This window comes from Gordonia oleivorans, from assembly GCF_040044975.1.
Taxonomy (GTDB): Bacteria; Actinomycetota; Actinomycetes; order Mycobacteriales; family Mycobacteriaceae; genus Gordonia; species Gordonia oleivorans.
The window spans coordinates 57672-115342 of record NZ_JBDZDI010000011.1 but is presented as its reverse complement, the minus strand read 5'-3'; the positions used below and the strand labels follow the sequence as shown (position 1 = coordinate 115342).

The window sequence follows — 57671 nt, the reverse complement described above, 5'->3', positions numbered from 1 at the left end:
CCTCTGACCTTGGCGCACGCACCGTCCGTGAAGAGATCGATGCCATGGAGACGCTAGGACTCAATCCGGCCCGTCGAGTCGTCGCCCCGCGGTTCGTCGCGGTTCTCATCGTCGCTCCGCTGTTGTGCATGCTCATCGTGTTTACCGGTCTCGTGGCCGGCTACATCCTGAGCGTCAACGTCCAGGGCATCACGCCGGGAAGTTACGTCTCCTCGTTTGCATCCTTTGCCTCGTCGGCGGACATCGTGGTGGCACTGATCAAGTCAGTGGTGTTCGGTCTCGTGGTCGTGGCAATCGCATGTCACCGGGGTCTGTCCACGAAAGGCGGCCCGAAGGGTGTGGCCGAATCTGTCAACGCCACCGTGGTCCTGGGGGTGGTGGCGTGCTTCGTCATCAACGTGGTCATCACCCAGCTGACAATTATGTTCGTCCCGCAGACCATCGGATGACGGAGAACACGTGACCGCCATACCATCCACCCGGTTCACTTCTGTCACTCGTCCGATCGTGCGTGCTGTGACGCCCCTCGCCGAAGTCCCTGCACAACTCGGGCACATCACCACGTTCACCATCGACACCGTCGCAGGAATTCGCCACGTCGCGACCACCTATCGACGACAGACGCTTTTGTACATACATGAGTTTGCTTGGGGACGAGGCGCTGTTCTGGTCGGCGGGGGTACCGCGGTCGTGCTTGTCATTCTCGGAATGGCTGTGGGGGCATCCATCGGCATTCAGGGCTACGCCTCGCTGGACCTGGTGGGGATGGGGTCTCTTACCGGGTTCATCTCGTCATACGCCAACACTCGGGAGTTGGCACCTATTATCGCCGCGATCGGCTTCGCAGCCCAGGCCGGCTGTCGCCTCACTGCGGAGATCGGTTCTATGCGCATCGCCGAAGAGATCGACGCACTCGAGTCGATGGCGGTGCGGCCGATTCCGTACGTCGTCAGCACGCGCGTGGTCGCAGCGATCACCACTATCATTCCCCTCTACATCGTGACGCTGATACTCAGTTTCGTCGCGGCCAAACTGGTCGTCATCCTTATGCACGGTCAGTCCGGTGGCACCTACGACTTCTATTTCAATGCGTTCCTCAAACCGCAGGATCTGGTGTTCTCAGTCATCAAGGTCCTAATTTTCGTGGTATCGGTCGTCATCGTCCACAGCTACCAGGGCTACTACGCCACCGGTGGAGCAGAAGGCGTCGGCCGCGCGTCTGGTCGAGCGATCCGCAGCAGTCTCATCATCATCGTCGTGGAGGACATGATCTTGACCCTGCTGATGTGGGGCTTCGATTCGGGCGTCAGGATTTCGGGCTAGGAGTTTAAGTGGCTGTATTTCAAGATCCGTCAGGGCGCGCGCCGTCACGAACGAACTTGACCCTGCGTGGGATCGGGGTTCTCGTCGTCGTGGTGGTTGCCGCCTATCTTCTGGTGGGCAACGCGAACGGAAAATATGACGACAACAAGACAGTGACGATTACCACCGACGCGATTGGTGACGGATTGAAGAGCGGATCGGAGGTGAAGTATCGGGGCTTCACGGTGGGCAAGGTGTCCTCGGTGTCGGTGCGCGACCAAAGCACAAATGTGAAAATTGAGCTCACCGGAGCGAACGACGACATCCGGTTGCGTCAGGGCTTGGCGGTGAATTACACGTCCGCCAGCGCGCTGGGGCCGACGGCACTGGATATTGTCGACCCCGGGCAGGGAGCGCTCATCCGTGATGGCGGCAGTGTCTATGTGAGCAAGCAGCAGTCCGAACAAACGTCGGTCTCGACCCTGATTCGAAAACTTTCCAAGCTGGTCAATGCTCTCGATCAGCCGGCGTTCAATTCTGTGGTGAAGTTTGTCGTCGACGATTCCCAAACGTTTGCCGACGCCGGCAAACTCATGTTCCAGATCGCACAGCTCACTCGGGACGTTCAACAGCGGCCAGTGGGCCAGGATTTGGCGATCGCGGCAGACGTGTCCGAGGGTGTTGCCGACTTCATGAAGCCGTTCATTCCGGGCATCCTCATAAACGTCGACATCGCTGACTTCTTCGCCACCGACGAGGCCATCAAACAGACCAAGGGCAACCTCAACGACACCGGCGAGGTCCTGTTCGGCGCACTCGGAGGACTGTTGAACAAAAACTACCCGGCGTTGAGTTCACTACTGGACGTCGGCCTCGATCTGGCGAGGCCAGTCGCCAGATCGGCCTCGGGGCTCGCGCGGACCGTTTACACCATCCCGCAGATCCTGGACAGCATCGACAAGGCCACGCCGCAGGTCGGCGAGCGAGTACAACTTCAGGTCGCCCTGGTAGTGCAGACGTCACCTGCGCTGCAGAGCGCGCTTGCAGTAGGAGGACCGAGGTAGATGAAGCTCAAGTCGATAACTCCCACCATCATCAAGATCGTCGCGTTCGCCGCAGTCATCGGCGTTCTCACCTACGTGATCATCGCCATCCTCCAACCCAGCTCGGATGGACCGAGTTCTGAACGATCAGCGGTCTTCTCCGATGCCTCCGGGCTCAAACCTCGCGACGGTGTGCGGCTGGCTGGAGTCAAGGTCGGTTATGTGACGGCGATCGACCTGAACGGGCCCACGGCGGTCGTTCATTTCCAACTGAACGACGACATCACGATCACATCGAAAACCACCGCCGCCGTGCGTTATCAGAATCTTCTCGGACAGCGATATGTCGAATTGATCGGTGCGGCACAGGGGAAGACACAGGGGGAACTCACACAGGTGGCGCTCGACAAGACCATTCCCTCATTTGATGTGTCCACCTTGTTCAACGGATTCAAGCCGGTGTTCGACACGCTTAATGCCGACGAGATCAATGAACTGCAGTCCAATTTATTGCGCGTTGCTCAAGGTGATGGAAGGGGCATATCGCCTGTTCTGAAGCAGATCGCCAACATCACCGCCTACGGGAACCAGCGGTCTGAGATCATCACAAATATTGTGACGAGTCTCGGCCAGGTCTCCGACCAGCTCGAAGGCCGCTCGGCGGAGATGGTCGAACTCGTCGACAAGCTGGGATCGATCGTCGACGCCTTCAGCCGCGTGAGTGACCGGCTGCGAGAGTCGCTACGCGAGGTCAACCGGTCCATGTCGAAGACGGTCCTCACCGGCGAGCAACTCGAGTCAACGTACGACCAGAGTTTCGCGGCGATCTATCAGCGTCTGGCGCGAGAACCCGGGGAGTTAGAGGGTCTACTCAACGGTGCGGTGCTGCTCAAGCCCCTTATGGACTCGCTCACCGCTGCGACGAACTCCACGCCGAGCGAGGCGCAATGTTCGAAAGGTCTCCTGCCCCTGCCGGATACAGCGCAGATTGCGCTTATGGGGCAACGATTGGTGGTGTGTAAGTGAGGTTGTTCAATCGAAATCGATCGCATCACCAGCCCGAACGCAGACGCGACCTCATCGTCGCCGGTGTGGTGGTGGTGACCGTGGTGGTCGGTCTGGTCATCGCCGGGGCCGTGTATATCGCACCGCCCGGTCAAAAGGTGTACTCGGCCCATCTGGTCAACACCGGCGGGCTGGAGTCGGGTGATCAGGTGCGTATAGCGGGGATAAGACAAGGGAGGGTGTCGTCGGTGGACCTCACGGGAACGGTTATCACAGTCAAATTTCGACTCGACGACTCGGTGTCAGTCCGTTCGGATGCTACCGCAGCGGTTCGCCTGATCACGCCGATCGGCGGGCGAGTTCTCGATCTGGACCCAGGGTCAGGACCGACCGCGCTGTCGGGGGCCATCCCCCTTGTTCAGACATCGAGTACCTACGACATCTCCAACACGCTCGAGACGACGACGCCGGTGTTCCGTGATGTGAACGGCGTCGATCTCCGTCAAACTGCGGCGCTGCTGCAGAATGCGTTCTCCGACGGCAACACAAACATTCCCGACGCACTGAGGAACACCAGCAGTCTGATGGACCTCCTAGAGCGACAGTACGGTCAGCTCGACAAAACGGTCGCTCTATCGGATGAATACGTCAAAGCTTTCGCCGACCAAAAACAGGTGCTAGTCGACTTTCTCCGTCAACTCAGCTTCCTGGCCAGGACGCTGGGACCTGATATCCAGAACGTCCGCGACGGGTTCGACTATCTCAGGCGTCTGTTCAAACTCCTGACGAGGCCGCTCGTGGCGTACCGCGATGGCATCGAACCGTCCGTGCAACAGTTCAAGACGCTCCTGGACAAGGTGTCGACAGAGATGCCGGGCTACTCCAATGCCCTGACACAGATCGATCAGATCACTCAGCGCCTCGGCGTCCTCCTCCAGGCGCCGGTCGGTGCGCCGGCCACCACAGAACCAGAGGTTCGTGTGTGCATTCCGAGTGGTGACGACAAATGCTGACCACCTGGGTCCGAAGACTGCTGCTCCTGATCGCCGTGGTGGTGGTGGTCATCGCTGGTATCGGGATAGGCCGGACAGCGTCCGACGACACGCGCGCCCTGTGCGCAGAGTTCACCGATGCATCGGGCCTCTTCGAAGGCAACGCAGTCGCCATGCTCGGCAAGAAGGTGGGCAGCGTCGTCGGGGTGCACCAGAATAAAGGTCAGTCCGGTGTAAGGATCGACATGCGGGTCGACAAGAGCGTGCCGCTGTCTGCCGACGTCGGCGCGACTCTGGTGTCGACATCCATCGTGACCGAACGTCAGATCGAGTTCACCAAGCCGTACTCCGGTGGAGCCCGATACGAGACGAATCAGTGCATTCCGTTGAGTAAGACGAGAACCCCGCTGGGAATCAGTCAGACGCTCGACTCGATCAGCGACTTGTCCGAGGACCTGGTCAAGGACAACGGCAGAAACACCGACGCCGTCCTGCAGTCCCTCAAGCTCGTTTCCCGCAATCTGGAAGGGACCCAGGGTGACGTGGCCGGGATCATCAAGGACTCTGCCACGCTCATCAACGACCCGGCCAAGCGGGATGGACAGGTTCGCAGGATCGTCGGGAACCTCGCAACACTGACGGGGGTGGCAGCCGAGAACGACAAAGAGGTGACCGCCCTCTTCGACAACTTCGTGGGTGCCATCAATGTCATCGTCGCGTTCGGCCAGACGTTCGGCGCGGCAGTCGAGTACGCGGGGACGTTCGTACCGATCCTCTCGCGGCTCGCAACGGATTTCGGGCCCCCAATATTCGCGATCGGTGATGCTGCCGTTCCGCTCATCGCCGGCATGGGAGAGCAGCCGGACATGGTGGCAGCGGTCGCAGCCCGCACGGCAGACCTCATCATGAAACACCCCGATGCCAAGTCGATCGTGCAGGCGTTCGCAGTGTCGCTGCCTTTGCGAAGCCTCGTCAGTGGCTGCGCCGCGCCGGTGGCAAACGGCGTCTGCGGGCCCGGCGATGCATCAAGGACGATCGCCGGGATGATGGGGGGAGGGGCCTGATGATCTCAGTCAACCGGGCACGCCTCGGACCCATGGTGATCGCACTGATGGCAGCGATGGTGTTCGTGACGTCGTGTGGGATCAACGCTGACAATCCGCCGACCATAGGAACCTCTGATGGCAACGGCTACGACATCCAGATGGAGTTCACCAGCGCACTCAATCTGCCGGCCCTCGCAAAAGTCCTCTCAGAGGGGCTCAGCGTCGGAACCGTCGAGAATGTCACGTACGAGAACGGGCATGCGGTCGTCAAAGCTCGCATCGATAACAAGACTCAGCTGCCGGCCGAATCGCGAGCCGAGCTGCGTCAGGACACTCTCCTTGGTGAGATCTACGTTTCCATCCTTCCCCCAGCCGAGCCGTCGACGGGTGCCTTGCTGCGGTCGGGTTCGGTGATCCCGCTGGCACGGACCGAGCCGGCAGCGAATGTCGAGGACGTCATGCGTGGGATGGCGAATGTTCTCGGCGGCGGTGAACTCGACAAGATCCACACCGCGATCTCGACATTGAACACCTCGTTCCCCAAGGATCCGCAGGAATTCGACGCCCTGTATCGGACAACGCTGGAGACCGTTTCGGAGGTCTCCTCGAACACTGACAAGCTCGACGTGGTGTTGAGGTCGGCTGATCGGACTCTGAAGGTGATTTTGGCTGATCCGTCGGGAATCGACCGGATGCTGGCTAAGGGCGGAACCAACTTCTATGGCCTCGGCTACTCCCTGATCGACGTCGCGTTACTCATCGCCAACTTGCGTACATTTGCTACGGCCGCGGGCAGGATCGTGGATCCGGAGTACTCACGCATCAAGGAGTCGGTGGCCGCGATCGCCCCGGTGATCGCGTCGATCGCCAACTCCGACATTTACTCGAAGTCCGTCACGGAGCAGGCAACGCGCGTCATCCGCGACAAACTCATTCCATTCGTGGGGTCGCCTGACATCAACCTCTCGGACATCTCCATCGATGGTCGGGACCTGGCGCGGCGTGACGCCGAATCGTTCATTACCGTGTTGAAATCGATCGGAATGATGCCGTGAACCGCAGCAGCAGCACGCTCATATCGATGGTGGCTTTGGCCGTCGTGTTCGTCGCAGGGCTCGGCTACCTCGTCGTCGGCGTGGCACGCGTCAACCCCACCCGCTCCGAGTACTCGTTAACCGCCTTCATCGACAGCTCAGGCGGTCTACTGGACACGTCGCCGGTGATGGTGCGGGGGATACCCGTCGGAAAGGTGGCCTCCATCAACGTCGTGGATTCGGCACTTAAGGTCGAGATGGCGATCGATTCCGATCACAAGATCCCCCAGGACAGCGTGATGTCGATCCTGAATCTGTCGATCGCGGGGGAACAGTACATCAACTTCGTGCCCGGGGGCACGGCCACCGGCGGGTACTTTGACAACGGAGACGTGGTGCCCGCTGAGGCGGTGCACGTGTCGCAATCGGTGCCCCAGGTGTTGCCGAAGATGGCTGCGGTGGCAGATGGGCTCGACCCGGCTTCGATCGAGTCCATCAACAAGACCGTCGCCGAGGCCGTCGCAGGACGGCAGGGAGACCTCGACATGATCGGCGACATGATGCACCGTCTAGTCGATTTCGTCGGCAAAGATGGGTCCGTCCGGGTGACCGCGGACAACGCCGAGTTCCTGCTCGGCCTCATGTCCAATGTCGGGGACGTCCTCAGTACGGCAGCTGTGCGTACCCCTGACGCCGTGAACGGATTGGCGCGAATTCAGCGGGCGTTCATCGAGTTCACAACCACCTCGTACGACAAGTGGCCTCCCGTGTTGAAGCTTGTGGACAAGCTCAGTGGCTATATCCAGATCCTGCAGCCTGATCTGGTGACGATCACCCGGGCGGTGAAACCGGCGACAGAGAAGGTCGCGGACACATACGTCGACTTCGGATCGATCGGCGACCTCCTCGCCCGAACCTTCCCGACGTCGCGACCAGGTCGCGCCGAGGTCCCCATCACCGTGTCGCAATCACCAAGATGACGGCTTGTCCGCAAGCGACTGTCACCAGCAAGTACACAGAAGGCCCCAGATGACAAATGACGAGCAGACCAGACCGCCTACTGAGGCCACTGAGGTCGAGGGCGGCGCGGCAGCAGCGACGACGGATGGCGATCTGCTGGTGGACGAGAACGCCAAAACCGCTTCCGTAGCCGCGACGGGGGTTGACGACAGCGACGTCGACTCCCCCTCGCCGAGTGGGCGTCGCTGGTCAGTATGGCCGCGATCACGTGCTGCCGTGGTCGTTTCGGCCGTGATCGTGGTGCTCGCTGTGCTGGTCGGCGTGTTCGCCTACCTCTACCTCGAGGCCGACGACGCGAAGTCGGTATTGGAAAACGACGCCGCGCAACGGGCTGCGGCGGCGGAGGCCGCCTCGGATTACACGACCAAGTCCCTGACCTACAGCTATCAGAACACCGACGCCTTTTTTGCGGCGGTCAAGGAGAACGCAGGTGAGGCGCTCGTCAAGCGTTACGACGAGGTTCGACCGACGCTGACGCAGATCATGCAGCAGGCCCAGGTGCAGGCGTCGGGACGCGTGCTGGCCACCAGCGTCACTGGTGAAACCGACGGCGAGTACACGGTGATGGTCTTCGCGAGCCAGAAGACGCAGAACGTGCAGAACCCGCAACCGAGTGAACTGCCGACGTTGTTGAAGGTGGTCGTGTCGAAAACGGCTGGGGGCTGGCAGATCCAGGACTATGGCCCAGCAGAATAAGGCGGCTGTGCCGCAGAAGGAGTATTCATGAAGAGCACGATGCAGGACGTACCTTTGACGGTGTCGTCGATCCTTCGCCACGTCGCGACGAATCACGCCGGAAGGCAGGTGATCACCTACGGCGGCGCCGAACCGGCTCGAACCACGACTTACGGGCCCCTTGAGGAACGCTGCGGTCAGCTGGCCAATGCTCTGCGTCGTGCCGGTGTGGGCGACGATGACCGTGTAGCTACTTTGCTGTGGAACAATCAGGAGCACCTAGAGGCGTACGCTGCGGTTCCCGCCATGGGTGCCGTCCTGCATACCCTGAATCTGCGGTTGTCTGCGTCCCAACTGTCGTTCATCGCGAATCACGCTGAGGACCGGGTCATCATTACGGATAGTTCGCTGGTGCCGTTGTTGGCACCGGTGCTGCCGGGCCTGTCGACCGTACGTGTCGTGTTCGTCGCCGGCGGTGGGGAGGTGTCGGCGCTGGAGGGCAACGGCGTCGAAATCATTCGTTATGAGGACGCGCTCGCTGCGGAGTCCCCGGCCTTTCCGTGGGCAGAACCCGATGAGAGATCGGCGGCGGCTATATGCTACACCAGCGGAACCACGGGAGACCCCAAGGGGGTTGTCTACAGCCACCGTTCGATGTTCCTTCACTCGATGGCAGCCTGTACCGGCAATGCGCTCGCCGTGGAGGAGGGTGACCGAGTCCTGCCGGTGGTGCCGATGTTCCACGCCAGTGCCTGGGGTCTTCCCTATGCGGCCCTTATGGCGGGTGCCGACTTGCTTCTGCCCGACCGATTCCTGCAGGCGGCGCCTCTGGCGGACATGATTCAGACACATCGGCCCACGAAAGCGGGTGCCGTTCCGACCATCTGGAACGATCTGTTGCAGTTTGGGTCATCGCATCCCGATGTGGATCTGTCGTCGATCAGTCTGGTCGCCTGCGGGGGTGCGGCGGTGCCGCAGTCGTTGATCGAGGGATTCGCGGACAGGTTCGGCGTCCCGATTATCCAAGCGTGGGGGATGACGGAAACCTCGCCACTCGCCGCGGTGAGTCGACCACCGGCCGGTGTCGCACCGGAATCCGATATGACGTATCGCAAGCGTCAGGGCCGTGCCATCTGTGGCGTCGAGATGCGTCTCACCGACGAGGCCGGTATGCCGGTTCCACGTGACGACAGGTCCGTGGGGGAACTGGAAGTGAGGGGGCCGTGGATCACCGGTGGCTATTATAATATGGACGAAGACAGCGACAAGTTCCGTGACGGCTGGCTGCGGACTGGCGATGTTGGCCACATCAGCCCGGACGGCTATCTGACGCTCACCGATCGAACGAAGGACGTCATCAAGTCCGGTGGCGAGTGGGTCTCATCGGTGGAGCTCGAGAACACCATAATGGGCCATCCTCAGGTGGCCGAGGCTGCCGTGATCGCTATCCCCCACGAGCGATGGCAGGAGACGGCCCTAGCCGTGGTCGTCCGGACGCACGGCAGCGACGTTACCGCCGATCAACTCGGCCAGTGGTTCCTCGAGAATTGCCCCGCCGAGATCCCTCGTTGGTGGATTCCCAAGAACTGGGCGTTCGTGGACCAGGTGCCACGCACCAGCGTGGGCAAGTTCGACAAAAGAGCTTTGCGTGCCCAACATGCCGACGGGGATCTCGTCGTCGTGCCGAACTGAACACATTCTCGCTGACGGCGGCGGTTCGCTGAACCGCCGCCGTCTGGTGTTCACCGCCTCGGCTGATGCTCTCAGAAGTGCTCAGGCCAGGCAGTCCGCAGCGATGACTCACACTGCGACCGAGCATTACAGCACGGGGTGTAGCGAAAGCGTTAGCGCGAATGGGCAATTGATCGTGGGGCCGTTTCACAGCAGGAACCGAGAGTTCCTGTCAACCCTCGCGCGCCTGATGTAGATTCACCCCGCCATCAGCGATTAGACGTCGTCAAAGGTCCTCTGGCATAGGGTCCTACCTCGGTGGAATCCCGGCTCACGGCCGCGCGGTGCAGCCGCCCTGGCCACCAGCTCGCCTCACCGAGCAATGCTGCCAGCGCAGGGACGACAATCGTGCGGACGAGAAAGGTGTCCAGGAGTAACCCGATACCGATGATGAAGCCGATCTGCACCATCACGTCGATCGATCCCAGCATGAGTCCGAACATGCTCGCCGCGAAGATCAAACCGGCCGAGGTGATGACCGAGCCGGTGTATGCGACGGTGCGTAGAACTCCGAGCCGGATATTGGCCGTCGATTCCTCTCTGAGCCGGGAAACCAACAGCATGTTGTAGTCGGCCCCCACTGCAACCAGGACGATAAAGGACACCAGCGGGACGGGCCACGCTATTTCATTGCCGAAAATGTGTTGGAGGACAAGGACACCGATGCCCAGAGCGGCTGCGTAGTTGAGTACAACGGTGGCCAGTAGATAGATCGGTGCGACGATCGCCCTGAGTAAGAGCATTAGGATCAGGCCGACTATCAGGAGCGTTCCGAATCCGAGTAACTTGAAATCGTACGCCAGAAGTCGTTGGATGTCGGCGTTGATCGCCGGGAACCCGGCGACAGATGCGCGCGCACCCTGCAGCGTGGTGTTCGGCATGGCGTCCTCGGCCACCTTCGACAGACTGTTCGCCAACGTCATGGCATCCGCGGTATACGGATCGTAGGCGGTCTGCACTACAAAGCGAGCAGTCTTGCCATCCGGCGAGATGAACTGGCGCGCCACTTGGCTGAACTGTTGATCCTTGAACGCGTCGGCGGGTAGGTAGAACCCCGTTGCCGAGTCAGTGTTGCCGATGTCCCGGGCGGGCGCGCGTAGCTGGGCGGCCACTTGAGACAGGCCCGCCAGCAGCTGTACGTTGCTGTCCACCAATGCGCTCACACCGCCGGACAGCTGTCGGGCCCCGTCGGCGAGCGCTCGGACGCCCGTCTGGAGCTGTGACAACCGACTGCCGAGGTCCTGGCCGTTGATCGTCTGCAGAGCGGAGTCGAGGACGTTCAATGAGCTCTGCAACTGCGCGAGGTCCGCCGTTCCCGGGCCCTCGACTCCACCGAGCTGGGTAGCGAAGTCCGCGATACGACCGAGGGACTGGTTGTCGGCCAATGCGCGGATGTCCGAGGTCTGTGTCTGCAAGGCCGAACACTGCGGGATCTGGACGCACCAGGGAGCATCGAGTGCACTCAACGCCGGTGCGACGGCGTCGGCAGCCGACTGTGCTTGTCGTGCCACTCGAGACAGCTCGGGAGCTTGTTGGGAGAATTCATCGAGTGCGGGCGCCGCAGCAGCCAGCTGATCGACGAGCGGACGATACTGGCTGAGCTGCTCGCCGGCCGACGAGGCCTGCTCGAGCAACCCCGACAGCGGCGCGAGGTTGGTGGTGACCTGCTCGTTCAGCAGAGCAAGACCGTCGGCGAGTTGTGATGACCCGGTCTTTAGTAGGTCCAGGTCGCCCTTCCGTGACTGTGCGTCATCGGTCTTTTCGGTGATACCACTACCGATCTGGTCGTTCTGCCATGACAACTCAGCCTGCTCGAGCTTCTCGCCCGTCGGGCGGGTCACCCCGATGACGCGGGTGACGCCGGGCGTCTGCGCGACGCGCGACGCCATCTGTTCAAGATCGGCCAGTCCCTGGCCGGTGCGCATGTCTTCGTTCGACTCCACCAGAAGGAATTCGGAGATGATGGTGTCTTTGGGAAAGTGCCGGTTCAGCAGCGCGTATCCCTCGTTGCTTCCGGTGTCCGGCGGCTGACCTTCCCGATCGTCATAGGTGATTGTCATGGTGGTCGCGATGAGGCCGAGAGCGATCAGTGCCACCAGGCTCACCGCGAGCAGCGGGACCGGCCGCCGGATCACCCCCGTTCCCACCCGATGCCAGTACCGTCTGGTGAGGTCACGACGAGGTAGACCCGCGCCACGCTTTGCCGCGAACGACAGCACGGGGGGCAGCAAAGTGACGGTTGCCAGGAAGCCGAAGGCGATAGAGATCGCGCACGCCGGGCCGAGCGTGTTGAACACGCTGAGTTTGGCGAACGCCATCGCTAAGAAAGCAAAGGCAACTGTCGCTGCGGACGCGAGCACCACGCGACCGATCGTTGCGGTGGCGTTCGCAATGGCCACGTCAGGGGTATCGCCCGCCCGGATGCCCTCGTGATACCGGCTTATGAGGAATACGGAGTAGTCGACTCCGGCGCCGAAGATGATTACCGTCATGAACATCGAGGTGAATTGAGACACGGGCATGCCCAATTCGCCCAGACCCGAGAGCACCCCGCGGCCCACTGCCAGGCTCATGCCGACCACCAGCAGCGGCATGAGAGCGGTGAAGATCGATCGGTAGACGATCAGCAGGATCCCGGCGATCAACAGCACCGTGGCGAGCGTGATCACGACCAGATCGGTCTCACCCACCGCGAGCTGGTCGGTGAACGTGGCAGGTGGACCGGTCACCCGAACAATTGTGTCGGTACCACTGAAGATTTCGTTCGCGGTGTCACGGACCGCTTCCACGGCGTTGGCAGCGTCCGGTCCGCCCAACGTCCCGGTGACACCGATAGGCAGATACCACGCCTTCTTGTCTTTGCTCAGCGCCTGACTCTCCGTGAGCGGGTCGCCGAGCAGGTCGCGGACTGCGATGACGTGTTCCGTGTCCGCACGCAGTGCGGTCACCAATTCGTCATACCTGGCGCGGGTGGTGTCCGAGAAACCCCTGTCGTTCTCCATGGCGACGAAGACGGTGGTCTTGGCCCCCTTCTCATTGAACGCCTCACCCATCCGGTCGAGCGTCTGAAATGACGGTACGCCCGCGGGTATCGGGTCCACCGACTGCTGTCGGATCACGGACTCCAGCTGCGGGAATAGCACCGCTAAGCCGACCGCAACCACGACCCAGACCGACGCCACGAATCCCTTGCGCCGCAGCGTGAACCAGGCGACCTTTTCCAGTTGAGCGCTGTATTCACCGGTGCCGGCAGAACGCCTTGATGGACGGTTGTGAACGATCGACGACCTGGCCACGTACGAATTTCCTCTCGGACTCATTGGATTGGGGGAACGCCCCACAGGCGGCTCCGTGCGGGTCGGTCAGCTGTGATGTTCACTCTCTGCTATCGACTCCACGTCTTCGAGCGTGGTGGGGATGTGGTACGGCGGCCTGCTCGTGCCCGTAATGCGATAGCGGTCCCAGAAATCAGGATCGCCCACGACGCACTCGGCGCGGCCCTCTGGTGTCACGAAGACAGCAACCGTGCGCCTGCCCGCGAGGAGGGCGTCGAGCGCATCATTTTTGTCGATCCTGCCGTACCAGGTGTACAAGCCGTTGAGGGGCTGGAAATAGCCTTTGATTTTCACCCGGACAGCAATCTCCTTGCCGCGGCACACCAAGGTGCCCTCGCCGGAGTAGTCGAGATCGTGGTCGTCAGACACGTAAAGCTCACTTTCTTCACATCAAGCGTTGACAAAAGAACACACTGGCAGTGACACTAGCAGTATCGGGTACCCAGAGTATCGGGTATAGAGACGAGACTCAGCTCGGCCCGGAACACAACGGAGGTGTCACATGACCGTTCAGAATGTTGAGATCAAGCCCGACGTTTCGACGGAAGGGGTGTCGCGCGTCAGCGCCCGCAAGCCCGTCGACATGCAGAGGTCTGCCGGTCGACTGCTGCGTGCGGCGGCCGAGAAATTTTATGACGCGGAGATCGACATCGATTGGGACTCGCCCTGGGAGGAGGGAAAGTACTTCCTGCCCGAGCATCGTGTCTCGCTCTACGGCACCAAGCTGTGGGAGAAAATGAGCGATGAGCAGAAGGTGGAACTCGGGCGCCATGAAATTGTCAGCATTCTCAGCTTCGGTATCTACGCAGAGAATCTGCTCAGCTCAGCGCTGCTCCGAATGTCTGCCAAAGGTGCCCTGACAGATCAAAGGGCCCTCTACGCCCTTAACGAGATCGGCGACGAGGCACGTCACTCGACGATGTTTGCCCGGTTGATCAACAAGACGGGACTGGCGCCGTACAAGTTGCCGAAGGGATTCTTGGGCTTCGCGAAGATTCTGCATTTTGTGCCTCTCGGCCCGTCTGTATCCGGCGCGACATTGCTCATCGAAGAGATACTCGACCGCGCTCAGCGTGAGGCGATGAATGACCCGAAAATGCAGCCGCAGCTGCGCCAGCTCATGAAGATCCACGTTCTCGAAGAGGCCCGCCACATCACCTTCGCGCGGCTGGAAATGGTGGAGGGGATGCAGCGTCGCGGACGCATCTCGCGCGCTTGGCATCGAGGCACGCTGGCGGTCATTGCGAACTTTGCGTACCCGTTGCTCATCAATCCGAAGGTGTACCCCGCTGTCGGAATCAACCGTCTGCGCGGGCTGTGGGCGCAGCAGACGAGCCCGAACTATCGCGTCAATTTGCAGTTCATGTCCGAGCCTATGATCCGGTTCTTCCACGAGGCCGGGATGATGGAGGGGAAATTCACGATGGCGATGTGGCGCGCAACGCGCAGCCTGCCCGACGATCTGCGCTAACACCCTCAGCCTGGCCCCCTCGGCCACTCGCCAACCCTCGACCCCACGTTCGGATGTCTCCGTTCGCGGGCTCGGGTGGATGACATTCTCACACCTGCGACGCGTTCCCGCGCCGTGCAGGTCCGTCTGCTGTATTTGATCAGGGAGCTTTTCACTCAATGCCGTCCTCCAACACCAAGCGCGCGGCGCGCGCCGCCACGGCGACAGACCCGGGAATAGCCGAGCCTATAATCACCAAGGTACTCATCATCGGCAGCGGATTTTCTGGGCTCGGTATGGCCGTGCAGCTCCGCCGGCGCGGGTATAGCGATTTCATCGTGCTGGAAAAGGCCGACTCTGTCGGTGGAACCTGGCGCGACAACACCTATCCAGGATGCGCATGCGACGTGCCGTCACTGATGTACTCCTACTCGTTCGAGAGCCGCGGTAGTTGGTCGAAGGTGTGGTCTTCGCAGCCCGAAATCGAGCAGTACCTGAAAGAGATCTCCGACAAGCGTGGTGTCACTCAGAAGATCCATTTTGGGCAGAAGTTGGTCTCCGGATACTGGAGCGAGTCCGAATCTCGGTGGCACCTGCGTACCGAGTCGGGCCGGGAGTACATCGCGCAGTACGTCGTGTCCGGTGTCGGCGCTCTGCACATCCCGAACTATCCGAACATCCCCGGAATCGATGAGTTCGCCGGCCAGGCATTCCATTCGGCAAAGTGGGACCACACGGTGGATCTCCAGGGCAAGCGGGTGGCCGTCATTGGCACCGGTGCCAGCGCGATTCAGTTCGTGCCATTCGTGCAGAAGGAGGCCGGCACACTCACGGTCTTCCAGCGAACCCCGGCTTGGGTACTTCCACGCAAGAACTTCGCGGTGCCGACGGCACTTCGGACCGTGCTCAGCAAGATCCCTATCACACGCCGCCTCGCTCGGTGGTCGGTCTACTGGGGCGCAGAGAGCCTGGCCTTCGGGCTCAACGGCCACTCCAACCTTATGCGACCAATCGAAAAAGTGGCGAAATGGAACATCGAGCGTTCTATCGCCGACCCTGAGCTACGCAGAAAGCTGATGCCGTCCTACCGCATCGGATGCAAACGCATCCTGGGATCGAACGACTACTACCCTGCACTCGCCGCGCCCAACACGACAGTGATCAGTGATCGGATTGAAAAGGTCACCGCGGATTCTATCGTCACCGCTGACGGCGTGTCACATCCTGTAGATGTGATCATTTACGCCACAGGGTTCCATGTCACAGACGGATTCGATCAACTCGCGCTCAAGGGCGCCCGGGGCGAAGACTTGCCGTCGCACTGGCACCGGACGGGCATCAACACCCACCTCGGCATCACCACCGAGGGCTTCCCGAACCTGTTCTTCCTGCTCGGGCCCAACACAGGTCTTGGACACAACTCTGTCGTATTCATGATCGAGCAGCAGATCAAGTACATCATGAAGGCCATCGACGCCGTCGACAGTCGCGGAGCGCAGCGTGTAGATGTGCGGCCCGAGGTTCAAGAACACTTCAACAAGAACATTCAGCACAAGCTCGCCAAGGGGGTATGGACCAACGGCGGGTGTACGAGCTGGTATCTGGACTCGCAGGGTGTCAACCGTACGGTGTGGCCCGGGTTCACCTGGCAGTACTGGCGAGCGACGAAGGACTTCAAGCCCGCCGAGTACGAGATCGCCTGACAACCCAGCCGTAGGTCATCGAGAAGTGAGTATTCAACAGTGAGTAGTTCGACAACAGATAACTATGCGAACCAGGTCGCAGTCGTCACGGGAGCCGCCTCAGGGATCGGCCGGTCCCTTGCGCTTCAACTTGCCGGACGCGGGGCCAGCCTTTCCTTGTCCGACGTCGACGAGGTGCATCTCGCGGAGACGGCGGCTATGTGCCGTACCGCGCATCGGGCGAAAGTCGAGACCGCCGTGTTGGACGTGGCAGATCGTGCTGCCTTCCAGGATTACGCCGAAAGCGTCCAGTCATCTTTCGGGTGCGTGAACATGGTGTTCAACAACGCCGGCGTCGCCCTCGGCGCCGACGTTGTTGACATGTCTTGGGAGGACTTTGACTGGCTGATGGGTATCAACTTCGGTGGTGTCGTCAATGGGACGAAGGCCTTCCTGCCTTATCTGATCGCCTCCGGTGATGGTCATCTGGTGAATACCTCCAGCGTCTTCGGTCTGGTCGGTATTCCCAGTCAAAGTGCTTACAACGCCGCCAAGTTCGGTGTGCGTGGCTTCACCGAAGCGCTTCGCCAAGAGATGAAGATCAGTCGGCATCCGGTCACAGTGACATGCGTTCACCCCGGCGGCGTCAAGACAAATATCGTCAATAACGCTCGGGGTGTATCCGATATGGGGGCAGATACCGCCACCATTGCCACAATGTTCAACAGCATCGCCAGGACCACTCCGGAGAAAGCGGCGTCCACCATCCTCAAGGGAATGGACAAGAAGAAGCCCCGAGTGCTGATCGGCGCAGACGCACGGGGCTTCGACTTTGTCGCACGCGTTGTGGGTCCGCGCTACCAGGACATCTCTGCGCCTATCACCCGCGCGGGCTACGCCTTCGCTCGCAAGCGGGGAATCATCAAATGACCGTCGAGCAGGAGAATCGGCCGGGCACCACCGCCCGCTCACGGACGCTGACCGTGTCGGAGGTCGTGCAAGAGACCAAGGACTCTGTGAGCATCGCCTTCGAGGTGCCTGACGAGATCGTCGACGATTTCAAACACCTTCCCGGGCAGTTCATCACGCTGAAGATCCCGTCTGACCAGACGGGCCACGTCGCACGATGTTATTCGCTGAGCAGTTCGCCTCATGTCGATGACTTCCGCCTCGAGATCGGGGTCAAGCGCACCGATGGGGGATATGCGTCGAACTGGTTGTGCGACAACGTCTTCGCCGGCATGGAGCTGACCGTCCTCACGCCGTCAGGGAAGTTTACCGCGAAGAGCCTCGACGTCGACATGCTTTTCTTCGCTGGCGGAAGCGGCATCACGCCGGTCCTGTCGCTGGTGAAGTCGGCACTGGTGTCGGGCGGTGGGGACGTCGTCCTGTTCTACGCGAACCGTGACGCCGACTCGATCATGTACGAGCGCCAGCTTCAGCAAATCAGCTCTGAGTTCGCCGAGCGGTTCACTTTGGTCGGCTGGCTTGAGTCCGAGAACGGGATCCCCACATCCGAGGCTGTCGAGAAAATTATCCGTGACCACAAAGGGGCGGAGATTTTCACCTGCGGCCCTGCCCCCTTCATGGACCTGGTGGAAAGGTCCGCCGCCGCGTGTGGAGTGGACCATTCGGGTGTGCATCGCGAGGTGTTCCAGTCCCTGGCGGGTGACCCGTTCGACACCGCCACACTGCGTCGACTCAGTGACGACGAGGGTGTGGCGACGGCCACGGTTTATCTCAACGGAGAGTGCATCACCACGGCATGGCCACGTAACACGCCGCTGCTCGACGTGCTTCTCTCGCAAGGACACAACGCCCCATACTCGTGTCGAGAGGGCGCATGCAGCGCGTGTGTCTGCAAACTCATCGAAGGCGATGTCGACATGGTGCAAAACAACATCCTCGTCGATGACGACATCGAGGACGGTGAGCGACTCGCGTGCCAGGCACTTCCGCTCACCGACGCTGTGACGGTGAGTTTCGATGACCTCTGACTCTTCGGGAGCCGGCCTACTGTCGCGGCGGTCGCGCGAGGTTCTCTCCACTGACGGCACGAGGCTGTTCGTCGAGGAGTACGGGCTGGGTGATGATGCGCCGCTGGTGGTGTTCAGCCACGGGTGGGCTTGCCAGGGTCGGTTCTGGAGACCTCAGATCGAACACTTCGCCAACACACACCGTGTGGTGGTATATGACCAACGAGGACATGGCTGGAGTGACCGGGGTCGCGCCCCCTTCTCTTCGTCGTTGCTCGGCGACGATCTCGAGGCGGTCTTGCGCGCGGTCGTCACGTCGGGTCGTAAGGCCTTGGTGTCCGGTCACAGTATGGGCGGGATGTCCATCATGGGTTGGGCTGCCGAGCACCCGGAGTCGGTGCCCCTCCTAGCCCGTGGTGCCGTCTTGGCGAGCACTGGACCCTCCCAGTTGGTTAGCCGATCGACGTTAATAAGGTCGCCACGTCGACTCCGCGCCACACTGGAGCGAGCCTTCGCAGCCGGGCTCGCCATCGCGGGACCGGAGATGCTTGACACTCGTTTCAACCGACGGTTGGTAAAATACGGGACGATGGGCCCGCACGCGTCGGCCGACGTTGTAGCGGAGTGTTCCGACATAGTGCTGCGTTGCCCCCCTGCGGTGCGGGGAATGTGGGGCAAGGTCCTGGCCTCCATTGACGTCAGCAAAGGAGTCGACTCACTTGCGGTTCCGACGACAGTGATCGTGGGCTCTGCCGACAAGTTGACACCCGAGGTTCATTCCATTGATCTCGCCGAACGCCTGCAGCAGCGCGGTCGGTTGCACGATTTCGTGGTGTTGCCGCAGATCGGTCACATGATCAACATGGAGGCACCGAACGATTTCAACGAAGCAGCGGCGCGATTGGACGCAGCCACGGTAGAAAGTTGACTCCTGAACCGTATCTATGACCGAATGCACATGAGCTGATGATCGCTTGGGGGAGGGACTTCCGGTATTGTTACTCCTAGAATGTCAGTCGTCCGCCGAGTTTCCTCCGCGCCATCTCAGGTGCAGCGCCGGGTGATGGATGCCCGTAGCACTCGTTGGGATGAACACCGAGTCGCGGTACGCGCACAGCCGGTCGACGCGGCCATCCGGATCATCGAACGCTATGGCGCAAGCGTCAGCATGGACGACATCGCTGCGGAGGCAGGCGTATCTAAGCCGAAGCTGTACCGCTACTTCGGCGACAAAGCGGGCTTGAACGGGGCGGTGGCGGCGAAGCTCGGGGCGTTGATGTGGGAGTCGGCGCAAGTCACAATTTTTGCCGAGCAAGAACATGCTTCGGTCGACGACATGGTTCGCTCGTCTATCCAGTCGTACGTCGCGCTCGTCGGGCAACATCCCGTGGTCGTCAGATTTCTCATGGCGAATCATTTGTTTGAGTACTCCGGATCGGGAAGCGGCGGAGTTGCGGAGCAATTGAGGTCGGTGATGGAGGTCATCGCCGGTCGGTTTACTGAATCTCTGCAGCGTATTCATGCAGATACCTCGATTATTCCCATGGCCGTGGCGTCCATTCTGGGTTCTGGTCTATCTGCGACGCAGTGGTGGACCGACGGCGGTCGTGAGCAAGGGGTGGACGACAAGTTCTTCGCCGCACACCTGTTGGAAACGACGTGGGGAATCATCGATGGCGCGGGCGCGACCATAGGCGTCGCCTTCTCACGTGGTCTGCCATTCAGTCATCCCGGGTTCGCGTCCCGCCGCTAAGTGGACTGACCATGTTTGGCAGCGAGCCATTCGCCGAACTTGTTTTGCCAGTGGCGGCGCGATTCGACCGATTCTTTGCGTTGCGGTCGGGTTGATCGTGCGTTCCGGTTGAGGGGTGTGTGTGCGTTGGTGGGCGGCGAGGAAGTCGTCAACGATGTGCGCGCAGTCGTGCCGGTCGATGTTTCGTAGCCCGGTTCTTCGTGCGAAATACCAGCGGTCCGAGAAGTTGGCACATTGCGAGTTCGATGTCGAAGTCGTCTAGTTCCTCGCGGGCATGAGAGCTTTGCAGAATGGCTTCAAATGGTTGGCGGTACTGGTCGATTACCCGCTGCTCAGCCGACAAGCTTCCCTCTTTGCCGCAGCGCCCCTGCATGTCACGACTCTCGGCGATGGCGCACGGCGGCGCGATCGCCGCGGCGTGGGACGACCTGCCGGGCTCACCTTGTGGTTGCTGCAACCCCGGCTGTCACCCGCCGCCTCACAGTCGAGTACCTGTTGCCGGTCCCGCTGCGCCGCCCGCACCGCATCAGCGGCCCGCCGCGCGGGAGAGCTGGCGCACTCGGGCGGTCTCGGTGGAGGGACATCGACAACCGATTCCCCTGCTCGAGCAGCCACAGCGACAGGATGGCCGAGGCCTTTGCTGTTCTCCACCGCCCATATGTTCAGGCAGCCTGCCGGCCCACTCGAGTTCACTGATCGAAGCGAACCTGGTGATGGTCCTGATCATGGCGTCGGTGTCGGTTCGTTGCTCGGCGTCGTTGTCCTGGTCGAACTACTCACATCAGTTCGATGAGCTGGTCGCGCAGCGACCCCGTCGAGTGTGCCGGCGGGATGCGTCCATGGTGTATTTGTCACTAGCGTTCTCTTTTGAGAGATATATCAAAGTTCCACCGCAACAAAACGTGTTCCCCGTGTAACGCCGTTCTCTACAACAACTTCGTCTTACATAATGGGCTCCTGATCTTATTTCCACGAGACGACGGTTAGTGGTCTGCAGTCGCCAACGAGCTGGACGCAAGTTCCAAAGCCTCGACAAGATCAGTCTCCTCCTTTGGCAGTCGACCGGCGGCCTCGGCCACCGCATCTAGGCGAGCTCGCACATCAGCACCGCGCTGGATCCCGGCGCGCGCGGTCTCGGTCCAGGCCCGCGCACAGCAGTCGGCGGCTTGCGCCAGGTCTGCTGTGGCGAGGTCGCCAGTCAGTCTTGCGACCTCAGCGCACCCCTCGGCGAGTAAGCGTCGGAACAACCCGCCGCCGGTGCCTGCCTTCTCGATGAACGCGCCGAGGCCGAACAGTAAGATTTCAAGTTCGTCATCTGGAAGGTCGGCCCAGGCGTGGACGTCGGCGGCCAGCGCTGCCGCAGCGGCCAAGCCCTCGGCACCGCTGGCTGCGGTGAGATCGGCGATGCTTGCCCCCGATGCCTGACGCAAGTTGTCAGCAGACTGCCGAAACGCTGCCGCTGCAGTGTCGCCGATAGTGGGGAGCTCGCTCGGCCAGGTAATGCGATACGTGCAGTGGCGCGTCGGCTGTGGGAACGACGTCGAAGACCTGGCCCGAGCCAGCGAGTGGAAGGGGACCGCCTGCACCTCGGCCCGGTCGTTGTCTACGACGAACGCTACGCCCGCGTCCTCGTCGTAGCCGATTACGACGATGTCGTGGCGGCTCATCTGCATCTGGACCCTCAGATACGGTAGCTCGGCGATGTCGCCCCACACCAGGCTTGGTCGACCGGAGTCGATTTCGTCGCGTACCCACGACCATCCCTCCTCTGGATCATCGGTGGTGAGGACCTGGACCTGCCCGCCGAGCCGGCGGGGTAGGTCGACTTCGAAGTCGGCACCTCGTCCCACCAGATACAGCGGTGGAACGAGGGCATTCGATCGAAGATAGGACAACCCCAAGGCGCCCCCGAGGGTAAATACGAGCCCTTCGCTGGGCGGTCCGTCCCACCCGAGATCGTGCCAGTGCAGCAGATCTCGCATCGCGCCTGAACCACAGTGGCCCCCGATCTGATGGGGGTAACCCTGGATGTAGGTCTTGCGGAGCATATGCCGTCCTTTCCGAGTCGCGGGGCGTTGGTGTCGAAGACCAGTCAATTGCCAGGATGCGTTCCAGGTTGGGGCATGCATAGCCCATGGGTCGATGTCGAGCTCGGCGGGAAAGGCCGATTCGCGAGCCAGGCTATCGAAGCCGCGACTTTTCGTCAGTGGACGCGCCGAATGAGGTTTGGACCTGTTCGTCCTTTCGAATTGCGTATCGCTCGCCGACTCACATCGATCGCCCTCAAGGCAGAGTCGCCTCACACTGCACCGGCGGGTGACAGTTCGGCGCGGCCGATGGGGAGCTGCTGGGTGATGACCCGCTTACTGAACATGAAATCGCGGGGACGATTGATGCAGTCCGCCGCAATCAGCTCCGCACTGCGTAGGTAGTAGCAGGTGAAGTCGCAGTCACGGGTCGGGTTTCCACTGAGGACGACTTCGTCGTATCCAGTGTTGAGCCCGGCGATCTGGAGCTTGAGATCGTATTGATCCGACCAGAACCAGGGGAGCGCCTTTATCTCCTTAGGCTTTCCGCAGATGGTCGCGGCAGCGACCTTGGCCCACTCGGCGGCGCTCGGCACGGACTCCAGGCGAATGCGACGTCCGTAGCGGGCCATGTCGTGGCTGGCGCAATCCCCGGCGGCCACGACGTCGGGATCACTGGTCCAAGCGTGGCCGTCGATGACGACGCCATGTCAACGGCAAGGTCTGCGGCGGCGAGGTCGAAGGTCTGCGGCGGCGGCGAGGTCGACGTTGGGCTCCACGCCGATTCCGATAATGAGGAGGAACGCATTCGAGATGCACGCCGCCTGAGAATGCAGCCACGTCGAACGATGGCTGTAGACAACGCCAGGGTCGTGACACTCGAGCACCAGCTCGCTAATCCGACAGGCCATCAGGCGCTTCCTACCCTTCTACTGGAACTCAACCGACCAGCCTCAGGAGCAGACTCCCAGCAAGTGAATCGGTCGGAATCGTATCGAGCGAGACTGCGCGGTAGCGAGCGCTTTTCGCTATACCAGCGGGTTGTCAAGCTACCACTTGACATAAGATATCTTATCGGCGTTATTACCTATCGAGTTCGAAAACAGATGAATACTCGATGTGAACGGTCACCGATGTCCGATCCGGAACTAGCTGACAGTAATCCAGGAAAACGTGGCAGCTGTCCGACAGTAGCCCAGAATCCGGAAAGACATGAGAGTCCGCCACCGCTGACGGTCTGCCGAGTTGTCGGTGACCCGCTCATCGCTTGTTGGCGGGGCGCGCGCCTCGACTGTCGCCGCGTCTGGGCCGGCATCTCCGGCGCCGGAATGCTGCAAGGAATCTTCCAGTCCTGCGACTTATTTACGTCACTGTGACGGTAGTCAAGACTCGCGCCATCGAGCGTCCCCGCCGGTCCAGGGTCTTCTCCGCCCAAATATCATGAATAATGTCGATTATCCATATATTGTCTGGCAGGGTTGTTCACATGCCTGACGCCCACTCTGCCGAGTCACCGCACGACTACCCCGGCTGGTTCGAGCAGTTCATCGACGACCGCCAGATCCGCAAGCTCTCTCCTCATTCGCTCAAAGCCTATAGGCAAGACTTCGCGGCCATCGCGGCCCTGATCGCTGGGCATGCTGAAGAGTTGGCGATCGATGACATCACCAAGTCGTCCGTAAGAACTGCATTCGCGATGTATGCGCGGGACCATTCGCCAGCCTCGATTCGCCGGTGTTGGTCCACCTGGAATGTCCTGTGTACGTTCCTATTCACTGCTGAATTGCTGGAGTCCAACCCGATGGCACTAGTCGGTCGTCCGAAGCTGCCCAAGACTCTCCCAAAGGCCTTGCCTGAGTCGGCAGTCGAGTCCCTGCTTGGCGCGATAGTCGATCCGGGTATCCAGCGCCGCGTTACCGACTGGCCCGAACGTGACCTGGCGATTGTGCTCACCGGGCTACTGGCCGGGCTGCGCGCTGAGGAACTCCGCGGGTCCGATGTCGGTGACATTCGCACCAACACCGACGGCTCGGGCGTGATCTATGTGCGTGGCAAAGGTGGCAAGCACCGCCATGTGCCAGTCGAGAGCAGCTATCTCGATGCTGTCCGGGTATACCTCCAGACGCGTGCACTGCGTATTCCTCTGCAGCACAAGAAGGTCAACTCCGACCCACTCAGATGGTGGGCAGCTTCCGCTCCGCTATTTGTAGGCCGTGACGGTAAACGCATTAGTCGCGGCACATTGCAGTCGCGGATAGCTCGCGCATTCAAGCTTGCCGGCCCTGATGCGCAACCGATCGCCGGTGCACTGGTGCACGGCCTGCGGCACACTTTCGCCACGGAACTGGCGAACGCCGACGTCAACATCTATACCCTCATGAAGCTCTTGGGTCACGAGTCCATGACGACCTCACAGCGCTACGTCGCCGCGGCAGGTGCCGAATCACGTTCGGCAGCAGCAACAAACCCGCTGTACCGATTCGCTGAGCATGCCGCGGATCGATCAAGTCCTCGATGACGGTGGACCTCACTTGCACCAATACTCGGGAAGGTCTAGGACTTTCGGCACGTCCTGGTCGATCGAGTCGACGCGTTCCAGTGCGCCCACAGCGCTGACCGACAAATACGACAGCGACCGAATGGGATTCAGTGGCCGGTTGGCCCACGGATTGATCCACAGTCGCGGGAGATCAGCATTTGGCCGGTAAGCCTTCAGAGAATGATCAGCGAATAGCACAGCGGAAACGGCCTTCCCAGATCGTGGCGACGTCGGTTTCCAGTAGCCGTTCGGAAAGCGATACGAACGTACGGAGTTCGGGTCGTGGGCCATGTAGGAGACGCCTCGGGAGCCAAAGAGCGCGTCCGTGATGGTGCTGTCGTCGGCCCACGAGGACCATCCGAGGAGCGCGATCACTAGCGGTTGATCAGGACGTCTGCCGTAGCGAGTCCCCTTCTTACGCAGTGCTGCGCGGACCGCTTCGGTCTCGTCTCGGTCAGGTGTTTGGATCGAACTTGACCCAACCCGTCGCCCGCAGTTGCCACGGGCCGTGGGCCTGACCGGCCATGCACTGAGAACGACGCTTGAGTCAGCGAACTCGAACGAATGTTCAGGAACTCGCCGCGAGTTTGTGTCCATGGTCAAGAGAACGTCGGCGTTGAGTCCAGAGAGCCATTCCTCGACGGGACGGGTGATTGCGCGCTTCTTCGGGCGGCGACTGCCGACGTGCAGCTCGTCGAGCGAGAGGAGGAAATCAGTATTGTCAACGGTATTGAGACACTCGTGAATCCAGCTGCTGACGTCGTCGCGTGCGGAGTCGAGGAGTGCCATGCACTCAAGGTGGAAGGCTTGGTCACCGTCGCAAACGAGAAAGTCTGGATGATTGGGGGTGCCAGAAACGTCGGGGTGCACCTCGACGTGATAGCCCAAGCGGCGCAACAGCGTGTACATGTAAAGCTCCCACCAGGCCCCCACGTGCTGGGCGGCATCAGGATCCTGAAATCGCTTGGCGAGGTCCGTGCGGGGCTTTGGGAACTCGCGAAACCACCGATCTATCAGGGTTCGTGTGTTGGTCCAGAGCGGACCTGCTGCGCGATTCAGATGCTCGTAACTGCTTTCCGTTTCGCGACCGGGCCTATCGTCGAGCGTGACTCCTGAGAATAGGCTTTCCGGTTCTGCCGGCTCGTCAATCAATTGAAGCCCGGTCCGAGGGGTACCTTTCCAGCAGCCATCGCAGGTGGGTCTGCAACTTGACGATCTGGCGAGCCTTGGCCTTGCTGACGGAAGAATCCGCAAGCAACTGGTCGACCTGCGCCAGTTCATCGAGCAATTTACGTCTTTGAGTTCCGAATGCGACACGACACTTTGCGCTGCAGAACAGGGGCTTCTGCCCACCGGTGTCCGGGTTGAAGGTGCACGACTCCTGGCATTCAGGATTCATGCATCGAGCTCGGGTCGTGTGCGGTGTGAGTCCGGACAGTTCGTCCAGATCGTAAGCAGCACTCATTGAAGGGTCTCCCAACCAGTCGACGCCACAACTGAAGGGCTACCGCTACCGCGCGTGTCCGCGAGCCTCGTCCGTGGCTCGGTTCTCCGTGCGGAATTCGGTGTGTGTGGTAGCCCATAGACTACCGCCACCAGCTCAAGTAGCTGCTGATCGACAAGGAGGAGGCACGACGCGCAAGCACTTGATCTCGGCACCACTGGACACCACCTGCAGTTTGAAGGTAATCTTCGGGCACGAAGCGCAAGCAGGTTGAGATAGCCTGTTAAGGCTGGTGTCGTCGCGCCAACGGCGACACCAGCCGCGATGACCCCTACCTAGACCGTGGAGGTATCGCTATGCGTAAGCATAGTTGTGCGCGTCAGTCGACGCCACGCCCGCTCAACCTGCACCCTCCAACGCTGCGTCCCGATCCGTCGGTACGGCGTGCGAGTGACCGATTTGATCAGGTCGACGGCCGCTGATGGCAAAGACTCCGTCAAAGCTGCCGACCAACGAGGCATCTTACGATCTGCTGCAGTATCGAGACAGATATACTGGCCGGCTCCAAAGGTGTCGAATCGAGGTGAATGAGGTCCGCGACATTCCCTTCGAGGAGTTCGAGCCTGTTCGCAAATTCCCAGCGTACAAGGGTAAGCGGGCGCACGAGGGAAGCTTCTGGTTTGCGAGCTCGGGTCGACATGTTCGCTTCGAGTCGTACTTCGAGATGATCGCTTTGACGCTGCTCGACTTCACCCACCAGATCGAGAAAGTCAGCTCGAACCCCTTCTGGTTGCTATGGCCGAAAGGGTCCAAACCTGCCCGGCACGCTCCCGACTTCTTTGCTCGACTAGCAGACGGGTCGGTGCTAGTTGTTGACGTGCATCCCCGCAAGTACCTCACAGAACGCATCCAGACGCAGCACTCACGAACTCGCGCTGTGTGCAACTCCGTCGGGTGGACCTACCACGAGTTCACCGAAATCCACGATGCCGTGCAGCACAACATTGCGTTGGTTGCGGCGTACAGCCATAGACGGTTCGCACCCGAGCCGATGGTCCGGGAGACGATCCTCTCTAGGGCACTCCCACCCGAGATCGGCGGCGCACCGCTCGCGTCAATTCTGGCCGCAGTTGGACACGAGTGTGGATTGGACCACATCAGCGCGTTGACCGCATTCCACCACCTCGCATGGCAGCGGGACGTGCACTTCGATCTCGCCGTGCCACTGACGATCGATAGCACGGTTTGGCGTTGATAGACGTCAAGGTCGGCGACGAGATCGGCCTTCGCGGGGATCGTTGGCTGGTGACCTCGTGCGACGGTGTCTCGATTGTCTTGCAGTGCAGTTCTGATGCGACCACGATTGAGCTTGCTACGTCAGAGTTGCTGGCAGATGAATCGCTCATCGCGGCGCGCGCCAATCGGAGCCTTGCCGATGTTCGAATCTTGAATCAGCTCTCCCCTGAACGCCGACGAGACGCCGAGTTCTGGTACGAGCAAATGCATCTGGTCAAGTACGGTTTGACATCGGCCGAGCGCGCTCGATTCGGCGATATCGCGGTGGAAGGCACTGTCGCAGAACGACTAGCGATGCGTCGTGATGACCTGCGCGGCAGAGGGATTGCGGTGTCGATGTCGTCCATGTGGCGGCGATACGGACGCTTCCGCAAGCTTGGGATTGTGGGATGCGCCGATCACCGCGGCTTGCCGGGACATACTCGCGGATCGGGCGTGGACGCGCGTGTCTACGCTTGTCTCGCGAAGCACATGCGACGGTTCGAGAAGAAGTCGACACCGTCGAAGAAGCAAGTAATCGAGTATGCGACCGAGGAACTGGAAGAAGTCGGCGTTACCGTTCCTAAGCGATCGCGAATGTACGAGCTTCTCAAGGAACTTGACCGGGGCGAGCACACTTTTGGCGAGGCATCAACTCGCCGAAGTCTCGCCAACAGCCCTGATCGAGCGTTCGGCAAGATTCGGCAGCTCTACCCCGGGCAAGAGTTGCAACTCGACTCGACTCCGCTCGATGCGCTTGTCCTGACACCAGATGGCCGCACGGAGAGGGCCGACCTGGCGCTGGCCATAGACGTGGCCACCAGAACGATCGCGTCCGCCATCCTTCGGCCCAAGGCAGCATCGAGTGTCGACGCCACTGAGCTGCTGACCAAAGCCATGCGACCAATGCAGATGCATCCCGAGTGGGAAGATGCGATGTCGTGGGCACGTTCCATCCTCCCCCACGACATGCTCCCCGCCGACGTGCTCGCCGAACATGCGGCTGCGCGCCCGATCATCGACATCCGCGGCGTGTTCGTCGACAGGGGGCGAATCTATGTTTCCGAGCACTTTGTTCGGGTTCTGGAGATGCAGGGGATGAACCATCGCATCGCGTCGCCGCGAGATCCCACCAACAAACCCATCGTCGAACGGACACTGAGGACGATCGGCGAAGACTTCGTGCGGTGGATGACAGGCTACAAGGGTCGCGCGATCGTGCACCGCGGGAGTCATCCTGAGGCTGAGCCGCTTTGGCCGCTGACATTGATCCAGCCTCTGCTCGATGAGTGGGTGGTTTCTGTGTACCAGCCTCGATCGCACTCGGGACTCAGCCTAGACGTGGCGCCGGCGATGCCAGTCGCCCCCAACGAGATGTATTCCGGTCTAACGGAATTCATTCCAGGTCGGGTGCGGGCACTTACACGTGATGAGTGGATCTCGCTTCAACCGTGCGACTGGCGAAGGATCAATCGGTACGGCATCAACTTTGAACGTCTGATCTATGACAACGACGGCGCTAGATTTCATGAACTGCGCCGGTCGAAGTCACCCAACCGCCAGCACGACGGCAGATGGGAGATCCGATACGACCCCGGCAACATGATGCGGATATGGCTGCGCGACGAAGAACGTCAGGAGTGGATTGAATGCAAATGGATACGTGCGAAAGACGCTCCGACCCCGTTCGCGCTCGATGTGCTGCGACATGTCGTGAAGCTCATCGGTGACAAACGGCATGAGATCGACGCTCAGGTATTGCGCAAGCTCGTCGACATACACAAACGGCTTGGCGCCGGTCCCCCGACCAATCCAACCCCTCAGGACAAAGACCTCAAGCCGGCTCTGGAGGCTGCTGCTCGGGGACAAACCCGCGCCGCCTTGCGTGCCGTCGATGCTCCGGCGCCGGAGGGAGCGAGCGAGCCTAGCGAGCGCCAGCCCCGCAACAGTGCCGACGTGCCTCCAGTTCAACCACTGTCCGCGGTCCGTACAACCGATAAGTGGTGAAGCATGGCAGTCCCATCGAACAATAAAGAGTGGCGAGACTTCTGCGATTTCGATCCGACTCCGGACGACAAGCGTCCGAGTCTCACGCTCGATGAGATCCAAGGCTTGAGCGATTCGGAGCGGGAGACTTATAACAATCGCCGCATCGCCTACATCTACGAGGAGCGCACGTTTCCGACGCGGGATCTCGTGACCATCGAGAAGACCGCCCGTCGCTTGTTGCGGGCCGCGCAGTCCCCGAGTTCGGTGGCACGGCGCGGGATGAGCGTCTCGGGGCCAGTCCGGACTGGGAAGTCGACGGCTGTGATGAATGCGGGGAAGAGACTCGATACCCGGTTGCGTATCGCGAACAATCGCGTCGGCGACCCCTCGTATGTCCCAGTTGTCTACATATCCATCACGCCCGCAACAACTCCGAACAAGCTCTGGGCAGTGTTCGCGGAGTTCATCGGAGTACGGCAACTCCGCGGGCGCAACTCTGACGGACGCATGTTCGACCTCATTGCACTGCTGCGTGATCTTGGCGTGCGATTCGTCATCATCGACGACGTGCAGCGGTTGAACACAGATCGCGTCGCAGGCGCCGAAGTGGCCGACAGCGTCAAGACATTCGCGGAATTCCTCGATGCCACAATGATTTACGCGGGAGTCTCCCTCAAGAGCGCACCACTCTTTACTGGCGAAGCTGGCAAACAGTGGCGGGCGCGCACGGTTCCGATCGACATGCATCCCTTCACACGGCGCACGGACGACGCCGTTCGGGAGTGGCGGGAGCTGATCGCCTCTTTCGAGCGCTATCTTCCGCTCCCCCTTCACATACCGGGCTCGTTGGTCGATGAGTTCGACTACCTGTTCAATCGGACCGGCGGATCGATCGCCTCGTTGCACGACCTAATCTGTGACACAGCGGCCGAAGCGATCGACTCTGGCGAGGAAAAGGTCACTGTTGACCTCCTCGAGACGATCGCAGTTGATGCCTACGCCAAGGATCAGAACGGGGCAGACTCGGCGTGACCGCACACGACGCCTCCAAGCTGGCACCACTCCCCTTCCGCGTCCGGCCACTGCAAAGTGAGACCACCAAGTCGTTCCGAGAGCGGATCGCCACGCGCAACCACATCTCGGCTTCGGCATGGCCGTTGAATTCTCGCGGGTCCGAGCTGAAATTCGTCCTCGCGCGCCTTGCTTTGATCAGCCCAGTGGCACTGGTTACCGCGCTACCCGAGCTTCGAAGTGCGTTAGACATCGCTGAGTATCCGCATCTCGCAGGTATGGTCGCGGCGAGCGCGCCGATCAGACCGGCATGCCAACTTTGCGTCGCGGCAAGGGACGCTCAGGCCGTCGGCGCGACCGTCTTCGCGAGCCACGAACAGGTGATCTGCTACCGGCACAGCCGGTGGACCGGAGGCGGGACGCTGCGTTGTTCAGCCAACGACCAGTTCTCGGTCTCATCGGTGCCCGCGGTGCCTTCCGCCAACGTTCGTCACCGTCGACTCATCGTCCGATTCGGACGCGGCGCTGTCCACACGATCTTTCACGACGCTGTCTCTGCCATGCTCTACTGGCACGACTGGTCGGTGTTCGCCCGCGATCCCGGCATCTCCCATCGGCGTCGAGCTCTCGGCTTACCGCCTGACATCCATGGCCACAATCCACGGGACATCGCCGCGTGGTACCCGAACGCTGTCGCCATGACTGAGCTGGTGCTGCGTCAGATCCTTGCGATCAGAGCTACGAGCGCCCCCGATCCCGATCTACTGGCCGCTGGGCTTGAGGAGTTCGAGGACAGCGTCATCGATGGGCTACGTCCGTCTGGGGCGAACAATCCATTTATCGCAGCCCGGAGACAAACAAGCTTTCCTGCCGTCGGGGAGATCGAGAACACCGACACCACTGAAGCAGCGCAACAAGCGGACGATGGCGTCCATACCCTGCCCCGATAGGCGCCCGCGCGGCGGAAAAGGTGTTCGACGAGGTCGTCGAGCACGATGGGCGACTCTCGACGCGCCGATGGGATTGGCGGTTGACCCGGGAGCACACCGCATTCGTAGAGGTGCTGTGCACGACATTGACTCACATCATCTGAGTAGTAGCCAGGAGTCCACCGATACCAGCGAGTCGATGCATCTGAGCCGCTACTATTCCGGATAATCTCGTCTAAACCCGACTAGAACAGCTAACAATCGGAGGTGGCAGCCCACGATGCCTGAACCATGGTTGTCGGCGGACGCGATCGCAACTCACTTGGGCGTCACGAAGGACACGGTCTACTCGTGGATCTCCGAGAAGGGTATGCCGGCGCACAAGGTCGGCCGTCTGTGGAAGTTTCAGGCAACCGAAGTCGACGACTGGGTCCGGGGTGGCGGCGCTGCCGTGTCCGACGAGGCGGGCTAGCTAGCGCCGAGGCCGCGGGTCGAACGGATCTGTCGGATCCCCGCGATACCCTGACCAACTCTCGTCCGAGCCACAAGGAGGTGCACATGCCCACGGGGACGTCCCGCTACGCGCTGTCGTTCACCACTGGTGCGCTCCTCGTGCAGGAAGCAATGATCGCGGCTCCCCTCTATCTTCGTGAGCACGATTGGGCGAAAGTTCGCCAGGTCATCGAGGACGACAACCTCCTTCAGTCGCGCACGCGCTCATCGGGCTTTCGGCGTGCTCGTGAAGTGGCGCAACGCCTGTCGGTACTTAACGACTCCGAGATCGAGTTGCTGGTCGATGCCACCGCGACTGAGCGTGGCTACCTCATGTGGGCCGCAGCGTGCCGCCGCTACGACCTGATCGGCGAGTTCGCCGAGGAAGTCCTCCGTGAGCGCTTCCTTCTGCTCGCCCCCACCCTCGGATACGACGAGTTCGACAGCTTCATCCGGACCAAAGCGCTCTGGCACGAGGAAATCGCCGAACTGAAGGACTCTACCTTGCGCAAACTCCGCGCCACCCTTTTCCGCATGCTCGTCGAGGCCGGCCTGCTATCCGAGGACGGCCACATCGTCCCCGCCATCCTCACGGCTCGGTTGGCAGACGTCCTCGCCAACGACATCCGCTACTTCCCGACCGGAGACGTCGCATGACCAAGCCCGTCGACCTCAACAAGCAGGAAGAGCACCTCTTCGCCGTCCTCAGCGGCAAGCGCTTTCTGCAGATGGAGGGCCTGAGCAACGAAGTTCCGTTCTTCATCTACCCCTACCCGCCCGAGGTGGCTCTGGATGTCGCCCAGGTGAAGAAGCGGCTGAAAAACAAGCTCAGCCAGAGCGGGATCACGGTCCGCGAAGTCAATCTCTACGACCTGTCGGTGGAGATCCTCAAGGAACGCGGCGTGTGGGAGCGCGTTCTGGCGGCTGAGCCGGACATGGACAAGGACGACTTCCGAGAGATGCTCCAAGGCATGCTCGACCCTCAGTTGCACATCGCTCCGGCAGTCCGCGCCAAGATCGTGGACGGAGACTTCGACATCCTGTTCCTCACCGGCATCGGTGAAGTCTTCCCCTACATCCGTTCCCACAACGTGCTCAACAATCTGCAGAGCGTTGTGACCGGAAAACCCATGCTCATGTTCTTCCCCGGCCGATACGAGCAGTCCGACACCCTCGGCTCCTCGCTCGTGTTGTTCGGCCAGCTGAAGGATGACCAGTACTACCGAGCCAAAGACATTTTGGAACAGGAAGCGTGACCTGATGCTGCTCAACGAGATCTTCGCCAAGGACGTCCAACGCCCGATCGAGGGCGTTATCAAAGCCGACGACGCCGCCCACCTCGGTACCGAAGTCGAGGAGTACGTCCTCACGAACGAGGCCGCCAAGGGTGTCGAGCAGCTGCTGGAGGCCTACACCAACTACACCAACGCCAACGGAGTGTGGATCTCGGGCTTCTTCGGCTCCGGTAAATCGCACCTGCTCAAGATGCTCGCCCACCTGCTCGGTGACGTCGACGGCCAGGAATTCGACCGCACCCAGGTCGCCGAAAGTTTTCGTTCCAAGGCCACCGACTCGTTCCTGCCCGCCTTGCTGACGAAGGCCGACCGCATTCCTGCCAAGAGCCTTCTGTTCAACATCGACCAGAAGGCCACCCTCATCTCCAAAGACCAGACCGACGCCTTACTCAAGGTGTTCGTGAAGGTGTTCGACGAAAGCCGGGGCTACTACGGCAACCACGGGCATGTCGCCCGCTTTGAACGCGACCTCGACAGCCGCGGCCAGTACGACGCCTTCAAGGAAGCCTATGAGCGGATCGCCGGTATCCCCTGGACGCAGGGACGTGAACAGAGCGCACTGGAATCGGTCAGCATCGACCGCGCCTTCGCCGAGGTCAATGGTGAGTCTGCCAGCGGGATCATCAAGCAATACCAGGCTTCCTACGGGGTCTCGATTGATGACTTCGCCGACGAGGTGAAGCGGTGGCTCGACACGCAGCCCAAGGGCTTTCGGCTCAACTTCTATGTGGACGAAGTCGGCCAATTCATTGGCACCAACACCAACTTGATGCTCGACCTCCAGACAATCGCGGAGACTCTGAACACCAAATGCGCCGGGAACGCTTGGGTGATGGTCACCTCTCAGGAGGACATGGACAAAGTCGTCGGCGACCGCACCAAGAGCCAGGGCAACGACTTCTCCAAGATCAAGGACAGGTTCAAAACCCGGGTGAAGCTCACCAGCGCCGACGTCGAAGAAGTGATCCGCAAGCGCCTCTTGGAGAAGAACCACGCCGGCACCACTGAACTTCACAAGATCTACACGCACGAGCACGCGAACTTCAAGACCCTCTTCGACTTCGTTGACGGCGCAAAGACTTACCGCAACTACACCGACGAGGAACACTTCGTCGGCACCTACCCGTTCGTCAGCTACCAGTTCCCACTGTTCCAGGAAGCGATCGAAGGCATCTCAGAACACAACGCGTTCGAGGGCCGCCACAGCTCGGTCGGGGAACGGTCGATGCTCGGGGTCGTACAGCAGGTCGCCAAAGACATCGGAAACGTCGAGACCGGAATGCTCGCGACGTTTGACCACATGTTCGCCGGCATTCGTTCCTCACTGAAGACCGCTGCGCAGAAGCAGATCCTCACCGCAGAACGCAACCTCGACAACGAACTCGCTGTCCGGCTCCTCAAGGCGCTCTTCCTCGTCAAGTACGTCGATGGATTTCAGGCGACTCCCCGGAACCTGACAGTGCTGGTCTATGACCGGTTCGGCCTTGATCTGCCCGCCCTCGCCAACGACGTCAAAGAAGCACTCGCGGAATTGGAGCGACAAACCTATATCCAACGCAACGGCAACGCATTCGAATACCTCACCAACGAAGAGCAAGTCATCGAGGAGGAGATCAAGAACGTCGACATCGACGCCTCCGAAGTCAGCGCCAAGCTCTTCAAGATCCTCTCCGGTGACGTCCTGAAGACCAACAAGATTCGTTACGCCAAGAACGGCCAAGACTTTGCGTTCGGCTTCAAGCTCGACGATCAGGTCCACGGGCAACAGAAAGAACTCTCGGTCCACTTCATCACGCCGGACTACCCGCACAGCCTTGACGAAATTCGGATGCACAGCGCCGGCAAGGACGAACTGCGGGTCATCCTCCACCCCGACGAACGCGTACTCTCCGACCTTCGTCTCCTGCTCAAGACCGACAAGTACACCAAACGCAAGCGAACCACGTCGCTGTCGGCGATCGAGGAACAGATCCTCCAGGCAAAAGCCGCCCTGAACCGCGAACGGGAGAAAGAACTCGTCCAACGGGTCCAGAGTGCTGTAGGCAAGTCGACGCTCATCATCAACGCTGCCGACGTACCCGCGGCATCGACTGATGCGCTCACTCGAGTGTCAGAGGGATTCCAAGAACTCGTCAGCCGCACCTACACCCAGCTCAAGTTGCTCGGCGGAGTCATGTACTCAGAGCAGCAGATCGCGGGCGCAGCAGATCCCGAGCGCGGCCTATTTAGCGCCCAGGAGTGGACTAAGCTCGCCCAACCCGCCGACGAGGTTCTCTCGACAATCATCCGCAAGGACGGGCAGGGCGAACAAGTCACGATGAAGACGACCGTAGATACCTTTCAATCCAAGCCCTACGGCTGGGATCTCGCCTCCATCGAGGTCGTCGTCGCGTCATTGATCGGCAACTCCAAGATCACGACGACGCTAGACGGCAATGTGCTCAAGCGCAGCGAAGTGGCAAGCACGCTGCGTAACACCCAGAAGCACTCGCACGAAATCCTCGCCCCGCAAAAGACGTACGACGAACGCAAGGTCGCGAGCTTCCGCAGGTTCTGCAAGGACTTTTTCGACGAAGGCAGCACACCCAACGATCCGCTCGAGCTCGCACGCTTCGGCTCGGATAGGCTCACCGCCAAGCTCACCGAGTTGAAGGCGATCGCGAGCGGTTCATCCTCATACCCGTTCATCGCACAGCTCACGGGGCCGATCGGACTGCTGGAACAGTCCGTAGGCAAATCCGACGATTGGTATCTGAGCGACTTCACCCTCGGCGACGAACTCCTCGACGCCAAAGACAGCGTGATCGCCCCAATCCAGTCCTTCCTGAACGGATTCCAGCGTTCGATCTACGACGACGCCTCAGCGCTACTGTCAACCAACACCAGCAACCTCGGCTACCTCCCGGTAGGAAGCGACGATCCGGTCAAGACCACGCTCGCAGACCCGAATGCTCTCCGTGGCAACAGGATGACGCAACTCAAACAAGCTGCCGAGCACCTAAGAAGCCAAATTGACCAGATCGTCGCCTCGAAACGGGCAGAGGTCAGTACCGCGATCACAGCGCGCAAAGACGAATTGCACGCTAGCCACTACTACGAAAATGCCACGTCAGAAGCGCAACAGCGCGTCGATCAGCGGATCGCTCAGACACTCGACCGAGTCGCATCCGAGAGCCAGATCGCTCTCATCCTCCAGATCGGGTCGACCTTCGAGTCCAACGACTACCCTGCCCTGCTCGACGACCTCGCAGCAACACAAAACGGCGGAAGTGGCGGGCAGCGACCCAAGCAGACCGTATCCGTGAAAACGATCCCAGTACCTTGCGCCATCGCCGTCATCGAAACCGAAGACCAAATTGGTGACTACCTTGCCGCGCTACGCAGCGCGCTCGTGAATGCCTTGAACGATGGAAAGCGAATCGCGCTCTGATGGAAACTGCACCGCTGAAATCATTTGCGACATGGGCGCGTACGGCGCTAATTCGCGAAGTGAACGCACGCATCGCCGCTGTGCTCGCGCCCGGCTCATCTGAACGAGTGGAGCAGGCCAGAGCTGTTTCCGCCTTGGAGAAGGCAGTCACTGGCGCTGGGGGTGGAGACAAAGGTCGAGCCGCGGTAGCGGACAAGGTCGCCTACACTTGGTTCAACCGAATTATTGCGCTGCGTTTCATGGATGCCAACGGATACACCGGCATCGGCGTGGTTTCGCCACCTGCAGGGGTCGACGTAGGCCAACCTGAAATACTCGCCGAGGCCAAACGCGGTGTGTTCGACGCAGACACCGTGAGCCAGAAGACCCGCACCAGAGTGTCGGCTCTCCTCGACGGAACCCAACCCAGCGATGATCCGCAGGGCGAGGCATATGCGCTGCTTCTTGCCAGCCAATGCCGGTTCTGGAATGGCGCGATGCCCTCCATGTTTGAACGCGAGGGTGATTACACCGAGCTGCTCATCCCTTCTAACCTGCTCGCGGACGACTCGGTGCTCAATCGCTGCGTCAAGGTACTCACTGAGGGAGTCTGCAAAGACGTCGAGGTCATCGGGTGGCTATACCAGTTCTACATCTCGGAACGCAAAGACGAGGTCTTCACCGGATTCAAGAAGGGCAAGAAGGCTGGTGCCGACGAGATCCCAGCCGCCACTCAGCTTTTCACCCCTCACTGGATCGTCCGCTACCTTGTCGAGAACTCACTCGGTCGCCTCTGGATGCTCAACCACCCATCCTCAAGTCTGATCAACCGGATGGACTACTACATAACCCCGATCGACTACGAAACCGACTTCCTCGAAATCAGCAAACCCGAAGAGATCAAGATCATCGACCCCGCCTGCGGGTCCGGCCACATGCTCACTTACGCCTTCGACTTGCTGTATGCGATCTACGAGGAAGAGGGCTACAGCCCAGCCGAGATACCAGGACTGATTCTCACCAACAATCTCTATGGCACCGAGATTGACCCTCGTGCGGGTGCGCTTGCCGCATTCGCGCTCACGATGAAGGCCCGGGCGAAACAACGCACGTTTTTCACCGCGCAGATCGAGCCCGACATCTGTGTTCTAGAGCCGATCTCGTTCAGTTCTCATGAGCTCGAGTTCCTTGTCACTAAGGGCGGCGACCGCGACAACGAGGAATCCTTCTGGAATCAGTTTACGGAATCAGATACCTTCGGCTCATTGATTCATCCTGACTCCGAATTGACCGCCAAGCTCTCCGGCACTTTGAAAACACTCAACGACGGCGGCGACATGTTCAAGGCCAACATCATCGGGCGTGCATGCCGAGTTGTCCTTCAGGCAGAGATGCTACTTCCGCGGTACACGGTAGCCGTTACAAATCCGCCCTACATGGGGAGCGGCAATATGAACAACCGCTTGGCAAGCTACGTAGAGAGATCGTTTAGGCCCGGCAAGGGTGATCTGATGACCGCGTTCATGATGCGCGTCGACGGCCTGATGACTGCTGGCGGAACGTGGGGGATGATCAACATCCCGACATGGATGTTCCTATCGTCCTACCGAAAGCTAAGAGAGTACCTTCTCGCCAACAGCTCGATCAGCAGCATGGTACACCTCGGCCGCGGAGTCTTTGGAGCCGACTTTGGGTCAGTTGCGTTCGTCGTGAATAGCGTGCGGCCGAAGCCTTCGACCACAGGCATCTACAGAAAACTCTTCGAAGAGCATGTCGTGATTAGACCTAATGAAGAGATCGAATCACTCTTTCTGAAGCCTGCCTACAATCGATTTGCCGTTGAGCAGCGGGACCTGCGTGGACTTCCGGGAGCTCAAATTGCATACTGGATACAGCCAGCCACAATGCACGCCTTCTCCGGCGAGAGGTTAACTCGCTACGCGACTCCACGCATAGGCATCCAGAGTGGGAACAATGAAATGCATTACCGGTATTGGTTTGAAGTCTCCGCGGAGAATATATATCGATATGTCTGTTCTATTGCGGATACCGCTCGCGTCAGTCCGGCATGGGTTCCTCTGCAGCGTGGAGGAGATCGGCGTCGTTGGTACGGCAACGTTGATTCAGTCGTAAACCTCGCCTACGCTGGCGAGAAAATCCTGCAATCACCAAACGCTTCATTGAGAAATGCAGACTCATATTTCAAAGAGTGTATAGCCTGGAACCGTCTGAGTAACGGACGATTCTATCCGCGCTTCGTCGATCCCGGTACCGCATTCGACGATGTCAGCCCGTTTGTGACGGTTGGTACAGAGCACTCCGTTCCCTACATACTTGGTCTCTTGGCAAGTGTTCCCGCTCGTCACTTCGTCGGTCTCTTCAACCAGGGACGCAAGACTGAAGTCGGACACGTAGCCTCGCTTCCTTGGCCGCTGAACGGGGTGGACTCGGGAGGTGTCGAGTCGCGCGTGACGGAGCTTGTTGCGCTTGCGAAAAAAGACTGGGACAGAGCGGAGACGTCGTTAGGCTTTGAGAAGCTTCCTGGCGTGGGCGACTCATCGATACACTCGGTGTCTCGTTGGGTCAAAGGTGTTGAGGTCGAAATGGATGCGGCGGTTGCGAAGTCGCAAAGACTAGAGCGAGAGAATGACGAGATCTTCATCGCCGCGTACGGACTGGACGGGGAGCTTGAGCCCGGGTTACCAGCAAAGGAGGTAACGCTCCTCTGCAACCCTGCATATCGGTACGACCGCGCAGACGGCCACGCTCTGCGCCGGCTCGATCTGATTCGGGACCTGGTGTCCTACGCGGTGGGCTGTATATTCGGGCGGTATAGCCTCGATGAACTCGGGCTGATCCTCGGGAATGAGGGTGCCACACTGCAGGACTACCTAAAGCGGGTGCCGACACCGACCTTCAGACCGGATACCGATAACGTCGTCCCGATCGTGGACGGCGACTGGTTCGAGGACGATATCGTAGAACGCTTCCGCCAGTTCCTCCGCGCGGCGTTCGGAGACCAACACTTCGAGGAGAACCTGCGATTCGTGACGGAATCACTGGGCGTAAAGACGTTAAGGGATTACTTCGTCACGAAGGCAGGAAAGTCAAAATTCTATGACGATCACGTCCAGCGATATAAGAAGCGTCCGATTTATTGGCTGTTTTCCAGTCCCAAGGGGTCGTTCAACGCACTGATCTACATGCACCGCTATACATCTTCAACGGTCTCGACGGTGCTGAACGAGTACCTTCGCGAGTTCCAGACGAAGCTCAAGGCCAGCCTTGAACAGGCTGAACGCTCGAACAATGCGAAGGAGGCAGACGTCCTTCGTAAGAAGCTAGTGGAACTCGACACCTACGAACACGAAGTTCTCTATCCCCTTGCGTCGCAGCAGCTCGCGATCGATCTCGACGATGGGGTGAAGGTCAACTACCCCAAGTTTGGGCGAGCGCTCAAGAAGATCCCCGGCTTGGAGGCGAAGGAATGAGTAACGTCTCCAGCATCGTCTCGCACTTGCAGCGCCGCTTCGCGGACCATCGTGTGGTTTTCTGGCATGACCTTGAAGGGCAGTATGCGGCCGACCTCGACGCTCTCGACCTGCCTGGCGTATCGACAATCCGCGTCGCGAACGATGATTACGGAATCAAGAACCGGCTGCTCCATGACCAGCCCGAGGACAAGTTTCTCGTCTATCGCTCCGGTCCAGTGCCCGCCGGCATCGGCAACTGGCTGCTCGATCTCGAGCTCGCCTACGGCGTCTTCACTGCCGACCGGGGTTCATTGGTCTCGAAGGATCTTGGCCTCAACTTTGATGGCATCGATGAGATCGTGCAGGAGCATGATAAGTTCTTCGCCTCTGACAAGCGGATTCAGAGCCTCAAGGCGCTGCTGACGCCCGAGGACGACGCTCCCCGCCTCCTCGCAAAGATGTCGGCCGTCGTGCTTGATCAGAAGGACCACAGCCTCCTGGAGATCACCCGCACGCTGCTTGCCGAGAACGCAAAGGGCCAACACACCACGTACGCCGCTCTTACCGAGTACGGACTTGATGACTTCTATTGGCGTGGAGTTTCGTCCATCTACGGATATGAGTCGTCATCACCTACCGTCGATGACCTCATCCTATGGATCTTCCGCCAGGCCCTCGATGGCTTCAACTCAGATCGTTCTGGTGGTCTCCAGAACATTCAGCTCGATTTCGCGAGCCTGCGTAACGATCGGCGCAGCCACAACGAACTCGCCGTCCTCGCAAGGCGCGCTTCGAACGACCTCAACTACGAGGCGAGTATCGAGGATGTCGGCTTTCGTGATCTCGTCTCGGTCGATGTGTTCGAGGAGACTGACCGCAAAATCATTGCCGACCTGGCCCGTGGTGTGACTGAGCAGACGGTTACCGCGCGCGAAGTTGCCGAAGTCGTCCGGATGCGCAGGAGCAGCATATGGTTCGACAGTTACAAAGAGCTGTACGGTGCCATCGCCGCAGCGGCCGAACTGCTGTCGGCGTTGAGCGCGATCGACTTCACGTTCTCGACTGCTGATGAAGCGCTGGAGCGATACTGCGGCGCCTGGTTTCACATCGACCAGCTGTATCGGCAGTTCACGTATGCGTGGCGCACCTACGAAGGTCCGCACCCGCTCAACCCGCTGCGCGAGCAAGTCGAAAAGCGGTACACCAACAAGTTCGTCTACGAGTTGGGCAACGCTTGGCAGACGCAGATTGACGAGACCGACCGTTGGGGCTCAACCGCGCTACGACCGCAGAGTTCGTTCTACACCGACCTCATTGCGCCGCTCGTCAATGGCGGCAAGAAGGCGGTCGTCATCATCTCTGACGCCCTGCGCTACGAGGTTGCCGACGAGTTGGGCTCACGCATCCGCCAGGAGGATCGGTTCGATGCTGACCTGCAGGCGGTCCTCGGAGTGTTGCCAAGCTACACGCAACTCGGGATGGCAGCGCTTCTCCCCCACCAAACCCTGAAGTTCTCCGCCGACGGCAAGTTCGTCCTCGCTGACGATCAGCCCACCAGCGGAACCGTTGCACGCGCAGCGATTTTGGAGTCCGTTGGTGGTACTGCGGTCCGGTCAGAGCAGTTCCGTGTGATGTCACCCAGTGACCGCCGCGACTTGTTCAAGTCCAATCAGGTTCTCTACATCTATCACAACACGATCGACAAGACCGGCGACGATCACCTGTCGGAGCGGGGCGTCTTCGAAGCCGCGGAAACGGCACTGCGCGAGATCGTCGACCTGGTCAAGAAGGCCGCTAACGCCAACGCCACCAATATGTTTGTCACGGCCGACCACGGGTTCCTCTTCCAGGACGAGGCACTGCCGGAGCAGTTCTTTCTGTCCGAGAGACCCCACGGCGACGCCATACTGGTGACCAATCGACGCTACGTTCTGGGCCGTGGGCTCAAGAGCGATTCGGCGTTCACGACATTCACCTCTGCACAACTTGACCTCGACGATGACATCGAGGTGCAGATCCCCAAGTCGATCTACCGCCTGAAGGTTCCCGGTGGCGGTTCGCGGTTCGTCCACGGCGGCGCGACGCTGCAGGAAGTGGTCGTTCCGGTGCTCTCAATTAACAAGAAGCGCAAGAGCGACACCCGCGGTGTCGCCGTCACCGTCCTGCCGGAGACAGACAAGATCACCACCGGCCAGCTCGTCGTCAAGCTGTTTCAGTCCGAACCGGCCAGCGACAAGGTGCAGGCGCGGACCCTGCGCGCCGGCCTCTACATCGGGGAGACTCTGATCTCAAACGATCCGCCCCCCGAGCTGACCTTCGACTCCACCTCGAGCGAGCAACGCGATCGCTACCAGAGCATCCAGCTGCTCCTCAACAAGGACGCCAACGACTACAACAATCGCCCTGTCGAGTTACGCCTCGAGGAGCGCATCCCCAACACCAACCAGTGGCGCGTGTACGAGAAAGCCATCTACACGCTCAAACGTTCCTTCACCACCGACTTCGACTTCTGAGGCGACAGAAATGACTGACGACACCAGCTTGGATGTGATCTGTGCCAATACCGAACAGGACACGGGCGCCGTGGCGACGACGGATCAGGGGCGGGAGCAAACTGCCCTCGACAAGAAGGTCAACGAACACTTCGCCGGCGTCGTGGTCCGCAAAGACCTCGTCAAGGCGGTCAAAGGCAATGCGATTGTGCCGTCGTACGTGCTGGAGTACCTACTCGGTCAGTACGCCGCGTCGGATGACGAAGCCACTATCCAGGCGGGCATCAGTTCGGTCCGGCAGATCCTTGCCGATCACTACGTCCACCGCAACCAGTCAGAGCTGGTGAAGTCGACGATCCGTGAGCGAGGTCGCTACAAGATCATCGACAGGGTCACGGTGTCCCTCAACGACAAAGACGATGTGTACGAGGCGGAGTTCGCCAACCTCGGCATCAAACAGGTCCTCGTCGAGCCGGCGACCATCACCGCGCACCCGAAGCTCCTCGTCGGCGGGGTGTGGTGCATCTGCGACATCGAGTACTTCCACAGCGACAACTCACGGGTCGTCCCCTGGATCCTCGGATCAATCAAGCCAATCCAGCTCTCCCACTTCGACTTCGACTCCTACACAACGTCTCGAAGGCACTTCACCACCGACGAGTGGATCGACCTCCTGATCCAGTCGATCGGCTTCAACCCCGACCTGTTCGGACGCCGGGCCAAGCTCATCCAGCTCGTGCGCCTGATCCCGTTCGTCGAGCGCAACTACAACCTCGTCGAACTCGGACCGAAAGGTACGGGCAAGTCGCACATCTTCTCCGAGTTCTCGCCCCACGGCATGCTCATCTCCGGCGGCGAAGTCACCGTGCCAAAACTCTTCGTCAACAACTCCAACGGCCGCCTCGGCCTGGTCGGCTACTGGGACGTCGTCGCGTTCGACGAGTTCGCCGGCAAGAAGAAGCGCACCGACAAAGCGCTCGTCGACATCATGAAGAACTACATGGCCAACAAGTCGTTCTCCCGCGGCGTCGAAACACTGGGCGCCGAGGCGTCGATGGTGTTCGTGGGCAACACCTCCCACACTGTGCCGTACATGCTCAAACACTCCGACCTGTTCGACGAACTACCTGAGAGCTATCACGATTCGGCCTTCCTCGACCGCCTGCACTTCTACATCCCCGGCTGGGAAGTCGACACCATCCGTAGCGAAATGTTCTCCGAAGGCTACGGATTCGTCGTCGACTACATCGCCGAAGTCCTCAAATCGATGCGCAACACCGACCTGTCCGACCGCTACCAACAGCACTTCACCCTCGGCTCGGACATCTCCACCCGCGACCGCGACGGCATCCACAAGACCTTCTCAGGCCTGATGAAGATCCTCTATCCACACGGGGAAGCCAGCCAGGAAGAGATCGAAGAAATCCTGCAGTTCGCAATCGAGGGACGCAAGCGAGTCAAAGACCAAATCCTGCGCATCGACTCCACAATGGCCGCCGTTAAGTTCGGTTTCCAGGACGCCGATGGCACCTGGCATCGAGTGACCACCCTCGAAGAAGACGAGTACCCGAACTACTACGCAGGCCGATACGCCACGTCTGAGCGCGCTCGCGCTCACGAGCCGACCGCAGAGGACGAAAGCCGTGCTGCCACCGACAAATCCCCCACGGATGCGGAAGCCGAGCCGCCACTGTTCGAAGGCCACCGCGACTACCAAGAGAACCAACGTGGCGTCTCCTACCAAGAACTGCTGATGCCATACCTGCGTGGCGCATCGGAGATCTCGATTGTCGACCCTTACATTCGGATGCCGCACCAGGGTCGCAATCTCGTCGACCTACTCGCCCTGCTGGCCGCCGAGAAGGACCCCGCCGACGAGATCTCCGTGACACTCGTGACCAAGGCTGAACGAGGTGAATACGAGCACCAGCACCTGTTGATGCTTAACGACATCAGAGAGAGCGCCGCCGCTGCCGGCATCAACTTCAACGTCGCATGGGACGAGTCGATCCACGACCGCTCGATCCGCGCCGACACCGGCTGGAAGATCCTCCTCGGACGCGGCCTCGACATCTTCCAGAAGGGCTCGGGAAGCCAGTACGACCTCGGTGCGCGTCGTCAAGAGTTCCGGCAAGTCGTGTCGTTCGGAGTCACGTACATCCGGGAGAAGGCGGCGTGACCGCACATGTTTCAGAAAGGCACATCCAATGAAGATCGTTTACCTCCACGGCGTCGGCGACGGTGACCCCGAGGGCGAATGGCTCGTTGGGCTGAACCAGGGCCTGGCCAGTATTGGCGCCCCTCCCATCGACGAGTCGGCGGTCATAGCTCCGCGATATTCGAGTTGCCTGAACACGACCGGTATCAAGAGCAAGCATCCCGAGCGCACCTACAACGTGAAGAACGATCACGACGATCGCAGAGCGTTTGAGCGACGCCAGGCGCGTGTCCAACGCATGCTTGGCAAGACGGGCGCCGTTCAAACCTTCGGACTCGCCCGCGTTCCTGGGCCGACCGTCGAGCGCATTCAACGCGTAGGCATCTCCACAGCTCCTGTCGCTGTCCTGAAACAGGTCAAGCGATACATGACCGACGAGGATGTTCGCGCCGCGGTGCTGTCGAAGATCCTCGACACGATCCCGGCCAAGGGAGACGTCCTGCTCATCGGGCACAGCTTGGGCAGCGTCATCGCCATCGATCTCCTCGACCATCTACATCCGAACCTGCATGTACGGCGGTTCATCACAATTGGCAGTCCTGCCGGTTCGCCATCACTGCACGAGGGCAGCGAACGGATACTCAAACGGTTTCCGTATGCTCGCGTGGACGATTGGTCGAACTTCCTCGACTGCTATGACGGTGTCACTGCGGGCCGAGGCCTGACCGGAATCTTCCATGGCGCACAAGACTTCGGGATTGGTCGCGCAGCCAAGCACTCGGCGCATCTCTATCTGAAGAACCCCGCTATTGCCGAGCTCGTGGCCGACACGATGTATCCGTCGACAGATCTCGTGCCCAGTGGAAGCGGAATTGTCCTCCGGCTTGACGATGCCGCGGCCTCATCGCTGTTGGCGCTCAAGTACGCGCATCATGTTGCCGGCCTGGTCGACAAGGATGTGCGTGATCGGTATGAGGACGCGCTTGCGGTCTTGCAGGACAACCTCGGGCAGGAGTTGCAGTTTAGGGCCGAGGGAAGTGCACTCCCACCGGAACTTGCGGAACTGGTCAAGGGTCGAATCCCGTCGCTCCCACATCGCTGGGACCTCCCCGATGCCATCAGCCAAGCTGTTGTCCTGTCGTTCACCAACGTGCTCGACCCCTATGAGATCGACGCGGGCGATGCCCGCATCGACGCACTCACCCCCCTGCTAATGGAACTCGGCTATCCCCACAAGACTGGATCCAAGGTGGCCGAAGCCGTACGGGAAGTCATCAAAGAAGTGGCCGGAGGCAAGCGCGGGTTCGGCCCCAAGTCGAGAGTTCTCGCGGCCGCCGCTGGAGTCGCATTGCTGGCCGCCGGGCCGATCGGAATCGCCATGGCCGGAGCGGCCGGTGCTGCAGGCGCCGCCGCAATCGTCAGTGGCCTCGCTGCATTCGGCCCAGGCGGCATGGTCGGGGGCCTCGCCATGCTAGGTGGTCTCGCCTCCACCGGCGCGATGGTCACCACGGTGGCCGCAACAGCGCGTGGCGGATCGCAACCTCTGCTCACCGATCCGACCAGCGTCGCGATCCACGTGGCAATCGCGCACGCGCTGAAGTCAATTGACGAACCGTATGACGAAACTCTGTGGTACCGGCTCACCACAGCCGAAACCGAAATCGGAGCAGAACTCAATCGGCTATCAGCCTTCAGCGACGAGAAAGCCGCCTCAGTCCAGCGGCTGCAGGCTGCACTGGCGATTATCGACAAGCTCATGGAATTCATGTTGGCCAACGAGCTGACAACGCCAGCGCTCACTGCGAACAGCGGAAGCTGAAATAGATTCGATGACACGAGCCCAGCACCTCCGGCACGGGTCCACATTTGGGATGAGGAGATGAACCGTGGCAGTCTTTTCTGAACTGGCTCGCCGACCAATCGACGACCTCTGCGAACAGTGGCGCTCGGATTCGCTGATTCGGGATTCGTCTCTGCTGCGTCCCAATGACTTTCCGGATTCTTGGTCGAAACAAGGACTTGAGGAGCTCAACTCCAGGTTCTGGGGCAACTTGCTTGAGGGTGAGGAGGGTGGTGGGAAATTCGAGAGCAAGTGGGAGCTACAACTTGAAGGCGCCTCTGCCGAGGTGAGGCTGTTGGCTGCGGAGTGTCTTCTCATCTACTACCTACCCACCGTTTCGGTGGGCCCTGCCCGGAAGCTCGAGATGATCAACAGGACTATCGGTCCTGGGTTTCCGGAGCTGCACGTGGGCAGCGACAGCGTGGCGTATCACGCATTGCAGACCGCGATCGCAAACCCTGGTCAGTACTACAACACCCGTCAGGACATCCACGTCGGCTATCTGATGGACTTTGCCCTGCGGCTGAAACAGAAGTCATTTGACGAACGGTCCTCGCTGCTCGAAGACAACCCCTGGGAGTTCGCCGAATTCGCCGAGGAGGGGGAACACTCGAGCGACGCGATGCGCAACATGTTGTGCCACCTGCTGTACCCCGAGTATTTCGAGAGAATTGCGTCGAACCAGCACAAAGACCTCATACTGAAGGCTTTCAGTGAACTCGACACCAGTGGTCCAGATATCAGCCAAGACGAGAAGCTCTATGCAATCCGGCAGGCACTGAAGCAACGATTGCCGGACTGGGATGAAAGTCGCCGTGACTATTACAGCTCCGATCTGGAGCCAATCTGGCGGCCCCTGACCAGGTCCGGTGATAATGAGACGCTGAATCCGGTGTTTGCCTTGGAGTTCAAGAAGCAGATCGTCTTCTACGGACCTCCGGGTACCGGCAAGACCTATCGCGCGGCGAAGCTGGCAGAAACGTTGATTCGGACCACGGCCCTGCAACGCTGGGGCGTCGGGAAGTACTTTGACAATCCCGGGGCGGTCGACCAGGCGGTTACTGACCACGTGACACGCCTCCAGATGCATCCATCCTTCGGCTACGCAGAGTTCATGGTGGGCCTTCGCCTGGATGCTGATGGCGGGACGAGCCATCAGCTCGGTGCGTTGCCTCGATTGGTGGAACGAATGCAGACCGAAAAGGCGGAACACGGCAAAGACGCTCTGCCGCACGTTCTTATCCTCGATGAGATCAACCGCACCGACCTGAGCGCGATGTTCGGCGAGGCGTTCAGCGCCATGGAACGTGATAAGCGTGACACCGAGTTTGAACTATTCGCCGAAGACGATTCTGGCCAGCCGATCCACTTCAACTTCCCCACGGACCTCTACATCATTGGCACGATGAACGAGATCGATCAGTCGGTCGAGACGCTTGACTTCGCACTACGCCGACGCTTCTTCTGGTTCGCCACACCGTACGACGAGGACGATTTGTACTCGATCTGGAAGGCGCAATGGAGCGAGCAAGCAGTGAAGGTGAAGTGGTCGGATGCCATGCCACAACTCGAAAAGCTAGCCGGGTGCATCGCTAGGTTAAATGTACGAATTGGTCAGCTTCCAGATCTCGGGCCGGAGTACGAACTCGGCGCAGCCGTGTTCGGTGACTTGCCGTACTTTGTTGCACGCGAGTGGCGCAACAGACGCCAACGCCGTGGAAGCGGAAAGTACCTGTGGGACGGCAACAACAAGGCGCTGACACCGCTGCGCTCGTTGTGGGCGTTGTCTGTCCACCCTGTCCTTGAGCAGTATCTAGCCGGTTCGGATCGGCGAGCCGATCAGCTCGCCGAGTTTCAACAGCTACTGCTGGACACTCCACCACACTGAACCATGGCCGGAAGGAAACGCAGAACCAAGCTTGCAGACGTCCCCGTGGATCGATTCACGATCAACGACTTGACCCCGGAGCGCTTTTGGGAGCGCCAGCCCACCGTACTGGAACAACACTGGCTGGCCGAGATCGCCGAGCTGTCGCCCGAGCCATTTGTTCTGCGTGCGCAGTTGCAGGGAGACCATGAGCCAACGATCGAGCCGATCCTCGGTCGGGACGTTGAGGGATGGCGGGCGAACCGTTACATCGGCGAGATCCGCCATAACGGAAGGACCCTGGCGATTAGGCCTCGGCTAGGTATCGAGACGATCACCGGGTGGATCAGCACCATCCTCAATGTTCAGGTGCTACCGCGCGCAGCCACGCACTCGAAGGACACCAGTAGCGTTGTGACGCAACTCCTGGCTGCATTGTGGCGAGCCTCTGTGCTCACTGCCGGCCAGCATGCCTTGCCAAGGACCCCAGACAGAGTTGCGTCGCACGGCATGTCGGTTCACGGTCGTCTTGATGTGGCGGGCACGGCGAGACGACGGGCCGCCGGGCACCGCGACTTGGTCTCAACCCAAGTGGTGCGCAGCTACAACAACGCACCAGCCAACGCAGTCGTTCTCGCGGACCGCTATTTCGACCAGAGGCTCGCCGGGAGTCGCTGGCGTGGAAACCGGCTCGACGAACACATGGCCGTCCTCCGTACCGCCACCGGATCACGCCCGAAGCTACCGACCCTGCACGAGATCCGGACGGCCCGCTACAGCCCCATAACCGCCAAATGGCGGCGAGCAGCCGAGCTTTCATGGCAAATTCTCAATGCCGACCCGCTCGGCGTCGCCGCCGACGACGAATCCACTCACGGTGTGCTGATCGACGTCGCCGAACTGTGGGAGCTATTCGTCCTGCACTGCGCTGGTTTAGCCACCGACCAGCCTGTCACCCACGGGACGACCGGACACTCCTCTGGTCACCTCGCCCGGTCGACGGTCGATCCCAGCCGGACCATGGGTAAGCTCTATCCCGACATTTTGATCGGTGACAGTCCGGTCTCGGCGTTGTTGGACGCAAAGTACAAGCGACTTGGCGGCATGGGCGGCGTCGATCGTGGAGACCTCTACCAACTGCACGCCTACTCCTCCAGCTTTGAGGCACCGATTGCAGCGCTTGTCTACCCGGAAACGGACAGCGGACCGCCACTGGAAGAACGAAACAGCCCATGGCACAGCAGAGCTGGAGCTCTGTCGTTCCTGACTCTGCCAACCGAACGCGCCCGATGTGTAGCGAAGCTGGCGTCTTGGTTAGAGCACAGTGCCCAGGCCGCCATCCAACCACCGACATGCCGATCCGCGAGCCTGAAAGGGACTGTCCTTGCGACTGAACAGGATTGAAATCCGTAACCACAGCCGCATCACGGACAAGGAGATCGAAGTCCGCGACCACCTTGTGCTGGTTGGACCCAACGATGTCGGCAAGTCATCTCTGCTGCGCTGCCTGGACTTCCTCCTCGGTGCCAGTACAGCCCAGCTGTACACCCGTATCAGCGGCGAGGACTTCACCGATCCAGCGGCTCCGTTCACCATCGAGGCCGACCTCACAGGCCTCGACCTCACCGAGCAAGCGCACTTCCCCGATGAAACCGCAGTCGATCCCGACACAGGAGCCCTGACGCTGACTCTGCGTCTTGAAGCGACGATCGACGCAAACGACACGCTTTCCATCACCCGCTACGCCCCACACGGTGGCACGAACCGCCAGCTCTCTCGCGACCAACTCGACGCTGTCGGCTGGAAACTACTCGGGGCCAACGCTATGGCACGAGACCTTCGCGACGGCCGGCGCAGCTCCTTCGACGACATACTGCAAGGAGTCGATCTCGGGCTGGAGAAGGCGACGTTCGACACCCTCATCAAGAACGTGCAGGAGGCAATTGACAAGTCGGCGACCCTCGGCGAACTTCGCACCCAATTGGCCAAGCAGCTCTCCAAAGCTCTTCCGGTAGCGATCGACAAAGACACGCTTGCCCTCGAAACCGCAGCCCTCGCCGACGGTGATGTTCTGGCTGATGTGCGGCTCCGCATGTCATCCGGCGGCACAACCAAAGACATTTCCGAACAATCCGACGGGCTGCGCGCACTCTACGCCCTGGCGCTCTACGACCTCGTCAGCGTCGGCTCAAACATGGTGGCCATCGATGAGCCCGAGATACACCTACATCCCACCAGCCAGCGCAGCCTGGCACGACTCCTGCAAGAAGGGCATAACCAAAAGTTCCTCGCGACGCATTCCCCCGATATCGTCAGCGCGTTCCCGACCGACTGCATCGTCTCAGTCCGCGCTGGTGGCCGACTCGTACAGCCAAAATCAGGTTTTCTGTCAGACGACGAAAAGATGGTCCTTCGGTGGTGGGTACGCGACCGACTCGAACCACTGACCGCCACTCAAGTTCTCGCAGTTGAAGGTATGTCCGACAGGATCATTGTCGAACGTGTCGCCGAGGTCACCGGGCGGCACCTCGACCGGCTGGGCATCACAGTGATGGAAGCCGGTGGGGCCAACGACATGCCGCCCATCATAAAGCTGTTCGGTGCGAGCGGATTCAACGTAGAGCTGATCCTCCTGATCGACGAAGACGCCCGCAATAGCACGGCTAAAGCACTAGGACACACTCCCACCGATCTAGAGGCGAACGGTGTCTATGTGTCTAATCCAGACCTCGAGGGCGAGTATGTGGCTGCTCTCGGTGCGGAGGTGACGTGGACGGCATTGGAGGACTCCGGCCTATTCAGGCATGGCAGTCTCAAGCACTGTTCAGCCACTGGGCCGGACGGGACCCGCACCGAGGAAGACGTCCGTGCGTTCTGTGTTCACAAGAAGAACAAGGTATACGCAGCCATGGCCGTCGCTCAGGTGCTCACAGCCGAGACTGCTGCCAAGATCGTCAGCGTCAACGCAGTCCTCACCACAGCGGTTACCGCATGATCGAACCAACCACCGCCCAGCAGGCCGTCCGCGATCACCCTTCGCCATCCTTACTCGTTGTTGCGCCCGCCGGCTGCGGAAAGACCGAGGCGCTTGCTCTCCGGATAGCTGGACTCATCGACAATGGCATCGTCGAGCCACCCCGACGCATCCTCGCTGCCACGTTCACAAACCGCGCCAAAGACAATCTTCGCAGCCGTCTACGCGATCACATCCCAGCCGGTGTCATGCGAAACCGGGTTACTGTCGCCAACTTTCACGGACTGGCCGCACGCGTCATCAGAGCGCATGCCGCAACCATAGGCCTCGATCCAGCGATCGAACTCCCCGATGGCGACTGGGTTAAGGAGCAGTGCCACGAACGCGGCCTCAGCTATCCGGCAATAGAGGCCATCGAGGGGCTCTTCCGTACGATCAAACAGAAACCACTCGACGATTCGGAAGTCGCGGAAGCCCTGCGCGCATCGGGCAACCTCGACGCATACAAGATCGAGCAGCAGCGAATCGCCGACAACCGTGCCACCTACGACGATCTCCTTCGACTGGCCGAACATATCCTCTCCCACGACGCCGTCGCTGGGCTCTACCGCAATCATTTCGCCGCTGTGATCGTCGACGAATACCAGGACTTAACCGCACAACAGCTCCGCGTTCTTAATCGCATCGGTGAGGACCGCATCACCTTCGCTGGCGACCTGGCCCAAGGCATTTACAGCTTCACCGGCGCCCAACCTGCCGAGACCGAAGCCGCGATACGCCAATCTGTAGGCTCCAACATCGTCGAGTTCAATGAATCGCACCGCTCGTCACCCGCGGTTCTAGCCATGGTCAACGCGCTAAACTGCGTGACCGGCGGAACCGATCTACACTGCGCGAAGCCACACACCTGGCCGGCCGAAGGCTTTGCCGCCATCTGGGACTTCCCAGACCAGCACCAGGAGACGAAGTGGGTCATTCACCTTGCCAAGCACATCAATTCAGCCGCACCAAATCACCGAATCGGTGTCATCGCCAGAATCAAGAGCCGGCTACGGTTTTTAGACCACGCACTTGCGAGCACCGAACTGACCGTGAATCGATGGGAAGACGGCGTCCTCGATACCGACACAGCGGTAATCGTCAAACGGGCACTCCACGCTGTCGACATCGACGCTCTCAACGCAGTAACCGACCGACTCGCCTACCTTGTCGAGCTCGCCAAGATCGACGAAATCAACGAACCAGACACCCGCCGATCGCTGATTGACGCACTCGTTTGGGTCCTCGACCGAATGAGCGCTGGCGACCATCCTGACCAGATTGCCAGCCGCATAAGAATCGGGCACCAGAACACATTGCTCGACGCCACAGGTGTCCATCTTCTTAGCGGCCATGTCGGAAAAGGACAACAATTCGACTGGGTTGTAATAGTTGGTGCTGAAGACGATACCGTTCCGTTCTTCCGAGCCGAAACAACAGAGGAACTCCTTGAAGAGGCTCGAATTTTCTCGGTGATGATTTCGCGAGCACGGCACGGTGTCGTCGTCACTCACGCCGCAAGCGTTGCGACGATGGCAGGTAAGGCCAAGGCCCGTCAGCCCTCGAGATTTCTGCTAGCCCTGAGCGCGGCCCACCCACTGACCAAACATCAATCAGGGGAATGGCTGAAGGCTGCACCGTGGGATCAACTGCGCAAGCGGTAGCAGGTGACCCGCCGTCCCCGATCACCGGGGAATGTGAACTATTCCCGCGACGCTGCCCGCATCGTGGTCTAACCGAGTACCTAAGATGCTCAACATGACTAGTAGAAGGAGGTTCGGGTGCCAAAGTCAACAGAATTCAATGAGGCTACATATGCACAGCATCTAAACAACGAAATCACCGAAGCATTCAGGAGCCTCGGGCCGCCAGGGCTCGACGCAGTGCCACTGCTGCCGACACCTAGGGATGAGGCAGACCTAGGATACGATCTAGGTGTAACAGCTCGATGGGGTATGTACTATTTCCAACATAAAGTCCCGCAACTGCTATGGACAAAAGGGGCGAGTCAGAGCCCTCCCATGGTTCCGCCATTCTACCGATTTCAAGTTAAATCGGACGTCACCTCGAATGGCTGTATTCAGCATAATGTACTCGTCGAGCTCGAACAGGTCCGTAAAACCGAGGTCTTCTACGCTTCGCCAGCATTTTACACGAATAATGCTTTCCGTCGACACATCTTCGCTGGGACGGTCTGTGACCACAGTGTATTCGTCAAGCCGCCACTGCTTGGAATGATCGGCGAAGGCGATAGGCATGTGTTTGCATACGACACGGGGAGACCGTACACAGTGCAAGCATTTTCCCAGCCCTCCCAGCCCTCTCAAGCCGAATTCAATGAAGCCGTTGTAAGCACAATTTCATCTCTCATTGACCCTGAGCCGGAAAGTCTGGACAGTTTCCTCGGACGACAACTTGAAGGCCTATCGAGATGTATCGATATCGCATCGCAGAATCAGATCGAAGCGACCGGGCCGGAGGATGAGGTCGATCTCCCTTACCAGAAGATAGCAACGGCGCTGTCAACTCCTCTGCCAGATGAGTTGTTCTCACTACCCGCCGAGCAGTTTCCGGTAGGTGGGGACGAACCGACCGAGGAAACCCCCACCGCAACGCGCCTCGTTGTGCAAGCGGCAGAGCTAAGTCTGCAACCTGTGCTTGTCGCTACGCGCCAGTAAACAGAGCTGCGTGAGCTGACTCGCCGCCAGTCAGCCGCTCGTCGTCCTTGCCGTTCGAGAAGGCGCTTGCAGGTTCCGGCAGGCGGGTGCGTTTGACGCTCTCGCATCTTTCCGGATTCTTCTCCTACGCTCTCACACGATCGTGGATGGTTAGCAAAGCGAATGTCCGGCATGACTTGACAGCTGCCTGGTTACGAGGTTCATCGACTCTCACCATTAGCGGGATCGGACAAGACCGCGATTCAATCTCAAAGCCGGATGCTCGCGAGCACCCCGTGGTGGTCGGAGCCCGGCAGATCGATCCGCCGGAACGATGTCGGTGTCGGGCCGTTGCGGGTGAGTACCCGATCGAGCGCGAGCAGGGGCGGGTAGGGTCGGCCGGCGGGGTAGGTCGCGACGACGCCGGATCCGAGATGCTCGGCGGCGTCGGTCAGCTGGGGTGAATCCGGCGGTCCGGAGAGCAGCTGCCGGAAGGAGCGGTGATCGTAGGTCGAGTTGGCATCGGCGCCGATGATCAGCGGATCTGTGTCGGCGGACAGGATCGAGCGTAGCTCGCGGAGCTCGGCATTCCAGCGCCACGATGGTTCCGGATAGGGCGGCAACGGATGCAGTGCATAGACCGAGATGGGCGAGCGGTTTGGTAGCGTAAGTCGCGCATGAAGATTCGACAGTTCGAATCCGCGCAGGAGTTGCCCGTCAGTCAGCGGGGACCGAGCATAGATGCCGGCTCCACCTCCACCCTCGCGGGGACGGAGAAACGCGAACGGCAAGGCGTGGCGCAACCCGGCGCGATCGAGGGCCCCCACCGACTCGGGCGTCAGCTCGACCACCGTCATGACGTCGACTCGCGAGCTGCGTACCCGCGACACCATCTCATCCGGATCGGCCTGCCCGCGAAAGATGTTTGCCTGCATAACGGTCAAGTCCGAGTCCGAGACCAGTTCGTCCACTCCCCAATACAGCGGGGCCTGCGCCGTGACGCCCACGGCAACGACGAGCACAGCTGCCACCGCGGAGATCCAGGCGCGCGCGACGAGCAACAGCACCAGGCCGAGGACACCGACGCCGATTAACACCGGCGTGAACGCCGCCACCCGGGACGCGGTATTGCTGACCAGGCCAGAGTAGTGAGCAGCAATCCCGACGACAGCGGCGAGGACCGCACCCCAGCCGAGTGCTCGTAGGAGTCCACGCATGCGGTCGATCATGCCACGATCGCCGTCAGGCTCAGAACGCTGATAGAGGCGCAGGATGACGATTCTGACGCCCACTCGGAGAAACTAACCACGGTAGTAGTAATCTGTCCGTGGCCCGTTCGATATCGAACTGTTTCATCCGGAACGACGCTTGAACTGAGGGACCTTCATTGGCACGGCATCGCAAATCTGACCCCAGCCCACCTCCTGCTGGTATACCTGCGTCCCGCCGCCCTGCGTCGGCGGCTTTCGACCGCGGGCCTTCGGTGCCACGGCATTCGGGTATCGCGCGGGCGTCGGGGCGACATCGGATACCCCACCCCCCTGAGACTGCGGTCGGGTTCACCCGAGCAGTCCCCTCACCTGCCCCGGCCCTCACGCGCTCGCCGCAGATTTCATCGGTGAGTGCGCCCAGGACGTCTCCTCCCAACCCGCCTCGCGGCGCCCGCCCACACCCGTCCCCCTCGCATCATGCACGGCCGCACGCGGCCCGTTTCGACCATGACGCGTATGGGCCGTGGCGCACACCACGCTCGGTCGACGTCGGCAGGAACCAAAGGGTTGCAGCGCCTACCGCGCCATGGGAGCGGGCGATGTCCGTTCTCGATCACCATGACAATGAGCCAGTTCACTCTGATTTTCTCGATGTGCTCGACGAGGAGAAGACGTCGGGAACACCACTCAGGTCCGTAGCCGCAGCCGGGGTCAGTGGATCGCTCGCGGCTGCGGTGGTCCTTTGCGTCGCCGGCGGGACCGCGGCCACTGCGCTCGCCGATCGTCACAGCCCAACAGTCACCCCAGTTTTCCAGGCTGGCGTGTCCGCCGACGACCGATCCGCGGCAACGCCATCACCTGTAGCCCTCGGATCGGTGGACGATCGACAAGACACCACGCCGGCGCGGACATCGTCACTCGATGAGCTGACCGCGGCCGTGCGAGAGTTGGTGCAGCCAGATCGTCTGCGGCCTTCCGATCCCCCTGCGCCACAACGGCCGCGGTCGGCGGCACCTACCTACGGCACCGTGACCTCGAGCTACGGGGCACGCTGGAGTACCACGCACTATGGCCTTGACATCGCCAACGCGATTGGCACGCCGGTGGTGTCCGCAAGCGATGGGCAGGTCATCGAATCCGGTCCGGCCGATGGTTTCGGTTTATGGGTACGCGTGCTGCAAGACGACGGCACGATCGGCGTGTACGGGCACATCAACGAGGCGTTGGTGAGCGTCGGACAACGAGTCCGGGCCGGCGAGCAGATCGCAACGGTAGGAAACCGCGGCTACTCCACTGGACCACACCTGCACTATGAGGTCTGGCAGCAAGACGGACCCAAACTTGATCCGGCACAGTGGCTGAGAACCCGGGGCGTCTACGTCGTCGGCTGAACCGGCGTGAACGGTGCAAAGCTGCTGGAGATTTCGTGGCAGGTGTGCGGGCGTAAGCCAAGCCGACGTTGCCAGTCTCGTGGTCTTACTGAGCTTTACCGACGGCAAGCTTCTGGCAAATGCGCCCGATCGATCGGATCGCAACGGTGTGCAAATCTATCGTGGTCACAGGCCGCGGCGGACAGTGGCAGCCGCTCTTTGCTGGTTGGTGGTCGTACCCCATGATGAGGTGCGTACGTGCCTGGGTTGTGGTTTAACTATCTGGCAGGTTCACCGAGCGGCTCTTCGCGAGTCCCCTCTTGCTCGCATGGTGGGCGTCCATCGCTTCGGCCTGGTGATTGATGCGAGTTCGTAGGGGTTTGAGGACGAGCATCGAGACTGGACTACTGAGCACTACTGCGAGCACGACGGCTCCGAAAATCGGGATTTTCACGTCAAATACGAAGGAAATCAACAGGATCAATCCGCACAGCGCAGCGGCGAGTGCTAGCCGCGCGGCGTTATACAGCAGGGCAATCGCGACGAGTGACTTGCCCGAAGGGGCGGGCGAGGGGGCGGCATGGTCAGAAGTGCTTCTGCTCATGTTCGGTAGGCCTTCCGTGTGCTGCTTGTTGAATGCGATCGGATGTATGTGTGACGTGGCACGCCCTCTCGTCGAGTGCTTCAACTGGGGGACATCGATCCCCGCAGGATGAATCTCTGCTGATGTGAGTCTCATTCGTGACGTGTGCGTCGTAGTCGGCGGTTCGCTGACGCTGGCTCGGTCATCCATCGCCGCGCTTGCTCGTTGAAGTCTTCGCCCCACCCAGCCTGATCGGTGCGGGCCAAACCGGCGATGGTGACAGCAGTGCGTCGTTGGCCATCGATCTCGGTGGGCACCAACCGCACCCAGATTCGTCGGCGCCGGACAAGCAGGGACACAAGTAGCCCAGCCAGCATCACAGTCGCGGTCAGCAGGACCCAGTTCTGTGCCGGCCCGTGCGACACCTGCATGGACACAAACCGTTCGTACCCGTCGAAGCGCACTACGGTGCCGTCGGCGATGGTGTGGGTCTCTCCTGGGCCGAGATTGACTTGGGCCCGCTGCTGGAGCCGGCCCTGCTCGATGAGTGATT

General features: G+C 60.4%; 43 protein-coding genes and 3 pseudogenes (2 of these 46 cut by a window edge). 37 read left to right on the top strand and 9 right to left on the bottom strand.

The genetic code is table 11. The features are described 5' to 3' along the window. The 10 genes in view from ABLE92_RS16365 to ABLE92_RS16320 are tightly spaced (at most 49 nt apart) and all read left to right on the top strand, a layout consistent with a single transcriptional unit that may run on beyond the window. Positions 1 to 449, top strand: partial view of an MlaE family ABC transporter permease gene (locus ABLE92_RS16365; RefSeq protein ID WP_030175681.1) — the 3' portion only. The gene continues 289 nt to the left of window position 1, outside the view; the window shows 449 of its 738 coding nt (coding positions 290–738); its start codon lies beyond the left edge, outside the window; the stop codon is at positions 447 to 449. 10 nt (positions 450 to 459) lie between these two features. Continuing rightward, positions 460 to 1323 (top strand): ABC transporter permease, encoded by an 864-nt coding sequence (locus ABLE92_RS16360; RefSeq protein WP_030175680.1) that lies wholly within the window; start codon positions 460 to 462, stop codon positions 1321 to 1323. An 8-nt stretch (positions 1324 to 1331) separates the two neighbouring features. Further along, complete coding sequence (locus ABLE92_RS16355; RefSeq protein ID WP_348805819.1) at positions 1332 to 2366, top strand: MlaD family protein; 1035 nt, start codon at positions 1332 to 1334, stop codon at positions 2364 to 2366. Next, positions 2367 to 3371 carry an MlaD family protein gene (locus ABLE92_RS16350; RefSeq protein ID WP_155224888.1) on the top strand — a complete coding sequence of 335 codons (1005 nt, stop codon included), beginning with the start codon at positions 2367 to 2369 and terminating at the stop codon, positions 3369 to 3371. After that, positions 3368 to 4363: an MlaD family protein gene (locus ABLE92_RS16345; protein WP_042378899.1), complete on the top strand. Its 996-nt coding sequence runs from the start codon at positions 3368 to 3370 to the stop codon at positions 4361 to 4363. The genes ABLE92_RS16350 and ABLE92_RS16345 overlap by 4 nt, the downstream gene beginning before the upstream one ends. Further along, on the top strand, positions 4357 to 5406 hold the full coding sequence (locus tag ABLE92_RS16340; RefSeq protein ID WP_035756044.1) for an MlaD family protein: 1050 nt from the start codon (positions 4357 to 4359) through the stop codon (positions 5404 to 5406). The genes ABLE92_RS16345 and ABLE92_RS16340 overlap by 7 nt, the downstream gene beginning before the upstream one ends. After that, the gene (locus ABLE92_RS16335; protein WP_035756041.1) at positions 5406 to 6443 is read left to right on the top strand and encodes an MlaD family protein; all 1038 of its coding nucleotides are present in this window, start codon (positions 5406 to 5408) and stop codon (positions 6441 to 6443) included. The genes ABLE92_RS16340 and ABLE92_RS16335 overlap by 1 nt, the downstream gene beginning before the upstream one ends. Positions 6444 to 6469: 26 nt before the next feature. Beyond that, positions 6470 to 7402, top strand: coding sequence for an MlaD family protein (locus ABLE92_RS16330; protein WP_075863799.1), 933 nt, complete (start codon positions 6470 to 6472; stop codon positions 7400 to 7402). A 49-nt stretch (positions 7403 to 7451) separates the two neighbouring features. Beyond that, positions 7452 to 8138 (top strand): hypothetical protein, encoded by a 687-nt coding sequence (locus ABLE92_RS16325; protein WP_230461844.1) that lies wholly within the window; start codon positions 7452 to 7454, stop codon positions 8136 to 8138. A gap of 27 nt (positions 8139 to 8165) precedes the next feature. Continuing rightward, positions 8166 to 9809 (top strand): fatty acid--CoA ligase, encoded by a 1644-nt coding sequence (locus ABLE92_RS16320; RefSeq protein WP_006357955.1) that lies wholly within the window; start codon positions 8166 to 8168, stop codon positions 9807 to 9809. A 248-nt stretch (positions 9810 to 10057) separates the two neighbouring features. Here ABLE92_RS16320 and ABLE92_RS16315 read toward each other — a convergent pair whose 3' ends face one another. Beyond that, on the bottom strand, positions 10058 to 13168 hold the full coding sequence (locus ABLE92_RS16315) for an MMPL/RND family transporter (RefSeq protein WP_496560819.1): 3111 nt from the start codon (positions 13166 to 13168) through the stop codon (positions 10058 to 10060). 42 nt (positions 13169 to 13210) lie between these two features. Next, a complete protein-coding gene (locus ABLE92_RS16310; protein ID WP_006361213.1) occupies positions 13211 to 13552 on the bottom strand; it encodes a DUF4873 domain-containing protein in 342 nt (113 codons plus the stop codon). Between the two features lie 133 nt (positions 13553 to 13685). Between ABLE92_RS16310 and ABLE92_RS16305 the strand changes: the two genes are divergently transcribed. The 6 genes from ABLE92_RS16305 (at position 13686) to ABLE92_RS16280 (ending at position 20044) form a co-directional block, all read left to right on the top strand. Continuing rightward, complete coding sequence (locus ABLE92_RS16305) at positions 13686 to 14654, top strand: AurF N-oxygenase family protein (RefSeq protein WP_006361212.1); 969 nt, start codon at positions 13686 to 13688, stop codon at positions 14652 to 14654. Positions 14655 to 14812: 158 nt separating this feature from the next. Continuing rightward, a complete protein-coding gene (locus tag ABLE92_RS16300; RefSeq protein ID WP_006361211.1) occupies positions 14813 to 16336 on the top strand; it encodes a flavin-containing monooxygenase in 1524 nt (507 codons plus the stop codon). Between the two features lie 39 nt (positions 16337 to 16375). After that, positions 16376 to 17245 (top strand): SDR family NAD(P)-dependent oxidoreductase, encoded by an 870-nt coding sequence (locus tag ABLE92_RS16295; RefSeq protein WP_035756058.1) that lies wholly within the window; start codon positions 16376 to 16378, stop codon positions 17243 to 17245. Next, positions 17242 to 18312: a 2Fe-2S iron-sulfur cluster-binding protein gene (locus tag ABLE92_RS16290; RefSeq protein ID WP_348805817.1), complete on the top strand. Its 1071-nt coding sequence runs from the start codon at positions 17242 to 17244 to the stop codon at positions 18310 to 18312. The genes ABLE92_RS16295 and ABLE92_RS16290 overlap by 4 nt, the downstream gene beginning before the upstream one ends. Continuing rightward, complete coding sequence (locus tag ABLE92_RS16285; protein WP_348805816.1) at positions 18302 to 19219, top strand: alpha/beta fold hydrolase; 918 nt, start codon at positions 18302 to 18304, stop codon at positions 19217 to 19219. The genes ABLE92_RS16290 and ABLE92_RS16285 overlap by 11 nt, the downstream gene beginning before the upstream one ends. Before the next feature lie 81 nt (positions 19220 to 19300). Further along, positions 19301 to 20044: a TetR/AcrR family transcriptional regulator gene (locus tag ABLE92_RS16280; protein ID WP_348805815.1), complete on the top strand. Its 744-nt coding sequence runs from the start codon at positions 19301 to 19303 to the stop codon at positions 20042 to 20044. Between the two features lie 111 nt (positions 20045 to 20155). On the opposite strand, the pseudogene ABLE92_RS26190 reads toward ABLE92_RS16280, so the two are convergent. Then, positions 20156 to 20372, bottom strand: a pseudogene (locus tag ABLE92_RS26190) (TetR family transcriptional regulator); the annotation flags it as partial. Positions 20373 to 20433: 61 nt separating this feature from the next. Between ABLE92_RS26190 and ABLE92_RS16270 the strand changes: the two are divergent. After that, positions 20434 to 20599 (top strand): annotated as a pseudogene (locus tag ABLE92_RS16270) (PaaI family thioesterase); the annotation flags it as partial. A 428-nt stretch (positions 20600 to 21027) separates the two neighbouring features. Here ABLE92_RS16270 and ABLE92_RS16265 read toward each other — a convergent pair. Beyond that, on the bottom strand, positions 21028 to 22092 hold the full coding sequence (locus ABLE92_RS16265) for a BtrH N-terminal domain-containing protein (RefSeq protein ID WP_009678370.1): 1065 nt from the start codon (positions 22090 to 22092) through the stop codon (positions 21028 to 21030). A gap of 251 nt (positions 22093 to 22343) precedes the next feature. Next, positions 22344 to 22877 (bottom strand): annotated as a pseudogene (locus tag ABLE92_RS16260) (oxidoreductase C-terminal domain-containing protein); the annotation flags it as partial. Between the two features lie 680 nt (positions 22878 to 23557). Here ABLE92_RS16260 and ABLE92_RS16255 point away from each other — a divergent pair. Together ABLE92_RS16255 and ABLE92_RS16250 are read left to right on the top strand one after the other, a co-directional pair. Then, positions 23558 to 24589: a tyrosine-type recombinase/integrase gene (locus ABLE92_RS16255; RefSeq protein WP_348805814.1), complete on the top strand. Its 1032-nt coding sequence runs from the start codon at positions 23558 to 23560 to the stop codon at positions 24587 to 24589. 585 nt (positions 24590 to 25174) lie between these two features. After that, the gene (locus ABLE92_RS16250; RefSeq protein WP_348805813.1) at positions 25175 to 25726 is read left to right on the top strand and encodes a hypothetical protein; all 552 of its coding nucleotides are present in this window, start codon (positions 25175 to 25177) and stop codon (positions 25724 to 25726) included. A gap of 28 nt (positions 25727 to 25754) precedes the next feature. Here the strand turns inward: ABLE92_RS16250 and ABLE92_RS16245 are convergent, their stop codons facing one another. After that, a complete protein-coding gene (locus ABLE92_RS16245; protein WP_348805812.1) occupies positions 25755 to 26075 on the bottom strand; it encodes a hypothetical protein in 321 nt (106 codons plus the stop codon). A gap of 562 nt (positions 26076 to 26637) precedes the next feature. On the opposite strand from ABLE92_RS16245, the gene ABLE92_RS16240 reads away from it, so the two are divergent. The 17 genes from ABLE92_RS16240 to ABLE92_RS16160 all read left to right on the top strand — a co-directional run bounded on the left by ABLE92_RS16240 (position 26638) and on the right by ABLE92_RS16160 (position 53975). Next, positions 26638 to 27309 (top strand): TnsA-like heteromeric transposase endonuclease subunit, encoded by a 672-nt coding sequence (locus ABLE92_RS16240; protein WP_348805811.1) that lies wholly within the window; start codon positions 26638 to 26640, stop codon positions 27307 to 27309. Then, a complete protein-coding gene (locus ABLE92_RS16235) occupies positions 27306 to 29336 on the top strand; it encodes a TnsB C-terminal domain-containing protein (protein ID WP_348805810.1) in 2031 nt (676 codons plus the stop codon). Before ABLE92_RS16240 ends, ABLE92_RS16235 begins: the two co-directional genes overlap by 4 nt. 3 nt (positions 29337 to 29339) lie before the next feature. Next, on the top strand, positions 29340 to 30350 hold the full coding sequence (locus tag ABLE92_RS16230; protein WP_348805809.1) for a TniB family NTP-binding protein: 1011 nt from the start codon (positions 29340 to 29342) through the stop codon (positions 30348 to 30350). Further along, positions 30347 to 31279 (top strand): hypothetical protein, encoded by a 933-nt coding sequence (locus tag ABLE92_RS16225; protein WP_348805808.1) that lies wholly within the window; start codon positions 30347 to 30349, stop codon positions 31277 to 31279. The genes ABLE92_RS16230 and ABLE92_RS16225 overlap by 4 nt, the downstream gene beginning before the upstream one ends. A 259-nt stretch (positions 31280 to 31538) precedes the next feature. Then, complete coding sequence (locus tag ABLE92_RS16220; RefSeq protein WP_348805807.1) at positions 31539 to 31730, top strand: helix-turn-helix domain-containing protein; 192 nt, start codon at positions 31539 to 31541, stop codon at positions 31728 to 31730. A gap of 86 nt (positions 31731 to 31816) precedes the next feature. Next, positions 31817 to 32407, top strand: coding sequence for a DUF1819 family protein (locus tag ABLE92_RS16215; protein ID WP_348805806.1), 591 nt, complete (start codon positions 31817 to 31819; stop codon positions 32405 to 32407). Further along, positions 32404 to 33006: a DUF1788 domain-containing protein gene (locus tag ABLE92_RS16210; RefSeq protein WP_348805805.1), complete on the top strand. Its 603-nt coding sequence runs from the start codon at positions 32404 to 32406 to the stop codon at positions 33004 to 33006. The genes ABLE92_RS16215 and ABLE92_RS16210 overlap by 4 nt, the downstream gene beginning before the upstream one ends. A 4-nt stretch (positions 33007 to 33010) precedes the next feature. Continuing rightward, positions 33011 to 36475, top strand: a complete 3465-nt coding sequence (gene brxC / locus ABLE92_RS16205) for a BREX system P-loop protein BrxC (protein WP_348805804.1) — start codon at positions 33011 to 33013, stop codon at positions 36473 to 36475. Beyond that, positions 36475 to 39945, top strand: a complete 3471-nt coding sequence (gene pglX, locus ABLE92_RS16200; RefSeq protein ID WP_348805803.1) for a BREX-1 system adenine-specific DNA-methyltransferase PglX — start codon at positions 36475 to 36477, stop codon at positions 39943 to 39945. Before brxC ends, pglX begins: the two co-directional genes overlap by 1 nt. Beyond that, positions 39942 to 42440, top strand: a complete 2499-nt coding sequence (pglZ, locus tag ABLE92_RS16195) for a BREX-1 system phosphatase PglZ type A (RefSeq protein ID WP_348805802.1) — start codon at positions 39942 to 39944, stop codon at positions 42438 to 42440. The genes pglX and pglZ overlap by 4 nt, the downstream gene beginning before the upstream one ends. Before the next feature lie 10 nt (positions 42441 to 42450). Then, on the top strand, positions 42451 to 44598 hold the full coding sequence (brxL, locus tag ABLE92_RS16190; protein ID WP_348805801.1) for a BREX system Lon protease-like protein BrxL: 2148 nt from the start codon (positions 42451 to 42453) through the stop codon (positions 44596 to 44598). Positions 44599 to 44626: 28 nt separating this feature from the next. Next, positions 44627 to 46396: a lipase family protein gene (locus ABLE92_RS16185; protein ID WP_348805800.1), complete on the top strand. Its 1770-nt coding sequence runs from the start codon at positions 44627 to 44629 to the stop codon at positions 46394 to 46396. Positions 46397 to 46463: 67 nt separating this feature from the next. Then, positions 46464 to 48305: an AAA family ATPase gene (locus tag ABLE92_RS16180; RefSeq protein WP_348805799.1), complete on the top strand. Its 1842-nt coding sequence runs from the start codon at positions 46464 to 46466 to the stop codon at positions 48303 to 48305. Positions 48306 to 48350: 45 nt separating this feature from the next. Further along, entirely contained in the window at positions 48351 to 49688 is a 1338-nt protein-coding gene (locus tag ABLE92_RS16175; RefSeq protein ID WP_348805798.1) for a 5-methylcytosine restriction system specificity protein McrC, read from the top strand. Next, positions 49669 to 51279 (top strand): ATP-dependent nuclease, encoded by a 1611-nt coding sequence (locus ABLE92_RS16170; protein ID WP_348805797.1) that lies wholly within the window; start codon positions 49669 to 49671, stop codon positions 51277 to 51279. Before ABLE92_RS16175 ends, ABLE92_RS16170 begins: the two co-directional genes overlap by 20 nt. After that, positions 51276 to 52961 (top strand): UvrD-helicase domain-containing protein, encoded by a 1686-nt coding sequence (locus ABLE92_RS16165; protein WP_348805796.1) that lies wholly within the window; start codon positions 51276 to 51278, stop codon positions 52959 to 52961. Before ABLE92_RS16170 ends, ABLE92_RS16165 begins: the two co-directional genes overlap by 4 nt. A gap of 117 nt (positions 52962 to 53078) precedes the next feature. Beyond that, complete coding sequence (locus tag ABLE92_RS16160; RefSeq protein ID WP_348805795.1) at positions 53079 to 53975, top strand: hypothetical protein; 897 nt, start codon at positions 53079 to 53081, stop codon at positions 53973 to 53975. 248 nt (positions 53976 to 54223) lie between these two features. Here the strand turns inward: ABLE92_RS16160 and ABLE92_RS16155 are convergent, their stop codons facing one another. Then, positions 54224 to 55246 carry an endonuclease/exonuclease/phosphatase family protein gene (locus tag ABLE92_RS16155; RefSeq protein WP_307814794.1) on the bottom strand — a complete coding sequence of 341 codons (1023 nt, stop codon included), beginning with the start codon at positions 55244 to 55246 and terminating at the stop codon, positions 54224 to 54226. Positions 55247 to 55764: 518 nt separating this feature from the next. Here ABLE92_RS16155 and ABLE92_RS16150 point away from each other — a divergent pair. Then, the gene (locus ABLE92_RS16150; protein WP_239582609.1) at positions 55765 to 56556 is read left to right on the top strand and encodes a M23 family metallopeptidase; all 792 of its coding nucleotides are present in this window, start codon (positions 55765 to 55767) and stop codon (positions 56554 to 56556) included. Positions 56557 to 56809: 253 nt separating this feature from the next. On the opposite strand, the gene ABLE92_RS16145 is transcribed toward ABLE92_RS16150, so the two are convergent. Next, positions 56810 to 57139: a DUF4229 domain-containing protein gene (locus tag ABLE92_RS16145; protein ID WP_055476455.1), complete on the bottom strand. Its 330-nt coding sequence runs from the start codon at positions 57137 to 57139 to the stop codon at positions 56810 to 56812. 131 nt (positions 57140 to 57270) lie between these two features. Continuing rightward, positions 57271 to 57671, bottom strand: the 3' portion of a protein-coding gene (gene resB / locus ABLE92_RS16140; protein WP_496560818.1) for a cytochrome c biogenesis protein ResB. It continues 1246 nt past the right edge of the window; the window shows 401 of its 1647 coding nt (coding positions 1247–1647); its start codon lies off the right edge, out of view; the stop codon is at positions 57271 to 57273.

What these genes read in the sequence shown, in the direction of transcription:
- ABLE92_RS16350 (WP_155224888.1), top strand. Translation starts at nt 2,367, where the DNA reads ATGAAGCTCAAGTCGATAACTCCCACCATCATCAAGATCGTCGCGTTC.
- ABLE92_RS16340 (WP_035756044.1), top strand. Translation starts at nt 4,357, where the DNA reads ATGCTGACCACCTGGGTCCGAAGACTGCTGCTCCTGATCGCCGTGGTG.
- ABLE92_RS16335 (WP_035756041.1), top strand. Translation starts at nt 5,406, where the DNA reads ATGATCTCAGTCAACCGGGCACGCCTCGGACCCATGGTGATCGCACTG.
- ABLE92_RS16330 (WP_075863799.1), top strand. Translation starts at nt 6,470, where the DNA reads ATGGTGGCTTTGGCCGTCGTGTTCGTCGCAGGGCTCGGCTACCTCGTC.
- ABLE92_RS16325 (WP_230461844.1), top strand. Translation starts at nt 7,452, where the DNA reads ATGACAAATGACGAGCAGACCAGACCGCCTACTGAGGCCACTGAGGTC.
- ABLE92_RS16320 (WP_006357955.1), top strand. Translation starts at nt 8,166, where the DNA reads ATGAAGAGCACGATGCAGGACGTACCTTTGACGGTGTCGTCGATCCTT.
- ABLE92_RS16315 (WP_496560819.1), bottom strand. Translation starts at nt 13,168, where the DNA reads ATGAGTCCGAGAGGAAATTCGTACGTGGCCAGGTCGTCGATCGTTCAC.
- ABLE92_RS16305 (WP_006361212.1), top strand. Translation starts at nt 13,686, where the DNA reads ATGACCGTTCAGAATGTTGAGATCAAGCCCGACGTTTCGACGGAAGGG.
- ABLE92_RS16300 (WP_006361211.1), top strand. Translation starts at nt 14,813, where the DNA reads ATGCCGTCCTCCAACACCAAGCGCGCGGCGCGCGCCGCCACGGCGACA.
- ABLE92_RS16290 (WP_348805817.1), top strand. Translation starts at nt 17,242, where the DNA reads ATGACCGTCGAGCAGGAGAATCGGCCGGGCACCACCGCCCGCTCACGG.
- ABLE92_RS16285 (WP_348805816.1), top strand. Translation starts at nt 18,302, where the DNA reads ATGACCTCTGACTCTTCGGGAGCCGGCCTACTGTCGCGGCGGTCGCGC.
- ABLE92_RS16280 (WP_348805815.1), top strand. Translation starts at nt 19,301, where the DNA reads ATGTCAGTCGTCCGCCGAGTTTCCTCCGCGCCATCTCAGGTGCAGCGC.
- ABLE92_RS16265 (WP_009678370.1), bottom strand. Translation starts at nt 22,092, where the DNA reads ATGCTCCGCAAGACCTACATCCAGGGTTACCCCCATCAGATCGGGGGC.
- ABLE92_RS16255 (WP_348805814.1), top strand. Translation starts at nt 23,558, where the DNA reads ATGCCTGACGCCCACTCTGCCGAGTCACCGCACGACTACCCCGGCTGG.
- ABLE92_RS16250 (WP_348805813.1), top strand. Translation starts at nt 25,175, where the DNA reads ATGTTCAGGAACTCGCCGCGAGTTTGTGTCCATGGTCAAGAGAACGTC.
- ABLE92_RS16245 (WP_348805812.1), bottom strand. Translation starts at nt 26,075, where the DNA reads ATGAGTGCTGCTTACGATCTGGACGAACTGTCCGGACTCACACCGCAC.
- ABLE92_RS16230 (WP_348805809.1), top strand. Translation starts at nt 29,340, where the DNA reads ATGGCAGTCCCATCGAACAATAAAGAGTGGCGAGACTTCTGCGATTTC.
- ABLE92_RS16220 (WP_348805807.1), top strand. Translation starts at nt 31,539, where the DNA reads ATGCCTGAACCATGGTTGTCGGCGGACGCGATCGCAACTCACTTGGGC.
- ABLE92_RS16215 (WP_348805806.1), top strand. Translation starts at nt 31,817, where the DNA reads ATGCCCACGGGGACGTCCCGCTACGCGCTGTCGTTCACCACTGGTGCG.
- ABLE92_RS16210 (WP_348805805.1), top strand. Translation starts at nt 32,404, where the DNA reads ATGACCAAGCCCGTCGACCTCAACAAGCAGGAAGAGCACCTCTTCGCC.
- brxC (WP_348805804.1), top strand. Translation starts at nt 33,011, where the DNA reads ATGCTGCTCAACGAGATCTTCGCCAAGGACGTCCAACGCCCGATCGAG.
- pglX (WP_348805803.1), top strand. Translation starts at nt 36,475, where the DNA reads ATGGAAACTGCACCGCTGAAATCATTTGCGACATGGGCGCGTACGGCG.
- pglZ (WP_348805802.1), top strand. Translation starts at nt 39,942, where the DNA reads ATGAGTAACGTCTCCAGCATCGTCTCGCACTTGCAGCGCCGCTTCGCG.
- brxL (WP_348805801.1), top strand. Translation starts at nt 42,451, where the DNA reads ATGACTGACGACACCAGCTTGGATGTGATCTGTGCCAATACCGAACAG.
- ABLE92_RS16185 (WP_348805800.1), top strand. Translation starts at nt 44,627, where the DNA reads ATGAAGATCGTTTACCTCCACGGCGTCGGCGACGGTGACCCCGAGGGC.
- ABLE92_RS16165 (WP_348805796.1), top strand. Translation starts at nt 51,276, where the DNA reads ATGATCGAACCAACCACCGCCCAGCAGGCCGTCCGCGATCACCCTTCG.
- ABLE92_RS16150 (WP_239582609.1), top strand. Translation starts at nt 55,765, where the DNA reads ATGTCCGTTCTCGATCACCATGACAATGAGCCAGTTCACTCTGATTTT.
- ABLE92_RS16145 (WP_055476455.1), bottom strand. Translation starts at nt 57,139, where the DNA reads ATGAGCAGAAGCACTTCTGACCATGCCGCCCCCTCGCCCGCCCCTTCG.